General features: G+C 66.5%; 40 protein-coding genes and 3 pseudogenes (1 of these 43 running past the window's edge). 27 read left to right on the top strand and 16 right to left on the bottom strand.

Annotated elements, in window-relative coordinates; all coding sequences use genetic code 11:
- The 5 genes from B072_RS0121670 to B072_RS43695 form a co-directional block, all read right to left on the bottom strand.
- A protein-coding gene (locus B072_RS0121670) for an extracellular solute-binding protein (RefSeq protein ID WP_018532076.1) crosses the window boundary here: on the bottom strand, positions 1-1,420 show its 5' portion. 230 nt of this gene lie to the left of the window's left edge; the window shows 1,420 of its 1,650 coding nt (coding positions 1-1,420); its start codon is at positions 1,418-1,420; the stop codon falls past the left edge of the window.
- A 45-nt stretch (positions 1,421-1,465) separates the two neighbouring features.
- Positions 1,466-2,353, bottom strand: a complete 888-nt coding sequence (locus B072_RS0121665; protein ID WP_018532075.1) for a carbohydrate ABC transporter permease — start codon at positions 2,351-2,353, stop codon at positions 1,466-1,468.
- Positions 2,350-3,204 (bottom strand): ABC transporter permease, encoded by an 855-nt coding sequence (locus B072_RS0121660; RefSeq protein ID WP_018532074.1) that lies wholly within the window; start codon positions 3,202-3,204, stop codon positions 2,350-2,352. The genes B072_RS0121665 and B072_RS0121660 overlap by 4 nt, the downstream gene beginning before the upstream one ends.
- 211 nt (positions 3,205-3,415) lie before the next feature.
- Positions 3,416-4,420, bottom strand: coding sequence for a hydroxyacid dehydrogenase (locus tag B072_RS43700; protein WP_043244405.1), 1,005 nt, complete (start codon positions 4,418-4,420; stop codon positions 3,416-3,418).
- A gap of 98 nt (positions 4,421-4,518) precedes the next feature.
- Positions 4,519-4,866, bottom strand: a complete 348-nt coding sequence (locus B072_RS43695; protein ID WP_018532072.1) for an SGNH/GDSL hydrolase family protein — start codon at positions 4,864-4,866, stop codon at positions 4,519-4,521.
- A 643-nt stretch (positions 4,867-5,509) separates the two neighbouring features.
- Between B072_RS43695 and B072_RS0121645 the strand changes: the two genes are divergently transcribed.
- On the top strand, positions 5,510-8,224 hold the full coding sequence (locus B072_RS0121645; RefSeq protein WP_018532071.1) for a hypothetical protein: 2,715 nt from the start codon (positions 5,510-5,512) through the stop codon (positions 8,222-8,224).
- A gap of 95 nt (positions 8,225-8,319) precedes the next feature.
- Positions 8,320-9,423: a LacI family DNA-binding transcriptional regulator gene (locus B072_RS0121640; protein WP_026246128.1), complete on the top strand. Its 1,104-nt coding sequence runs from the start codon at positions 8,320-8,322 to the stop codon at positions 9,421-9,423.
- A gap of 117 nt (positions 9,424-9,540) precedes the next feature.
- Here B072_RS0121640 and B072_RS0121635 read toward each other — a convergent pair whose 3' ends face one another.
- Both B072_RS0121635 and B072_RS0121630 read right to left on the bottom strand, forming a co-directional pair.
- Positions 9,541-10,608, bottom strand: a complete 1,068-nt coding sequence (locus B072_RS0121635; RefSeq protein ID WP_078506526.1) for a rhamnogalacturonan acetylesterase — start codon at positions 10,606-10,608, stop codon at positions 9,541-9,543.
- A 374-nt stretch (positions 10,609-10,982) separates the two neighbouring features.
- Entirely contained in the window at positions 10,983-11,699 is a 717-nt protein-coding gene (locus tag B072_RS0121630; protein ID WP_018532068.1) for a FadR/GntR family transcriptional regulator, read from the bottom strand.
- Between the two features lie 145 nt (positions 11,700-11,844).
- Between B072_RS0121630 and B072_RS0121625 the strand changes: the two genes are divergently transcribed.
- From B072_RS0121625 to B072_RS43690, 7 genes are all read left to right on the top strand, one after another.
- Entirely contained in the window at positions 11,845-14,220 is a 2,376-nt protein-coding gene (locus B072_RS0121625; protein ID WP_043244403.1) for a beta-galactosidase, read from the top strand.
- Positions 14,213-15,541 (top strand): ABC transporter substrate-binding protein, encoded by a 1,329-nt coding sequence (locus tag B072_RS0121620; RefSeq protein WP_043244401.1) that lies wholly within the window; start codon positions 14,213-14,215, stop codon positions 15,539-15,541. The genes B072_RS0121625 and B072_RS0121620 overlap by 8 nt, the downstream gene beginning before the upstream one ends.
- Positions 15,538-16,506 (top strand): carbohydrate ABC transporter permease, encoded by a 969-nt coding sequence (locus tag B072_RS0121615; RefSeq protein WP_234018896.1) that lies wholly within the window; start codon positions 15,538-15,540, stop codon positions 16,504-16,506. The genes B072_RS0121620 and B072_RS0121615 overlap by 4 nt, the downstream gene beginning before the upstream one ends.
- Positions 16,503-17,381: a carbohydrate ABC transporter permease gene (locus tag B072_RS0121610; protein ID WP_018532064.1), complete on the top strand. Its 879-nt coding sequence runs from the start codon at positions 16,503-16,505 to the stop codon at positions 17,379-17,381. The genes B072_RS0121615 and B072_RS0121610 overlap by 4 nt, the downstream gene beginning before the upstream one ends.
- A 223-nt stretch (positions 17,382-17,604) precedes the next feature.
- Entirely contained in the window at positions 17,605-19,125 is a 1,521-nt protein-coding gene (locus B072_RS0121605; RefSeq protein WP_158689219.1) for a family 43 glycosylhydrolase, read from the top strand.
- An 85-nt stretch (positions 19,126-19,210) separates the two neighbouring features.
- Positions 19,211-20,500 carry a cellulase-like family protein gene (locus B072_RS0121600; protein ID WP_043244399.1) on the top strand — a complete coding sequence of 430 codons (1,290 nt, stop codon included), beginning with the start codon at positions 19,211-19,213 and terminating at the stop codon, positions 20,498-20,500.
- A gap of 28 nt (positions 20,501-20,528) precedes the next feature.
- The gene (locus B072_RS43690; RefSeq protein WP_051127257.1) at positions 20,529-21,803 is read left to right on the top strand and encodes a DUF4380 domain-containing protein; all 1,275 of its coding nucleotides are present in this window, start codon (positions 20,529-20,531) and stop codon (positions 21,801-21,803) included.
- Between the two features lie 72 nt (positions 21,804-21,875).
- On the opposite strand, the gene B072_RS0121590 is transcribed toward B072_RS43690, so the two are convergent.
- The 5 genes and pseudogenes from B072_RS0121590 to B072_RS0121570 all read right to left on the bottom strand — a co-directional run bounded on the left by B072_RS0121590 (position 21,876) and on the right by B072_RS0121570 (position 27,767).
- Positions 21,876-22,781 carry an SMP-30/gluconolactonase/LRE family protein gene (locus tag B072_RS0121590; protein ID WP_026246125.1) on the bottom strand — a complete coding sequence of 302 codons (906 nt, stop codon included), beginning with the start codon at positions 22,779-22,781 and terminating at the stop codon, positions 21,876-21,878.
- Positions 22,782-22,867: 86 nt separating this feature from the next.
- Complete coding sequence (gene dgoD / locus B072_RS0121585) at positions 22,868-24,013, bottom strand: galactonate dehydratase (protein WP_026246124.1); 1,146 nt, start codon at positions 24,011-24,013, stop codon at positions 22,868-22,870.
- 58 nt (positions 24,014-24,071) lie between these two features.
- Positions 24,072-24,848, bottom strand: a complete 777-nt coding sequence (locus tag B072_RS0121580) for an SDR family oxidoreductase (RefSeq protein ID WP_018532057.1) — start codon at positions 24,846-24,848, stop codon at positions 24,072-24,074.
- A 1,190-nt stretch (positions 24,849-26,038) separates the two neighbouring features.
- Positions 26,039-26,194, bottom strand: a pseudogene (locus B072_RS49975) (DapH/DapD/GlmU-related protein); the annotation flags it as partial.
- A gap of 586 nt (positions 26,195-26,780) precedes the next feature.
- On the bottom strand, positions 26,781-27,767 hold the full coding sequence (locus B072_RS0121570; protein ID WP_026246123.1) for a hydroxyacid dehydrogenase: 987 nt from the start codon (positions 27,765-27,767) through the stop codon (positions 26,781-26,783).
- Positions 27,768-28,377: 610 nt separating this feature from the next.
- Here B072_RS0121570 and B072_RS48265 point away from each other — a divergent pair.
- The 3 genes from B072_RS48265 to B072_RS0121555 all read left to right on the top strand — a co-directional run bounded on the left by B072_RS48265 (position 28,378) and on the right by B072_RS0121555 (position 33,161).
- The gene (locus B072_RS48265) at positions 28,378-30,216 is read left to right on the top strand and encodes a hypothetical protein (protein ID WP_018532054.1); all 1,839 of its coding nucleotides are present in this window, start codon (positions 28,378-28,380) and stop codon (positions 30,214-30,216) included.
- A gap of 297 nt (positions 30,217-30,513) precedes the next feature.
- Entirely contained in the window at positions 30,514-32,055 is a 1,542-nt protein-coding gene (locus B072_RS0121560) for an alpha-N-arabinofuranosidase (RefSeq protein WP_018532053.1), read from the top strand.
- A gap of 50 nt (positions 32,056-32,105) precedes the next feature.
- Positions 32,106-33,161, top strand: a complete 1,056-nt coding sequence (locus B072_RS0121555; protein WP_324603833.1) for a LacI family DNA-binding transcriptional regulator — start codon at positions 32,106-32,108, stop codon at positions 33,159-33,161.
- Between the two features lie 50 nt (positions 33,162-33,211).
- Here B072_RS0121555 and B072_RS46635 read toward each other — a convergent pair whose 3' ends face one another.
- Positions 33,212-34,837, bottom strand: a complete 1,626-nt coding sequence (locus tag B072_RS46635) for a DUF1566 domain-containing protein (RefSeq protein ID WP_158689218.1) — start codon at positions 34,835-34,837, stop codon at positions 33,212-33,214.
- 840 nt (positions 34,838-35,677) lie between these two features.
- Here B072_RS46635 and B072_RS0121535 point away from each other — a divergent pair.
- The 6 genes and pseudogenes from B072_RS0121535 to B072_RS43675 all read left to right on the top strand — a co-directional run bounded on the left by B072_RS0121535 (position 35,678) and on the right by B072_RS43675 (position 43,735).
- Positions 35,678-37,252, top strand: a complete 1,575-nt coding sequence (locus B072_RS0121535; protein WP_026246122.1) for a sigma-70 family RNA polymerase sigma factor — start codon at positions 35,678-35,680, stop codon at positions 37,250-37,252.
- Positions 37,253-37,869: 617 nt separating this feature from the next.
- A complete protein-coding gene (locus tag B072_RS0121530) occupies positions 37,870-39,219 on the top strand; it encodes an ABC transporter substrate-binding protein (protein WP_018532047.1) in 1,350 nt (449 codons plus the stop codon).
- A 125-nt stretch (positions 39,220-39,344) separates the two neighbouring features.
- Positions 39,345-40,193, top strand: a complete 849-nt coding sequence (locus B072_RS43680; protein WP_199791075.1) for a carbohydrate ABC transporter permease — start codon at positions 39,345-39,347, stop codon at positions 40,191-40,193.
- A 14-nt stretch (positions 40,194-40,207) separates the two neighbouring features.
- Positions 40,208-41,113, top strand: a complete 906-nt coding sequence (locus tag B072_RS0121520; RefSeq protein WP_199791074.1) for a carbohydrate ABC transporter permease — start codon at positions 40,208-40,210, stop codon at positions 41,111-41,113.
- Positions 41,114-41,235: 122 nt separating this feature from the next.
- Positions 41,236-42,288 (top strand): glycosyl hydrolase 53 family protein, encoded by a 1,053-nt coding sequence (locus tag B072_RS0121515; RefSeq protein WP_018532044.1) that lies wholly within the window; start codon positions 41,236-41,238, stop codon positions 42,286-42,288.
- Between the two features lie 202 nt (positions 42,289-42,490).
- Positions 42,491-43,735 (top strand): annotated as a pseudogene (locus tag B072_RS43675) (right-handed parallel beta-helix repeat-containing protein).
- A gap of 103 nt (positions 43,736-43,838) precedes the next feature.
- On the opposite strand, the gene B072_RS43670 reads toward B072_RS43675, so the two are convergent.
- Positions 43,839-44,840, bottom strand: a complete 1,002-nt coding sequence (locus B072_RS43670; protein ID WP_043244422.1) for a LacI family DNA-binding transcriptional regulator — start codon at positions 44,838-44,840, stop codon at positions 43,839-43,841.
- A gap of 259 nt (positions 44,841-45,099) precedes the next feature.
- Between B072_RS43670 and B072_RS0121500 the strand changes: the two genes are divergently transcribed.
- The 8 genes from B072_RS0121500 (at position 45,100) to B072_RS43665 (ending at position 54,657) form a co-directional block, all read left to right on the top strand.
- Complete coding sequence (locus tag B072_RS0121500; protein WP_018532040.1) at positions 45,100-46,365, top strand: ABC transporter substrate-binding protein; 1,266 nt, start codon at positions 45,100-45,102, stop codon at positions 46,363-46,365.
- A gap of 56 nt (positions 46,366-46,421) precedes the next feature.
- Entirely contained in the window at positions 46,422-47,390 is a 969-nt protein-coding gene (locus B072_RS0121495) for a carbohydrate ABC transporter permease (RefSeq protein ID WP_051127253.1), read from the top strand.
- Complete coding sequence (locus B072_RS0121490; RefSeq protein WP_018532038.1) at positions 47,387-48,274, top strand: carbohydrate ABC transporter permease; 888 nt, start codon at positions 47,387-47,389, stop codon at positions 48,272-48,274. Before B072_RS0121495 ends, B072_RS0121490 begins: the two co-directional genes overlap by 4 nt.
- An 8-nt stretch (positions 48,275-48,282) precedes the next feature.
- On the top strand, positions 48,283-48,873 hold the full coding sequence (locus tag B072_RS48260; RefSeq protein WP_063746461.1) for a hypothetical protein: 591 nt from the start codon (positions 48,283-48,285) through the stop codon (positions 48,871-48,873).
- A complete protein-coding gene (locus B072_RS0121480; protein WP_018532036.1) occupies positions 48,870-49,982 on the top strand; it encodes a Gfo/Idh/MocA family protein in 1,113 nt (370 codons plus the stop codon). The genes B072_RS48260 and B072_RS0121480 overlap by 4 nt, the downstream gene beginning before the upstream one ends.
- A 225-nt stretch (positions 49,983-50,207) precedes the next feature.
- Positions 50,208-52,196: a polysaccharide lyase family protein gene (locus B072_RS0121475; protein ID WP_018532035.1), complete on the top strand. Its 1,989-nt coding sequence runs from the start codon at positions 50,208-50,210 to the stop codon at positions 52,194-52,196.
- Between the two features lie 113 nt (positions 52,197-52,309).
- Entirely contained in the window at positions 52,310-53,356 is a 1,047-nt protein-coding gene (locus B072_RS0121470; protein ID WP_018532034.1) for a family 43 glycosylhydrolase, read from the top strand.
- 254 nt (positions 53,357-53,610) lie between these two features.
- Positions 53,611-54,657 carry a LacI family DNA-binding transcriptional regulator gene (locus B072_RS43665; RefSeq protein WP_043244396.1) on the top strand — a complete coding sequence of 349 codons (1,047 nt, stop codon included), beginning with the start codon at positions 53,611-53,613 and terminating at the stop codon, positions 54,655-54,657.
- Between the two features lie 49 nt (positions 54,658-54,706).
- Here the strand turns inward: B072_RS43665 and B072_RS49970 are convergent.
- Together B072_RS49970 and B072_RS0121440 are read right to left on the bottom strand one after the other, a co-directional pair.
- Positions 54,707-55,779: pseudogene (locus tag B072_RS49970) on the bottom strand (IS630 family transposase).
- Positions 55,780-55,844: 65 nt separating this feature from the next.
- Positions 55,845-56,180 carry a hypothetical protein gene (locus B072_RS0121440; protein ID WP_018532028.1) on the bottom strand — a complete coding sequence of 112 codons (336 nt, stop codon included), beginning with the start codon at positions 56,178-56,180 and terminating at the stop codon, positions 55,845-55,847.
- A 122-nt stretch (positions 56,181-56,302) separates the two neighbouring features.
- Here B072_RS0121440 and B072_RS0121435 point away from each other — a divergent pair, with 122 nt between their 5' ends.
- Entirely contained in the window at positions 56,303-57,583 is a 1,281-nt protein-coding gene (locus tag B072_RS0121435; protein WP_078506519.1) for an IS701 family transposase, read from the top strand.
- The last annotated feature ends 88 nt before the right edge of the window (positions 57,584-57,671 follow it).

Here is a 57,671-nt window from a genome sequence, read left to right as displayed (position 1 = left end):
GCCAGGCGTGCAGGGCGCGCACGGCTTCGGGGCGACCCGGCACGAACAACACCTGCGGGCCTTCGGCCAGGTAACGGAACGGCAGGTTGGTGATGTTCTCCACCTCGCCCAGCTTGGTGCGCTCCGGGGTACCGTCCTTCGCGCGGTCGAAGTGCACGCCCTCGACGCCGAACTGAAGCAGCTCCCACTCCTTCGTGCCGAAGGGGGACGCCAGGTAGTCGAGAACGCGGAGCAGCATGTGGATGCGCTCCTTCTTGGCCTTCTTGAGGATCGTGTAACCGAATGAGCGGCGTGCCGCGACCTGGCCGCCGGGCGTGCCGTCCACGGCGTACGGCAACGCGGGGGTCGGCGTCAGAAGCCCCTTCGAATCCGGGTACAGCGTGGTGTACGCGCCGAAGCCGTTCTGCATGGAGGCCACGGTGCCGTTCAGGAACAGCGTGTTGAGGTCGGGCGAAGAGAGCGAGGTCGCGTCGGGGTGGTACAGGCCCGCCTTGCGCAGTTGTGCCTGGTACGCGATGGCCTGCCGGAACCGCTCGTCGGTGTAGGTGGACTGGAAGTCACCACTCTTGTCGGCGGCCCAGCCCTGCGGGGCGTTGTGCGCGGCGGAGTGGACCGCGTTGCAGAAGTTCGAGCCGATCGCGGCGCCCAGCGCGTACTTCTTGCCGCTCGTGGCCTTCTTGGCCACGGCGGCGAAGTCGTCGGACGTCCAGCCCGCCTTCATCCCGGCGTCGGTGAAGACACCCTGATTGACCCAGAGAGTCGAGCCGGTCAGCGGACGCTCCAGCGGGACGCCGTAGATCTCGCCCCCGATCCGCCCCATGTCGCGCCAGGCATGGGTGGGGATGCCCGCCAGGTTCGGGTAGTCGTGAATCGCGTCGCCGGACAGATAGGGGGTGAGATCCTGCGCCCGCTTCTGCACGAACTGCGCTTCGCGGGGCAGGACGTAGCCGGAGAACATGTTGATGATGTCCGGCAGCGCGTCGGGCTCGCCGGCCATGACCGTGGCCATCTTCTTCTGGTAGTCGGCCTGCGGGATGACCGTGTACTCGATCTTCACGCCGAGAGCCTTCTCGACGGCCTTCCAGTACTGGTTCTGGGCAGCCGCCTTCGGCGGGGTGCCGAAGGTGACGGACATGACCTTGATGGTGCTGCCGTCACCGGGGGTGCGCTTGACCGCCGTGGCCAGGTCGGACGGGTAGCGGGTGTAGGCGGCCTGGACACCCGCCTCCGTCGGGGCGAGGTCGGGCTTGGCGCCGGTCGGGGCCTTGTAGGCGGGCCAAGAGGCCTGCTTCTTCCCCGCGTTGGAGACGTCACCGCCGCCGGAGGAGTCGGAGCAGGCGGCGAGCAGGGGCGAGGCGGCCGCGGCGACTCCCGCGACGGCCGCGCTGCGCAGAACGGTTCTCCGCGATATTCCGGGCATGACTGATCGACCTTTCGGTGCGGCTCGTACAGAGGAAGGAGAGGTTCAGCTCTTGATGGCGCCGGTGAGCACGCCCTTGGTGAAGTACTTCTGCAGGAACGGGTAGACGAGCAGGATCGGTACGGTGGCGATCACCAGGACCGCCATCTGCACCGTCTGCGGCGCGGTGACGTTGCCCTCGCCGGTGGTGGTGTCGGTCAGGCCCTCGCCTGCGACCACATAGGTCCGCAACACCTGCTGGAGCGGCCAGTGGCCGTTCTCCATGTACAGGGAGGCATAGAACCAGGAGTTCCAGTAGGCCACCGCGTAGAACAGACCGACGACGGCGAGGGCGGCCTTCGACAGCGGGAGCACGATCGAGAACAGGACGCGCAGATCACTGGCGCCGTCGAGCCGGGCGGCTTCGTACAGCTCCTCTGGGATGCCCTGGAAGAAGCCGCGCAGGACCACCAGATTGAAGACGTTGACCAGCACGGGCAGTACCAGCGAGGCGTAACTGTCCAGCAGGCCCAGTTCCTTGACGACGAGGAAGCTGGGGATCATGCCCGGCGGGAACAGGAACGTGAACAGGACCAACAACAGCACGGGCTTGCGACCGTATACCTGCGGCCGCGACAGCGCGTAGGCCAGGAACACCGTGCACGCGAGGCTGAGCAGGGTGCCGATGAGGGTGACGCCGACGCTCACGCCCAGGGCATGCGTGACGATTCCGCCGTCGAGGATGTCGCGGTACGCGTCCAGAGTGGGGTGCTGTGGCCACAGCACCCAGCCGCCGTTGGCCACCACCTCTTTCGAGGACGCGAGCGAGGTCGCCACGATGGTCAGGAACGGGACGCACACCAGCGCGACCACGACGACGAGGGCGATCACCTTGCCCACCTGAGTGACCGGCTTGGGCTTCTCCATCCAGCCGGGGCGTGCCTGCGTGCTCATCTGTAGACCCCCTGCTCCCCGAGACGGTGAGCCACCTTGTTGGCCGCATAGACGAGCGCGGCGCCTATGAGGCCCTTGAACAGGCCGGCCGCCGCGGCGTATCCGTAGTCGCCGCCGACGATGCCCTGGTAATAGACGAACGTGTCGATGATCTCGGCCGCCTGCGGACCGACCGCGTCACGCTGCAGCAGCATCTGCTCGAAGCCGACCGAGAGGATGTCTCCGAGCCGCATGATCAGCAGAAGTACGACCACTGGACGGATCGAAGGCAGGGTCACGTGCCAGAAGCGGCGCCACGGCCCGGCGCCGTCGATGGCGGCGGCCTCGTACTGCTGCTCGTCGACCTGGGAGAGTGCGGCGAGGAAGATGATCGTGCCCCAGCCCGCGTCCTTCCAGATGACCTCGGCGACCACGAGCGGTTTGAAGGCATCAGGGTTGCCGACGATGTCGACGGTGTGCAGGCCGGCGTCGCCCAGGAAGCCGTTCACCATGCCGGTGTCGCCCAGGACCTGCTGGAACAGGGCGACGACGATCACCCATGAGACGAAGTGCGGCAGGTAGGCGATCGATTGCACGAACCGGCGGACGGTGCCCCAGGTGAGGCTGTGCAGCAGCAGTGCGAGTGCCAGCGGCACCGGGAAGTAGAAGACGAGTTGCAGCACGGCGATCACCACGGTGTTGATCACCGCGTGCCAGAAGTCGCCGTCCTCGAGCATGCGTTGGAAGTTGCCGAGGCCCACCCAGGGGCTGCCCCAGATGCCGTCGAACGGCACGTAGTCCTTGAAGGCGATGACATTGCCGACCAGGGCTCCGTAGTGGAAGACCAGGAAGTAGGTGAAACTGCCGAACATGAGCAGGGACAGCGCCAGGCTGCGCCTGCTGCGAGGGCGGTGTCGCTTGTTTCGAGCGCCGGACGGTGGCGGGGAAGGACGACCGTGTGCCGTTCTTCCGGGGCGCTCACGCAGCAGATCTGCCACGGAGCCTCCTCGGCTGTGAAGGGATGGTGGACAGGAGGTGGATCGGTGTCAGTGAGACCGTGGGGGTGTGGGGAGATCTGAGACGTCAGGCGCGTAGGAGCAGGGCGTGCGAAGAGACAGCGTGCAGGGGATCAGATCCGGCACTGATGCGGCGCAGTTCAGCGATCACCAACTGCCCCATGCCGCGCCGCTCGTCGCCGACCGTTCCGGCGACGTGGCCGGTGAGCATCACGTTGGGCAGCGCGTACAGACTCGAGGAGGCGGGGAGCGGCTCGCGGGTGGTCACGTCGAGCACGGCATACAGGTCGGGCCGCTCCTGCAGCACACGTATGAGTCCATCCTCGTCGACCACCGCGCCGCGAGCTGTGTTGATCAATGTGGCGTTCTGCGGCAACCGGCGCAGCAGCTCTTCGGTGATCAGCCCTTCTGTCTGGCCCGGGATCAACGGGGTATGAACGCTCAGGACCTGGGATCGGGCGAACAGCTCGTCGATGCTCGTCGCCCGTTCCACGTGCAGTTGACCGAAGGTCTCCTCGGGGGCGAACGGGTCCCAGGCGATGACGTTGGTCTCCAGCCGCCGCAGCAGAGCGGCCGCCTTGCGGGCGATGGACCCGAAGGAGACCAGCCCGACGGTCTGCCGGTAGATACCCGGGATGTGCTCCAGTGACGGCAGCCCGGTCTCGGACTTGATGCGGTGTGCGCGCCGGTGCACGTTCTTGAGAGCGAGAACGGTCTGAGCGTAGACGTACTCGGCCACTGGTTCGTTGTTGGCCTCGGCCGCCGAGACGACAAGGATCCCGCGGGCCCACACCGCATCGCTGACGAGCTTGCGGACGGATCCTGCGGCATGAACGACCACTCGCAACGCAGGTAGTTCACACAGGAGTTGTTCGGTCAGACGAGGCATGCCCCAGGACGTGATGAGAACGTCCACCTCACCGCGCCGCGGGTGCAGGGCCAGGGCCCGGCTGTCCTGGCAGTCGGCCACGATGTCGACCAGGCCGGCCAACTCTTCCCACTGGACCGGGCCGAACACTTCGTTCCTGAGCGCGGAGCTCAGGACGACAGCGGCCCGAAGACGCGTGGACAAGCGGTGCTCCTTCGAATGATGGGGCGTCCCTCGGCCCGTGCTGCTGGCTGAGAGAGGCCAAGAAGTCCCGGCGGGCCGGGCTGTGCCAAGGGGCGACTTCACGACACGCCGGCCAGCGCCAGCCAGGCTTCGAACGCCGCGGCGGAGGTGGGGTCATCGCGGTCGAAACGGCGCCACGTGTCGTTCACCCCGACCAGCACCGACACCACATCCGGTTGCAGCGCAAGGCTGTCCTCCTGCCAGCGCTGGGCCAGATCCGCGGCGCGGCTGCCGCTGATGCCGCGATTGGCGACGCGCAGGTTCGGATGGGTACCGGCCAAGGCGTGGGCCATGCGGCTGACAAAGCCTTGCCCCGGATCGGAGCTGCCATCGAGGTCGCGTTTGGCGGCCGTGATGCTGTCGCCCTGAAACAACAGGCAACCGTCCGTGGGCAGTTGGAGGGCCATACCCCCTCCTCTCATCGCGCAGGTGTGCTCCGGGCCGCATGCCTGCGGATCGGCCGGAAGACAGTGGAAAAACGATTCAAGAGCCGCTGACGCCGCGGCGATACGCATTGTGCACGGGGAGTGGAGCTTGGACAATATTCTTCACACAGAATCATGTTGATTCATTGCGGGCGGACGAGGTGGCGACCGTGCTTCCCGGACCGCATGGGCTTATGAACTGCAAGAACGGTAGTGCTGCGCAGGCGTCGTGTGCTGTACGTCCGTGCAGACGGCTGATTCACCGCAGCACCCGAGGTCAAAGCGAACGCATCGAACGCACTTTGCGTCAGATCTGGTCCAACTGATGCGCGTGGTGTAAGCATGTCCGTCGGCAGCGCATCGGCGTCTCCCACAACAGCCCGTCGCGCCAAGCCACTTCATGCTGCGCGGAGATGTCATCCCTCGCGCGCCGTTCGATATGCGCGCCTTCGGATGACTTTTCACGATCACTGCGTCCACCGGCAGTTCCGGCGGTGACGACCTGCCCATGCCTGCACGGCCGGAGTTGGGCGCCTTCAACGCACCTTCTCGCCTCACCGCTTGGCACCGACGTGACACCGTCACAAGGGAGTTGAACACCGTGGTTCAGATCAGCCGACGCTCCATGCTTGCCTCCGCCGCGGCAGGCGGAGCCGCTGCCCTCCTCGCTCCGTCCGCGACGGCGCGCGCCGATCAGATGCGCGATGGAGGCGCGAGTACCCCGCTCAGAGCGGAAGGCCACGCCCCCGTCACGCTGCACTGGCTGGAGAAGGAGACGCCCGCCGAACTGACCGGGGGCACCACGTGGGGAGTCCCATGGCCTGCGGGTGCCTTCGGCCCGGACCAGGAGTTCTCCCTCGCCACCGCGTCAGGCAAGCAGGTGCCGGTGCAGACCTGGCCGACGGGCTGGTGGCCGGACGGTTCGGTCAAGTGGACGGCCCATGCCATCAGCTCCACGGCCGAGCGCAGCGACACCTACACGCTGGCCGCGGGAGAACCGGCCGAGCCGGACAGCGCGGTCACCGTGCACACCGGCCGCGACCAGTACACCGTGAGCACAGGCGTCATCGATGTGGTGTTCCCGCGCAAGGGAGACCGCCTCATCTCCTCGATCCGCCGCGGCGACACGGTGATCGCCAAGGACGGCCGTCTGGTGGCCTCCCGCCAGGACCGGCCCGACACCGACGGCGCCACGGTGATCAGATCGGAGCCCTTCGCGGGCTTCGTGAGCTCCGTCAAGGTGGAGCAGGAAGGACCGGTACGCGCGGTGGTCAAGGTAGAGGGCAAGCACCAGAAGGGACGCCGCGCCTGGCTGCCCTTCAGCGTGCGGTTCTACCTCCACGCCGGCTCCGACGCGATCCGCACCGTGCACACCTTCGTCTTCGACGGCAACGAGAACAAGGACTTCCTGAACGGGCTCGGCATCCGCTTCTCCGTACCGATGCGCGGTGAACTGCACGACCGGCACGTCCGCTTCGCCGGCCAGGACAAGGGCGTGCTCTCCGAAGCGGTGCGTGGCATCACCGGCCTGCGCCGCGACCCCGGCGCCGCGGTCCGCACTGCGCAGCACGAGGGCAAGGCCACCCCGGCGACCAGCACCTGGGACAGCCGGGTCACGTCCCGCCTGCAGTACATCCCCGCGTTCGGCGACTACAGCCTCAGCCAGCTCAACGCGCATGGCTTCGAACTGTGCAAGCGGACCAAGCGAGGCCACTCCTGGGTCCGGGTCGACGGCGGCAGGCGGGCCGAGGGCCTGGCCTACGTAGGTTCCCCGAGCGGCGGGTTCGCCTTTGGCATGCGCAACTTCTGGCAGCTGCACCCCACCGAGCTACAGATCGAGGGCGCCGCCGGCGAAGAGGCACAGACGACCGTATGGATGTGGTCGCCGCGAGCCGGCGCGATGGACCTGCGCTTTTACCACGACGGCATGGGCCAGGACACGTATCCGGAGCAGCTGGAGGGCCTGGAGATCACGTACGAGGACTACGAGCCCGGCTTCGGCACTCCCTACGGCGTGGCCCGCACCACCGAGATGACCTTCTGGGCGCTGGGAGCGACGCCGACCGCGGAGCGCTTCTCCCAACTCGCGGCCGCCACTGCCACACCCCCACTGCTGGCCAGCAGCCCACAACACAACCACTCAGCCGCGGTGTTCGGCTCCTGGACCCCGGTCGACCGGTCGGTGCCGGCCAAGGCGGAGTTCGAGGACAGACTGCAAGCCGTGCACGACTACCACCGCGGCCAGGTGGACCAGCGCTCCTGGTACGGGTTCTGGGACTACGGCGACATCATGCACAGCTACGACGGGGACCGGCACACCTGGTCGTACGACGTCGGCGGCTACGCCTGGGACAACTCCGAGCTCTCCACCGACCTGTGGCTCTGGTACCACTACCTGCGCACCGGCGACGCCGAGGCGTTCCGCTTCGTCGAGGCCATGTGCCGTCACACCAGCGAAGTGGACATGTACCACATCGGCAAGTACCAGGGCCTGGGCACTCGGCACGGCGTCATGCACTGGGGCGACAGCGCCAAGCAGGTCCGCATCAGCAACGCCGGCTACAAGCGCTTCCACTACTTCCTCACCGCCGACGAACGCGTCGGCGACATCCTGCATGAACTCGTCGACGCCGACCGGAGCTTCCTGGTCCTCGACCCCGGCCGCAAGATCCGGGAGGGCGACCCGTTCGAGCCCGACCCCAAGGCGATGCCGGTCAGCATCACGACCGACTGGGGATCGCTCGCCATGGCCTGGCTCGCCGAGTGGGAGCGAAACGGCAACCCCATCGCCAAGAGGAAGCTTCTCAATGGCGCGCAGACCATCGCGGCCCTGCCCAACGGCTGGGTACAGAGCGGCGACATCACCTACAACCTCGCCGACGGGAGGTTCACCGGGCCCAGCGAGCCGAGTGTGTCCGTGGGCTCACTCAGCTCGGTCTTCGGACTCATCGAGGTCATGACCGAAGTCATCGCCCTCACCGACGACGATGCGGTGAAGAAGCAGTGGGTGACCTTCTGCCGCCTCTACAACGCGACGAAGGCCGAGCAGAAAGCGGCCACGGGCACGGACTGGGGGAACCTCAACCTTCGACAGGCCTACGCGCGGGCCACCGCCTACGCCGCCGACCAGCTCGACGACACCACCCTGGCCAAGCGCGCCTGGCAGGAACTGCGTACGGGCCATGCCGGCTACCCGGATGACCACGACTTCTCCGCCCACCGCGTCGAGGGCCCTGACGTGCTCAACCCGGTAGACGAGGCCGGCATGTCCGCCAACGCCAGCGCCCAGTTCGGCCTCGCGACCATCCAGTGCCTGGCCCTCGTGGGAGACGAAATCTGACATCGGAGGCAAGCCGTCGCCGGCACGCCCAGCTCGGAGCATGATCGAGCAGCTTCCTCTACGATCGTTTAGAACTGTTCACCAGAGGGGGCCCAATGACTGACATGCTCGTCGCTCAGCGGCGTGAGCAACTGCTCAACGAGCTGCAGGCGTCCGGCGGCCTCAAGGTCATCGATCTCGCAGCACGCCTGGGTGTCTCCCGTGCGACCGTCCGGCGTGACCTTCTCGACCTGGAGAACGAGGGCAAGCTGAGCCGCGTACGAGGTGGTGCCATGCTGGCCACCAGGCACGACAGCGCAGCACCCGCGCAGGCTGCCGTGCCCGCACCCCGCTCGGCTCCTGCGCAGGGCGGGCCGACCGTGGGCCTGATCGTGCCGTCGGCGACGTACTACTACCCGCGGGTCGTCGCCGGGGTGCAGGCCGTCGCGGCCGAACGGGGAGCCCGGGTGGTCATCACGCTTTCCGACTACAGCGGACACAGTGACGCGCAACGCATCGAGGAGCTCGCCGTCTCCGGTGCCTCCGGACTGCTTGTGGCCTCGCCCGGTGGCCACGAGCTGCCCGAGAAGAACCTGCACCAGCTCGAGGACCTGGGCCTGCCGTTCGTCCTGCTTGAGCGGCAGCCCCGAGACCCCTTCACCACCTGCGAGTTCGTCGCCTCCGACCACCGCCAGGGGGCTTTCGCGGCTGTGCGTCATCTGGCGCAGCTCGGACACCACAAGGTGGCACTGTTCACCAACGGGAGCCCCACTGCGGCGCTGCTGCAGGCCGGGCACAAGGCGGCGCTGGAGATTCTCGACCTCGACGCCGAAGTCCCCGTCGTGGACAGCGGTCGCCCGACCCTGGGATCCGACGAGGCCACGCAGTGCTACGACCGGTTCATCAGCGCCTGTCAGGAGGGCCAGGTCCGGGCCGCGCTCGTCCACTCCGACCATGACGCCATCGAGCTGATGCGCAGAATGCGGACCCAGGGCCTCAAGGCCCCGGAGGATCTCGCGCTCATCGCGTACGACGACGAGATCGCCTCGCTCGCCGACGTACCGCTGACGGCCGTGGCCCCGCCCAAGCGCACGATCGGCGAGTACGCGGCACGCCTGCTCCTGGACCGGCTGGCCGCCCCGGACCCGGACTCCATCCCCATCCGTCAGATGCTCCTCCAACCCCGCTTGACGATCCGATCGTCCTGCGGCACTCCCTGACCGGCGGTCTCCTACCGGAAGCGTCGCGATGGTCGAAGGCCATCCCCAGTACACGGCACGTGTGGTGTCCCGGGCGGGCCTCTGCCCGGGACACCACACGTGCCCGCCTTCAGCCGGTCACCGTACGAGCCGCCCCGGAACCAGTCCCTGCGCCGTCAACCCGTCCAGCACCAGGCGTGCGAAACGCGTCGCGCCGTACTCGGACGTGTGGGTGTTGTCGCCGTTGACGTTCGTCAGGTAGAGATCAGCGGAACCATCGGGGCCGAGCCCCTCCACCAGTTCCTTCGACATCGCCGTCAGATCCACCAGCGGGACGTCCAACTCCTTTGCCACCGACCGCATTTCGACCGGCAGGTTCGCCGTCATGACGTGAAGCGCCACGGAGTTGAGCGTGCCGTCGCTGTTGAAGCGCCGACGCACGATCGGGGTGACGAAGACCGGCTCTCCGCCGCGGGCGATGACACGCTTGGCCATCGCCGTCAGATTGGCCCGGTACACGTCGGCGGTCGTTGTCTTGTCGTTGTGCGCGAACTGGATGAGAACCAGGTCGCCTCGGCGAATCCGCGACTCGAGCGCGTCGAAGAGCACCGGGTTGTCGAGGAAGGACTGTGAGGACTCACCCGAATCGGCATAGTTGGCCACGGAGACATCGCTCCGCAGGAATTGCGGAAGCTCCTGGCCCCAGCCGGTGTAAGGCCACAGACTCTGGTCGCAGACGGTGGAGTCGCCGGCGAGCAGGATCTGCGGGGCTTGCCTGGCCGGGGTGACGTGCAGCGCGGACACCTGTGGCGCCGTTCCCTCGAAGCGCAGGTCGAGCCCGGGGCTTCCGGACGGTCCGGTGGGTTCGCCCTCGGGCTCGCGTACGTCAACCGTGAAGCTGCGCCGCACCGGGTGGCCGGCCGTGGTCGCGGTCTCGGCGAGCATGTTGCGCCGTGTCTCCGCGGACACGCTCGTGCTGCCGGCCTCTCTGCCGCCCAGCAGGGCGGAGACGGTGTACGTGCCCGGAGGGACGTCGAAGTGGCAGACGACGGGGGACGTGCCCGAGCATCCGTCCGGCAAGGCGCGGACCCTTCCGTCGCCGGATGCCGCGTGGGCGGGGCCGGTGAGGACGGCGGACAGTCCCACGACAGCGGTGACCAAGGCCGTGGCGTGAATGCCTCGGCGGATTGACGGTAGTGCGGGCATGGCTGATCCCTTCGGTTGCTTGAGGTGGTTCAAGTGGCCTGCAGGCATGCGGCGTTCACGTGCGCCGCGTGCTCGGCGGATCGCGCGGGACACGGGACTGCGCGGAGGAGCACTACGTGTCCGGGTGGAGACGGGAGCCACTGTGATGGTGAAGGAAGGGCTCCTCCACCCAGCGCATGCACTTTGGTTCAGTACTGAGCAGTCGTCAATGCATCTGTTCAAATTGACTCAGTGAGTCGCAGAAGTCGTGCCGCATCGGTTGACGCCCACCCACCTCGGACGACCCCGTGCCCGGAAGGGAGGCGGGCGCGGGCGTGACCGACCTGAGCCGCAGGAGTCAGCTGCGTGTCGCCCGGCCGGCCGGGCGACGCCCGTCACTGACCGGGTGCGGGAGCGCGGCGGGTGACCTGATCGAGGTCCTGGACGGCCTTCGCCAGGAGGTCGAGCATGGCGAGTTCGGCCCGGGCCGGGTCCTGGTCACGGACGGCGTCCAGAACGGCGCCATGGCTGGGGACCGGGTCATCGACGTGGTGGGAGTGCACGACGCGGTCGCGTTCACGCAGTCCGGGTTCCAGAAGCAGGTCCATACGGGCAAGCAGTTCGTTGCCGGTGGCATTGAGGAGGGCCCGGTGGAACGCCGTGTCGGCACCGGCCGCGTCCGCAGGGGAGTGCGCGTGAGCCTCGGCCATCGCGTCGAGTGCGGCTTGAAGGGCGACGAGGTCGTCGTCGGTGCGATGCAGCGCCGCCCGATGGGCCGCGGCGGGCTCGACGATGGAGCGAACATCGGCGAGGTCGCCCATGAGCCGGTGACCGGCGTCGCTGTTGACCTGCCACCGGATGATGTCCGCGTCGAGAAGGTTCCAGAGCCTGCGTTCCGTCACGAACGTTCCGCGCTTCTGTCGTGCGTCTATGAGCCCCTTGCCGGCGAGGACCTTCATGGACTCACGCATGACGGTGAGGCTGACATCGAGTTCTTCGCCCAGGGCGCGCAGGTCCAGAGTGGAGCCTTCGGGAAGGTCGCCGCCCACGATGCGGGAACCGAGGGCGTGGACGACCTGTCCGTGCACTCCTCTGCCGGTGTAGGACGCCATGGAAGTTCTCCTCGGGATGGGCGACGAAGGTGCCGGGCTGGCCACTTTAGCGGCAGGTATTAATTATCAATACATCTTGACAGGGTTTCCGGCCCCACCCACGATGAACGCACTTCATCGAGCCGCACCGCAGGAGCCGCCTGTCATGTTGTCTCTGCATGCCCAAAAACCGCCTGTGACCTTGGCGGGGCACTTGCCCATGGGGAGTTCGGACGCTGCGGCGCCCTCGTTGACGGTCGACAGCCAGAGCCTGATCAGGGACGGATGCCCGTGGATTCCGGTGATGGGGGAGTTCCATTTCAGCCGGTACCCGGCCGGGGAGTGGCGCGAGGAACTGCTCAAGATCAAGGCCGGCGGCGTCGACCTGCTGGCCACCTATCTGTTCTGGAATCAGCACGAGAACGAGCGGGGCACGTTCCGCTTCGACGGTGACCTGGACGTGCGTCGCTTCGTGAAACTGTGCGGCGAGGTCGGTCTTGCCGTCGCGATGCGGATCGGTCCTTGGTCGCACGGGGAGTGCCGCAACGGAGGGTTTCCGGACTGGCTGGACGGCACGGACTGCACGCCCCGTACCAACGATCCGGCCTACCTCGCGCTGGTCGAGGCCTACTACCTTCGTATCTCCAATGAATTGCGCGGTCTCTTCCACGGCGACGGCGGGCCGATCGTGGCGGTCCAGGTGGAGAACGAACTCTACGATCAGCCCACACACCTGGCGACCCTGAGGCGCATGGCCGAAGTCGCCGGGATGCAAGCTCCGTTGTGGACGGCGACCGGCTGGGGCGCGGCTGATCTGCCGCGCGATGTGCTGCTGCCCCTGTACGGCGGCTACCCGGAAGCGTTCTGGGAAGAAGCGTCTGACGGGTGGACCCGGGAGATGCGGCGCCACTACTTCTTCACGCCGATCCGCGACGATCACGCGATCGGCGCGGACCTGCGCTCCTCGGCGCCGACCGGCAGCGGCCCGGACGATCGCCGCTATCCCTACGCCACCTGCGAAGTCGGCGGAGGCATGGCCATCGCGTACCACCGCAGGCCGATTGTGCCCAGCGCCGACGTCACCTCGTTGGCGCTGGCCAAGCTCGGCAGCGGATCGGTCTGGCAGGGCTACTACCTGTACCACGGCTCCTCACAGCGCCTGGACCTCAGGGAACCCAATCAGGAGAGCCACGACACCGGTTATCCCAACGACCTGCCGACGGTGACCTATGACTTCCAGGCGCCGCTCGGAGAGTACGGGCAGGTCCGACCTGCCTTCCACGCGCTGCGCATGCAGCATCTGCTGCTGCATGCGTACGGACAGGACTTGGCGCGGATGCCGCTGTCGCTTCCCGACACGGAACCCGCCTCGCTCGACGACCGCACCACACTCCGATGGTCAGTCCGCTCGGCAGGCGACAAGGGATTCCTCTTCGTCAACAACCACCAGCCGCACGAGACGCTGCCCGAGCACGAAGGCGTCCAATTCCGGGTCCACTTGGACGGCGGCCGTACCGTCACGCTGCCGGAGCAGCCGATCCGAATACCCTCCGGCGCGCACTTCGTGTGGCCGATCGGCCTGGACCTCGGAGCCGGGCTGAGCCTGGACTGGGCCACTGCCCAGCCTGTGACCCGCCTGGACGTGGACGGCACCACACTCACCGTGCTGGCGGCCATCGACGGGATCCCGGCCTCCATCGCTCTGCCCGCGGACGTCGAGGTGGCAGGGCCGGCTGGAGTCAGCCACGGCACGGACGCCACGCTCATCACCGTTGAGGAGCCGGGTACTGGTGCCCTGCTGAACCTGACCGGGCCGGACGGAAACGCACAGGTCCTGGTGCTGTCCCAGGGCGACGCGCTCCGGCTGAACCGGCTGCACGTCTTCGGCCGGGACCGGCTGGTGCTCAGCGACGATCTGGTGATCGCCGACGGAAACGAACTGCGCCTGCACATCCACTCCGCAGCCCCCTCCGTCGCCCTGCTTCCTGCGTCAACCAGCCTGCAAGGCACGGGTGTTGGTGCATCGGCCGACGACGGGGTCTTCACGCGATGGCTGTTGAGCCCTGCACCGCAACTTCCGCAGCCCAGGCTTGAAGCCACCCAGACTCAGGCGGCCACCCCGCCGGCCCGCACCGGAGGCTCTCATCACCGAGCCTCCGCGCCGCGAGACGAGGACTTCGAGAAGGCAGGCGTCCACCACATCACCATGCCGCCCTCCGCTTTGGACGGGGACGGCGAAGTCCTCCTGCGCCTTCGCTACACCGGGGACGCGGCCCGCGCCTACATCGACGGACAGCTCGTCGCCGACCACTTCTGGTACGGGCCGGACTGGGAGATCGGGTTGCGGCGCTTCGCCGACGCCGCACTGCGGCACGGTGTGGAGATCCGAGTCCTTCCGCTGGACCCCGCAGCCCGCATCTACGTCGACGGTTCAGTACGTGAAGGTCTCACTGCCGCGCACAGCCACGCCACGGTGGAATCCGCCGAGCTGGTGGCCGTACCTCGCACCACCCTGCGACAGCAGGAGAACGGACATGCCTGAGCTAAGTCGCAGGAGCCTGCTGCGTGCCGCAGGCGGTGTGGGAATCGGGCTGCTTGCCGCGCCTGCTCTAGCGGCATGCGGCACTTCATCAGCCACTCCGATGCGTTCGGGAAGAGCGCAGATCAAGTTCTGGACTCACGACCCCGACTACATCAAGACCTTTCAGACCGCCGTCAAGGACGACAGTCTGATGCGGGGGAGCCGCTTCGACTTCGGCTTGGATGTCACCAGTTCGGCACCCGCCGACATCCTCACGCGGCTGATCGCCCAGGCCGTCGCGGACGGCAACACCCCGGATCTCGTGGGCCTGAACGTCGACCAGTTCCCCCGTGTGATGCACGCGTCCATCGCGCAGAACCTCTTCGTGGACCTCACGGAGACGGTCCGCCCGTTCGGCGACGACTTGTCCAAGCTGGATCCGTACACCGTTGATGGTGTGCCCTACGGCCTGGAATCTGGCGCCGCGATCACAGTCCTCTACTACCGGCAGGACTTGTTCGAGAAGTACCGCGTTCCTGAGAAGGTCGACACATGGGAGGAGTTCCTCGAGCACGGCGAGAGGCTGAACACCGATCACAAGGTGAGCGTCGGCATGATCTCCACCGGCGACAACGGCGCGATCGTCAACGGATTCCTGCAGTTCCTGCTGCAACGCGGCGGAGGCCTCTTCAACGCCGAAGGCGACCTGACCCTGGACTCGCCCGAGGCCCTCGATGTCCTTGAGTTCATGACCCGCGGAGCGCGCTCCGGAGCCCTTCTGGCCCTGCCGGACCCCTACGGCAGTGCGTGCGCCGCCGCCCTCAAGTCCGGGCGGCTCGCAGCCACCGCCATGCCCGACTGGTACAAAGCGGCGGGGTTGCAGACCAACGTCCCGGAACAGAAGGGGCGTTGGCGGATCAGAACCCTGCCCCGATTCGCCGGCGGCGGGCACATAGCCTCCACCATGGGCGGCACCGGCTTCGCCGTACTGAAGAACAAGTCCAACAGTGTCGCCGCGCTGGAACTTCTGCGTCGCGTCTACCTGAGCCGGGAGGGGCAGATCCTCCGCTACCGCGTGGGCGGCTACCTCCCCACACTCAAGCCGCTGTACAAGGACCCCGAACTCATCGCCTCCAAGGACGAATATCTCGGCGGGCAGCGGACGTTCGACGTCTTCGGCCCCGCAGCCGCCGACCTCCCCGTCTTCCACCAGGCCGCAGACATGCAGACTCTCACCGATGTGCTGGGCGGTCCCATTCTGGATGCGCTGAAGGGGCGTACCACGCCCTCCGCAGCCCTCCGGGACGGTCTGAAGGCCTATCGACAGCAGGTGAAGCGATGACCGCACCGCCCGAGACCCGGTCCGCGCCCCGCGGAACAACCCGTCCCGTGGAGCCGTCGAACGGCGGCACGAAGCGTCAGTCGTGGTGGATGCGTCATCAACGCGCCCTGGCTCCCTACGTGTTCATCTCGCCCTTCTACCTGCTGTACGGGCTGTTCCTCCTGGTACCGGTCCTGGTGGGCCTGTATCTCAGCTGTACCGAGTGGGCAGGCTTGGGCACACCCCACTGGGTGGGCCTGCGCAACTATCAGGACCTGCTGGGCGACCACAGTTTCTGGACGGCCGTCGGCAACACGTCCATGTACGTGGTCTTCACCATGTGCGTCGTGATGCCCGGGGCGCTGCTCATCGCCCAAGCCCTGAACGCTCGCGGCCTGCGCGGCCGGGATCTGTTCCGGCTGACGTACTTCATGCCCGTGGTCATCTCGCCGATCGTCATCACCTTGGTGTTCGGCCTGTTCTTCGACAACGAGTTCGGCCTCCTGAACGCGGTGGGGAAGTCCGTGTTCGGCTTCGGGGGAATCGACTGGCTGGGTACGCCGGGCTGGGCCAGGGTCACCGTCGTGATCCTCGTACTGTGGCGCTGGACCGGCTACCTGACCATCTTCTTCCTGGCTGGACTGCAGAACGTCCCGAGAGAGCTGTACGAGGCCGCGGCCATAGACGGCGCCGGGCCGGTCAGCCGATTCCGTAACGTCACTCTGCCGTGCCTGCGCCCCGTCACCGCCTTCGTGGCGGTCACCGTGCTCGTCAGCTCCGTGCAGATCTTCGAGGAGCCGTTCCTGCTCACTCAGGGCGGGCCGGGTGAATCCACCTTGTCCGTGGCCCAGTTCATCTTCCGTGCTGGATTCCAGCGCCAGCAGCTCGGCTACGCGGCGGCGGCCGGTGTGCTGCTCTTCGTCGCCGTGTTCACCCTCGGTCAGTTGGCCATGCGCCTGCTGGGGGTCGGAAGGGATGACCGATGACCATACGTGAAATCGCGGCCGGCGACCGGCGCATACGCGGTGCCCGTGAAGGCCGCCGAAGGGCGAGCCGGGCTCTGCTCTACGCGTTCCTGATCACTCTGCTGTTGGTGTTCGCCCTCCCGCTGTTGTGGGCCCTGTCCTCCTCGTTCAAGTCCCGCGGTGACATCTTCGGCTATCCGCCCGACCTGCTGCCGTCGCCCGGCACCCTTGCCAACTACCGGGGGCTGCTCGGCGCCCATCCCTTCTGGAGCTGGCTGATGACCAGCACGGTGGTGGCCGGCATCTCCACCCTCGCGGCCGTACTGCTGTGCGCACTTGCGGGGTTCGCCTTCGCCAAGTACCGCTTCCGCGGCAAGAACGCGCTGTTCAACATCATGTTCAGCTCGTTGGCTGTGCCGTTCGCGGTGATCGTCGTTCCGCTGTTCGTCATGATCGCCAAAGCCCATCTGACCACGCCCTACTTCGCACTGGTCGTGCCCTGGGTCGCACCCGCGTTCGGCATCTTCATGATGCGGCAGTTCACTGAACAGTCCATCCCCGACGCCTTGTTGGACGCGGCCCGGGTCGACGGCTGCACCGAGTTCGGCCTGTTCCGCCGCATCGTGCTACCGCTGCTCCGCCCGGCCCTCGGCGCCTTGGGCGTGTGGTCCTTCCTCAACAGCTACAACAGCCTCATCTGGCCGCTGGTCGTCGTGAGCGACCCGGGCGACTACACCCTTCCGCTGGGCATCCAGGCCCTGTTCGGCGCGACCAATCGCCAGTACGACCTGGTACTGGCCGGCTCGATCCTCGCCGCCGTCCCCAGCCTCCTGGTCTTCTTCCTGCTGCGCAAGCAGCTCCTGGAAGGCCTGGCGGCGGGTGCGGTCAAGAGCTGACTCGCCTCAAGAGCCGAGCTTGAGCCGCCACGACGGCATATCCCTGATTCAAGTCGATCCACCTTCCTGACGGAATTGTCTGGACTACGGGACGGAATCAATGCATCCCATGCGAAAGCTCGTTCATGCGGTGGCTGGATTCGCGATCGCCGCGACAGCGCTCGTCGCGGTAGTACCCGGCAGCTCGGCTTCGGTCTCGCCGGCCACCGCAACGGCCCCGAAGGTGTCGCGTCACGCTCCGACGATCCAGAACGACTCTTTCTGGAAGGACACCGACGGGAACCTGATTGCTTCCCAGGGTGGCGGGGTGTTCAAGTTCGGGGACACCTACTACTGGTACGGCGTTCAGTACCAGGAGGCAGGCCCGTACGCGGCGTCCCCCACCCGGAAGTACCCGAAGTCGACCTTCGCCTCGATCAAGGTCTACACCTCCAAGGGCCTGGTGAACTGGGACTTCAAGAACGAAGTAGTCAACCGGTCCACGGGACTGAGCATCCCTCCGTCCAAGGACGTCAAGGGCGACGCCTTTTCGCGGATGCGCTCCCTCGACGACGCTGGCTGGGTCGGCCGCATGGGGGTCGTGTACAACGAGGCCACACGTAAGTACGTACTCGTGACGCAGATGTCCACCTCCTTCGACACGGACGGAAAGACGAACGGGGGACTTCTCTTCCTCGAGAGCGATTCGCCGACGGGGGAATTCACTTACGCCAACCTTCAGACACAGATTCCCGGCGTGCTCTACCAGGGGACAGGCGACCAGACCGTCTTCACCGACGACGACGGCAGCGACTACCTCGTCTACTCCAACCAGAGCGGCCGTGCTCACACCTACGTGTCGCGCATCGACCCCTCCGATTCACTGAGTGTCGAGCCCGCTGTCGAGGTGGCGCACAACGAGGCCGGCCGAGAGGGCAACGCGATGTTCAAGGCCAACGGCCTTTACTACATCGCCAGTTCTGACCTGCACGGATGGAACGCGTCAGCGACACACGTCATCAAATCCGTCGGAGACGATCCGCAAGGCCCTTACGAGCCGGAGACCGTCATGAAGGGTACGGAGGCGGACTACAGTCACGTCTCGCAGTCCGGGTTCTTCTTCACTGTGCACGGCACGAAGACCGACACGGTGGTGTACGCGGGTGACCGTTGGGCCGAGTTCGCGTGGAACGGAACAGGATACAACCAGTGGGTCCCGCTGTCCTTCGACGAGGACGCCCCGGTCTTCAACTCCCTCAGCTCCTGGCGACTTGACGCCCGCTCCGGTCGCTGGGCCACGGGCATCGACAACAACTTCGTCCTGAACCCGGAGTTCGAGGCCGATCGCGTACCGGTGACCACCGTCACCGGATGGAACACGACCGTGGACGACGACTCGCCCTCGACCCGGTTCGTGTCCAATCCGACGCCGGCCGGCAACGGCACACGTCACGCACTGACGCTCGGCGACCCCGCGGGTTTCGCCGGAGGTGTCTTCCAGGAGAACACCGTTCCCCGCGGTACCTACACGTTGTCGCTGTCGGCGAAGACGACGACCGGGCTGGAGAAAGCCCGCGTGCGTATCACGGACTCGCGTGGACGGGAGAAGACGCTCGATCTTCGTGACGTCGGCTCCAGCTGGACGAAGACCTCGTTGGAGGGGATCAAACTTCCGTCGGGAACCGCCACGATCACGATCGAGGCGGCGGCAGCAGCGGGCGGCGGAACCGTGGCGGTGGACGGCCTTGCCCTCACGCGCGCGTAGCGACCTCCCTCGACCCTAGATCCCGACCGACGACCGCGCCGACACGGGACACTCGCGGCGCCAACACTATTGGAAGGAGGGCGAGATGGCCTACACCCCCGTTCCTCCGCCCCCGCATCTACCCGAACGACTCACCATCACTTTGTGGGATTTCACCTGGTACACGCGCACCGGGCCGGGCGAGCCCTTCGAGGACCTCGACCGGGCCTTCACCGAAGCGGTCGACCGCGGATACAACACCATCCGGATCTGTGCCATGCCGTTCCTGATCTTCGGCTCCGGACTGTCCGGTGAGATGGAGTTCGGCCCGCTCGGCGGGGAGTACGGCCAGCGCACGCGGTGGTACGACGTGAAGCACCGGACCCGACTCGACCCCAGGCAACATCTGCTGGACCTCCTGCGAGCTGCCCGACGCCACGGCGTCGTAGTGATCCTCTCCAGCTGGGAGTACCAGCAGAGCAGCTCGTTCGCGGGAGACCGGCAGTGGTTCGACGCGTTGCTGGCGGTGGACCCCGAGGAGCGTCCGACCCGCCTGGCCGAGGCACTCGCCGATTGCTGCGACCTCGCCGAAGCCGAGGGCCTGGCGGAGGTCATCGCGTTCGTCGAGCTGCACAACGAGGTCCAAGGCGGCTACCTGACCGAAGGCCTGCCAGGTCGCGAGCCGGCGGTGGTGGAGCTCCGCGAGCGGCTCGAACGCGGTCTCGCCCGCTTCCACGAGCGCTGCCCCACCATCCCCGTCACGGTGAACTACGCGCACGTCCCGTTGGAGGCGTTCCGCGGCATCCCCCAGAACATCGACGTCGGAATCTTCCACCCCTACGTCTATGGGGTGCTCGACGAGATCGTGGTCGGATACGGCCTGCGCTCCACCGACGGAGGTTTTGACGAGCAGCGTGCCCGAACTGATCTGCTCCGACCCGGTGCTCCGTCGTTCGACGAATGGAGACCGCCGGTCAGTGATCGATGGCGTCAGGAAGCCACGATCGTCGGTAAGCCGGAGATCTACGTGCACGACTGGTGCGACGCCGAAGCTTGGGACCGGCGACTGTACGAAAGGTTCGGCGCGCACCGCATCGCCATGGTGCGGACCTTGGACACGTGGACCGCAGCGGCAGCCGACTTGTGCGCCGGGCGCGGTATTCCGCTCGTGTTCGGCGAGGGCTGGATCGGATACACACCCTTGAACGGCTCCTTCGAGGAAGGGCCCATCGGTGCGGAGTTCTGCCGGTATGCCGTCAGGCGCAGCTCGGAGGTGGGAGCCTGGGGCACCCTCGTCTGCTCCAATGCTGCCCCTCACCACCCGATGTGGAACGACATCGCGCTCCAGCGCGAGTGCAACGCACTCTTCATGACCGAGAGAGCGGGTCATGGCTGACAACTGTGTGCGGGCCCGGCATCGGCGAGTGAGTGGACACACCGTCATCGACGTCGAGAGCGATCGGTTGGCGATGGTGCTGGCTCCGCAATTGGGCGGGCGCATCCTGTCCCTCCGATTGGACGGCGTCGAGTTCCTGTACCGCTCCGACGAGTTGCTGGACGAGGAGTGCGGTGCGCGGGATGTTGCTGCCGTCGGGCCGCATCAAGGAGAGATGGCCGACTGGCGCAACTGGGGTGGCGACAAGACGTGGCCCGCTCCGCAGGGGTGGTCCGGCCCGGCGGAGTGGGCCGGACCACCCGACCCCGTGCTGGACTCCGGCAGATACGAAGCGCACATCCACCAGGACGCGGACGGGCAGGGCGCGTGCGTCACCCTCACCAGCGGGCACGACCCGCGCACCGGGCTTCAGTTGCGTCGGGAAGTGTCTCTCGCCGCAGGCCGCACCGACGTCCGGCTGCGTCTGATCGGCACCAACACGTCCGCGATGCCGGTTCGGTGGGCGCTGTGGAACATCACGCAACTGCCCGGCCAGCCGGCCGAACGGCACGGTGACGGCGTGTGGATCGGACTCGCCGATTCGGGACTGCGGGGCACAACGGCAGACCCGTCGACCGTGACGCAACTCGTCGCGGGTACCGGCAACCCGCGGGTCGAGCAGCACGGGCCGCAGCTCGCGCACGTGCCCGCGCAGTCTGTCGTGGGGAAGGCCGGATTTCCTACCGCCCTCGGCTGGATCGCCCACGTCGGGCGTGCCGGCACTTGGGTCCAGCGGTTCGCGGTGGACCCAAGTGCCCTGTATCCCGATGCAGGATCACGTGCCGAGGTCTGGCTGGAGCATCCGCTGGACACACCCCTGGCGCATCTGGGTGGGCTGCGGCCGACCCATTGGATCGTCGAGTGTGAAGTCCTCGGACCCTACGTCGAGTTGCAGCCCGGCGACTCGATGCACCTCGACACCACGGTCGTCCTCGGGCCGCACGGCGGCCCGGTGACCGAGGTGGGAGCGTGGGGCTGGTGGAACCGGCCTCTGCGCGTCGAGGCGATGCCCGCAGGGGCGGGGCTCCGGCTCAGCGGGCAGATGGTGCCGTGTTCAGATGCCGCTACTGGGCTCGCGGTTCGGGTCACCGGGAACGGACGGTTCGACTCGTGGACGCACCGCACGGGCATCCGTCTTCGCGCAGGGGAGCCCGTGGATCTCGACCGGCTCCCGCTCCTGTCCGGGGCTCCGGGTGACGTGGTCGAAGTGCTTCTCGGCGAGAAGGACGACGCACTGGTCGTCGGTCGCTCGAACACCTCTTGACCGCCGGTGGCCGGGTCGTCGACCAACAGCTCCGACCCGGCCACCGGCACTGCCCAACAGCAGCGACTGGCGTCATCCTGACTGCGTCAGTACGGCTCGCGGCGTCGGCACCGGCGGTGCCGTGCACGGGATGTCCAGCACCGCGCCGTCCAACGGGCCGGGATGGGCCAGTCCGACGGTGGCCGAAGTGACCAGCAGCCGCTGCCCAGTCAGACAGACGCTGGTGGGCTGCGCGGCCGGCACCGGAACGCTGGCGAGCACCGTCGCGTCGGGTGCGAAGCACCGCACCTCGAAGCCTCCCCACAGCGCACACCAGAGGCGGCCAAGGGCGTCGATGACCATGCCGTCCGGACTACCTTCGTCGGGCGACAGACGTGCGAACGGTCGTCGTCCGAACGGGTTTCCGGTGTGCGGGTCCACGTCGAAGACATCGATCTCGCCCCGCGCACTGTCCGCGAGGTACATCGTGGTGCCGTCGGCCGTGAAAGCAGGACCATTGGGAACGGTCAGACCGGTCACGACTTCGGTGACCGTGCCGTCCAGGTCCACGCGGAACAGGCAGCCCGCGCCTTCGGTGTTGTCGTACGCCATGCTGCCACCCCACATGCGCCCCGAAGGATCACACACCGCGTCGTTCATGCGACGCCGTGGCCCTGTGCCTGCTGCGGGGTGCGCCAACCACGTCAGAGCACCGCCGGCGCCGGAACCAGCATCGGTGGTGAGGCGTGCGAAGCCTGTACCGACGGCGGCCAGCCACTGTCCGGCGTCGGGCGGGCCGAGAGGGGCAACGGCACCCAGCGGCTCCCGCAGGCGAGTGATCAGTTCCAACGGGTGATCGGGCTGGGCTTGTGGCGCCAGTCGGAGCAGATGCCCGGCCAGGATGTCGACGAGCACTACGGTCCCGTCGTCCAGCAGGCGCAGACCTTCGCCGAGTTCGAGTCGATCGGACGCCACCGCCCGGACCGCGTCGGCGTCCAAGGTCGGTGACATGCCGTGCGGCGGCGACTCAGGTTTCATTGAGGTGCCCTCCATTGGCGGAATGTCGCATGGGTAGCGGGCGCTGATCACCATTCGGCGAACGAGCCATCGTTGTGTCGCCACACAGGGCTGTGCCAGTCGGACGTGCTGTTGTCGGCACGGCGCACTGCCTGCTCATCGACGGTGATGCCAAGGCCCGGGCCGAGGGGGCGGCGGATATGCCCCTCGTCGAACCGGAACACCTCGCGGTCCACTACGTAGTCCAGGACTTCGGCTCCGTTGTTGTAGTGGATGCCGATGCTCTGTTCCTGGATGAGGAAGTTGGGCGTACTGAAGGCCACCTGCAGGCTTGCGGCCAGAGAGATCGGGCCGAGTGGGCAGTGGGGCGCCAGCAGTACGTCGTAGGTCTCCGCCAGGGACGCGAGGCGCCGTACTTCGGAGATGCCTCCTGCGTGTGAGAGGTCCGGCTGAAGGACGGCGATGCCGGCCTGGAGTGCGGGCAGGGCCTCGGTGCGCGAGTAGATGCGCTCGCCGGTGGCGATCGGGACGGTCGAGGCGGCGACCACCTCGGGGAGACGATGGGCGTATTCGGGCAGTACCGGCTCTTCGACGAACAGGGGATGCAGGTCCGCGAGGTGAGGCAGGACCCGGCGTGCGTTGGCCGCGTTGAAGCGCCCGTGGAAGTCCACTGCGAAGTCCCGGTCGGGCCCCAGTACATCGCGGGCCGTGGCGGCGCGTTCGACGACGGAGGTTATGTCCGCTGCGGTGGCCAACTTGTCCATGCGCCCGCAGGCGTTCATCTTGACGGCTGTGAACCCCGCGTCCACCTGCGCCTTGACGGCGTCGGCGATCTCTGCGGGATCGTCACCGCCCACCCAGCTGTAGGCGCGCACCCGTTCGCGCACGGGCCCACCGAGGAGCACATGCACCGGTACGCCCAGAGCCCGGCCCTGGATGTCCCAGAGCGCCTGGTCGAGACCCGCGACGGCACTCGACAGTATGGGACCGCCGCGATAGAACGAACCCTTCGTCATGACCTGCCAGTGATCCTCGATGCGCATCGGATCCTGACCGACCAGGTACTCGGCGAGTTCGTGGACGGCGGTGCGCACCGTGGCAGCCCGGCCTTCCACCACAGGCTCACCCCACCCCACGATGCCGTCATCGGTCTCAATCCGGCAGAACAGCCAGCGGGGCGGGACGGCGAAGGTTTCAACCCGAGTGATCTTCAAAGGTGTTGCTCCAAAGGGAAGTTGCGGGCGGGACTGGGGCGAGCGCCGACAAGAAGGCTCACGAGGAGTTCTTCATCACGCTCCAGCCGCCGTCGACGACGAGTGAGGCACCGGTCACGAACGAAGCGTCGTCACTGGCCAGAAAGGCAACGGCCGACGCGACTTCCTCCGGGCGGCCGAGGCGTCGCGAGGCGGTCTCCCGTGCGGTGGCCCGCCGGTCCTCTTCACCGATGTCGTCCCAGGCCCGTGTCAGAACCGGCCCGGGCAGTACGCTGTTCACGCGGACCTGCCCGCCGTACTCGACCGCCAACTGCCGTGCCAGACCGGTGAGTCCGGCCTTCGCCGCCGCGTATGCCGGTCGGCCCGGAAGCCCCACCAGGGCGTGGACCGAAGAGACGAGCACCACGTTGCCGCCCGTCGACACCAGGTCGTCCAGGCAGGCTCGTACGCCGAGAAAGGACCCACTCAGGCTCACAGCCAGCTGCTGGTTCCAGTCTGCGGCACTGGTCTCATGGGCGGCCGCGACGTGAACCGCGTAAGCATTGCTCACGAGTACGTGCACAGGACCGAAGGCCTCATGTGCGGCCTGCACCGCCTCGATCCAGGACGACTCGTCCGAGACGTCACACCACTGGAAGTGTGCGTCTCCGCCGGCATCGCGGATGTCCGCGACAACCGAGGTACCTGGCTTCTCGTCGATGTCGGCCACGAGTACGCGGGCGCCTTCGGCGGCAAGCCGGTGAGCCGTGGCGGCCCCGATACCGGATGCCGCGCCGGTGACCAGCACGCATCGGCCGGCGAAGCGGTCTGTGGTGAAGACGGGTCCGGGATGCACAGGGAGCTCCTGAGGGGAGAGTCGCGAGCAGGTCGAGCTGAGAGGACGGGGGAGGGAGCGCATCAATGCAGTGATGCGGCTGGCTCGGGTCGGTGGACGCCGCGGGGCCGATACCCCAGCGCCTCGGAAATGCCCGCGAGGTCGGACAGGTACCAGATGATGGACAACCACATCTCGGTGCCTTGCAGGCCCGGTCGGGATTCCCGGGCGCTTCTGGTCGTAGGGTGCGGTGCCTTGAAGGCGAATCCCTGGCCGTCGACCCAATTGCCGAGCGCGTCGGTCAGTAGGCGCCTGGCCAGAGCGACGGTTTCGTCGGCGCGGTAGCCGGTGGCGCGTGTCAGCCACAGCGGATGGGCGATGTCGAGGATGTTGCAGGCAGTCTGACGATCCGGGCGCGTGTAGCGCACATCGCGCGCATGTTCCAGAACGGAGTCGATGACGCGCTCCGGGTAGGGCACAGGAAGACCGAACTGGGCGAGGGTGCCCCGGCTTCCACGGTAGAAGCCGTTGACCGGAAGGAGGAGGCCGTCGACCGCGTTCGGCTGGGCCCACAGACCGGTGCGGGAGTCGGCCAGTGTGAGCAGCCGACCGAGCAGCGCCTCAAGGGCTCCGCTCCGTCCTCGGCGGCCGTGGCCGCGGTTCCACAGGAAGGCGGTGCCCAGCGAATCGATCCAAGCGCCGCAGTACCACGGGTCTTCACGCCAGGGGAGTGTGTCGAGCGCGGCGATGACGTCGGCAGCATCCATCGTGTCGACACCACGAATCGGATGCGGGAAGGCACTGCCCAAGAGGTCGAGAGCGTAGCCCACGCACAAGATGTGGTACTCCGCGTCACCACTGAAAGGCCCGTCCACGACGGGGAGCGGGACCTGCCGACCGTCGGGTCCCAGCGAAGCGACCAGGCCGGTGTCCGGGTCCTGCCACGACCGCAGCCGTTCGAGTTGGCTCTCGGCGGGGAGCGGAGCGGGCGCGCGTCCCAGCAGGAGGTCCGCGATCTCGATCGCGTCGCACTGAGCGCGCACGGTGGGGCCGCCGCCTGGTGCGTCGACGAAGAGGCCACCCTCTAGCTCAGGTATGAAGCAACGGTTGAGGACATCTTCGGTCTGGGCGCGAGCTGTGCCGGCGAAGGCCGCCACTGCTTCGGCAAGATCCGTACGCCGCCCAGCCGTTGTCGCCGCTGAGCTCGTTCCACGCCATCGCAGGACCCGTGCGGGGTTACCTCCGACGACGGCAGCCGGAGGCACGTCCTTGGTCACGACGCTGCCGGCGCCGATCACCGCTCCGTCACCGACGGTGATCCCGTCCAGGACGACCACGTGCGAGCCGATCCACACGTCGTTACCGATCCGGATGCCCTGCGAAGTGATCGGCTGACGAAACACCTCGGTGTGGAGGTCCTCGAATCCGTGATTGAACGCGAGGAGCGAAGTGTGCGCGCCGATGCGGACCGCGTCGCCGAGTTCGATGGCCCCCCGCACTGTCGTGTAGGGGTTGATCGTGCAGTCTCGACCGGTGTTCAGAGTTCCGGTGAGATAGGCGCCGGCAGCGATGTAACTGTGCGCGCCAAGAACCAAGTGCTCGTTCTGTACCGCCGCCAGTGGGGAGACGAAGGTGTTCTCGCCGAACTGGTAGGACTCGTTGTCCTTCTTCAGCGCCTGCTGCACCCGGCGTTGTTGGTCGCGGTCGTGGTCGTCGGCGTCGGTCCAGTAGTTCCAGGGCGTGTAGTCGAACACGTGGTGGCCCGGCTGGGGCGCGTCGGCGTGTGCTGGTTCGCTCATCGCATCCGTCCAAGTAGTGGTGCTGCGCCGCAACGACAGTGCGATCTGCCAGAGGGACTGATCCAGGGTGGTTCGGTGCGGGCCGCTTCCGGCGCACACGTGTCGTGAACGCCGCCGTCTCCTTTGTGGCTCGCGGCCCTATGGCTCGAGGGCTCTATGCGGCTCGCTGCAGAGTCGCGCGGTCCACCGCGTGGGCCAACGGCGCTCCTGTACGCAGACGCCGCAACTCCTCGACAACCACCACGCCCAGGCGCGCTACCTCGTTGCCCTGAGCTCCGGCGAGGTGCGGGGTGAGATACACGTTCGGCAGATCGTAGAGCGGAGAGTCGGCAGGGAGAGGCTCGGGTTCGGTCACATCCAGGACTGCGGCGATGCGCTGAGCCAGCACCGCCTCGGTGAGGGCTTCCGTGTCCACCAGACTGCCGCGCGCCGTGTTGATCAGAACGGAGCCGTCGGGCATCTGAGCAAGCTCCTGACGCCCGACGAGATGCCGGGTCTCGGGGACCGCCGGGGCATGCACGGTGACGACATCACTGGTGGCGAACAAGCCGTCCTGGCCGTGCAGTTCACGGAGCCGGACACCGAGGGCCGCAGCCTCGGCCTCGCCCACATACGGGTCGGCGACGGACACCTCGAAGTCGAACGGGCGCAGCAGATCGATGACGCGGCGTCCGATGTGTGAGGCGCCGATGACGCCGATACGACGCCTATGGTTGCCGATCCCCTCGACAATCACGTCGTTCTGGAAGGTACGGGTCGCCCGGTACGTGTTGCTCCGGGTGAGCAGACCCTTCCCGGTCAGCAGGATCATTCCGAGGGTGTACTCGGCGACGGGAAGCGCATTCGCCGCCGCGGCGGAGGAGATCCAGATGCCCCGGTCCCAGCATGCGTCTGTCATCAGGGGTTTCACGGAGCCGGCCGCATGCAGGATGCCACGCAACCGGGGTGCCGCCGCGAGCGCGCCGGCGTCAACGGGCGGGCAGCCCCAGCCGGTGACGAGGATCTCGGTCTCCGCCAGGGCCTCCCGTATCCGAGGATCGTGGAAACTCTCGGCCACGAGATCGGGGGCAACGTCCGCGACATTCCGCAGGCGGTCCATCACGTCGGGCGGGAAGGCATGTGGCAGTGTCGCGGCGCTCATGGCGAACAGGGCCCGAGGCCGGACGCAGGTGGTACCTCCGGACAAGAGGGTCAATCCTTCGCGTCAGTGGATAACAGGCGAGACGCATCGCAGCGTCCCCAGAGTGGCTCGACCGGCGTCCCGGCGACGCTTCCCGGCGGGACTGGCCCGGGAGAGAGGCGCGGTAGGCGTCCAGGTATGCGACGGCAACATGGCAGGTGGTTTCTGCGTAGGCGGCTCAACGACTTGTTCATAGTCGGCGTCGGCACTCAGCCCGTCAAGATGTATTCGTAATTAATGCAGTGCTGGCGCTGCGTTCCGGGCCCTGGTCGAAGGTCTGTTTGTCGTCGAGGCCATCTGCGACAGAGGCGCCGTCGGATTGAGGACGCCCGACTGGTCAAGGTGAAGCGGCGTCTTGTGTGTCAGGCGTCACTCGAAAACGGTCGGGCTTTCTGTGACAGCTGCTCTTCGGGTCGGTCTCCCAATCGTCAGGCGCTCAACCAGGAGGCGATGCAGAGGTCTTGCGTGGCCGCGCAGCGCTTCCGTGTCACAGCAACAGGAGTATCTCGTGCACCCCAAGCACCGACGTCGCAGGATCGGCTGGTGGGTCACAGGCGTTGGCTCGACCGCAATGGTCCTGTCCGCGGCCCTGCTGACCGACTTCTCCCCGCTGGGTATGGCCGCCCAGGACCCTTCCTCCGTGGATGGTGACACCGAGCCCGAGACGGCGCGGCCGATGGAGAAGCTCGGCCGGGGAGTCGTGGCCGTACGCAGCAGTTCGACCGACGTTCTTGTCTCCTGGCGATTGCTGGGACTGGATCCCGAAGGCATCGGCTTCAATGTCTACCGGTCCACCGGCGACAGTGGCGCGTACGTCAAGCTCAACTCACAGGTGCTCACCAAGGGAACCAACTTCTCGGACACCACGGCCGATCTGACGCGGAGCAACGGCTACCGGGTCCGTCCGGTCGTCGATGGCGAGGAGCAGGAACCCAGCGGCGCTTTCGAGCTCTCCGCCGACCATGCTCAGGAGCCGGCGGTCCGGATACCTCTGCGCGACGGCGCCCCGATCAAGTTCACGTGGGCCGGGGACCTGGACGGCGACGGAGAGTACGACTACATCGTGGACCGGCAGACCGCCCCGCGCACCATCGAGGCTTACCGCAGTGACGGCACCTACCTGTGGTCCATGGACATGGGGCCGAACGGGGCGAACGTCAACAACATCGAAGGAGGGGCATCGAGCATAGACACCGGCAATTGGGACGGGGTCACCGTCTACGACTTCGACGGTGACGGCAAGGCGGAGGTGGCGGCGCGCATTGCCGGAGGCGTGACGTTCGGCGACGGCACGAAGTTCACCTGGGCCAAAGGCGACCACCAAGCCATCGCCATGCTCGACGGCCTGACCGGAGCTCCTCGGGCCACGGCCCCCGTCCCCGACGACTACATCGCCGACGGGCCGTTGGCGGCACGCTTCGCGGTGGGGTATCTCGACGGCCACACCCCCAGCCTGGTGTCCTTCATGAAGAACCGTGTGGGCAAGGGTGGTTTCAACCTCATGATCGGCGCGTGGACATTCGACGGCAGCAAGGTCGAGCAGAAGTGGAAGTGGCTGCGCGGCAAACAGGCGGCCGCGGACGGGCACAACACACGTGTCATAGATGTCGACGGCGACGGCAAGGACGAGGTCGCCGAGATCGGGTTCGTCCTCAACGGTGACGGAACCCTGCGCTACTCGCTGGCGGACCAGGGGATCGGCCATGGGGACCGCTGGTACATCGGAAAGATGGACCCTGAACGCCGCGGACTCCAGGGCTACGGAATCCAGCAGGACAACACCAACGGTCTGCGCGAGTACTACTACGACGCGACCGACGGCACCATCATCTGGAAACACAGTGCCAAGGGCATCGTCGACGTCGGACGTGGCCTGGTCGGCGACATCGACCCCGACGAGCCCGGAATGGAGGCGTGGTCCTTCTCGGGCCTCTACAACGCCAAGTCCAACAAACTGCTGGCGAAGGACACCGCACTGCAGCCCTGGCCGGCGCTGGGGCTGTGGTGGGACGGCGACCCCGGCATGGAACTGCTCAACGACGGCAAGATCGAGAAGTGGAACCCAGCCTCTCCGAGCACGGCCAGGAGCGTCCCCCGCCTGGAAACCCTCTGGAAGCTCGGCGCGACGGGCTTCGGATCCACCGAGAACCCCACCTTGATCGGCGATCTGTTCGGGGACTGGCGCGAAGAGGCCGTCTTCACCAATGCCGACAACAACGAACTGGTGATCCTCTCCACCGACCAGGCGACGGACACCCGCCTGTACACGCTGGCGCACAACCCCGCATACCGCAATGACATGACGGTCAAGGGCTACATGCAGTCGCACGAGGTGGACTACTACCTCGGCAACGGAATGTCCGTGCCGCCCCGGCCTGCCATCAGTTACGTGGGGGAGCCTGCCGACTAGGAAGCTCCCACCGTAGGGGCGGCGGGTGCGGGCTCGGCGATCCAAGCTGGGCCCGCACCCGCCTGCGCGGAGTTCGCAGCGGTCGGCCACGCCCTCGCGGTATCGAGTGAGCTTCGTCGGCATGACACGTGGTTTCGCACCGAGTCTTTCAAAATAGCTTTATAAAGCTATACGTTGAGCTCCATGCCGCCCGTAGGCGTCGCATGCCGTTCGGCGCTCAGCCGATCGCGGTCGAAGAAGCCGTCGCTCCTGACGCGAACCATGTGCCGCTGCCCACCCCGACATGAGGAGTTCACCGTGAACAGCGTGCGTGGCGTCATCGACGTCGACCTTGCGGGCCCGCACATCAACCGGCATATATACGGCCACTTCGCCGAGCACCTCGGTCGCTGCATATACGGCGGATTCTTCGTCGGCGAGAACTCCGAGATACCCAACGAGGGTGGCATCCGTCTCGACGTGGTGGAGGCGCTACGAACGCTCGGCATCCCCAACCTGCGCTGGCCCGGGGGCTGCTTCGCCGATGAGTATCACTGGCGCGACGGTATCGGCCCTCGCGAGCACCGCCCGAGAATGGTGAACAGCCACTGGGGCGACGTCGTCGAGGACAACAGTTTTGGCGTCCACGAATTCATGGCCTTGTGCGAGATGCTGGGCGCTGCACCGTACATTTCCGTCAACGTCGGCAGCGGCACCGTGCGAGAAGCCAGTGAGTGGGCCGAGTACCTCACTCGCGATGACGACAGTCCGATGGCGGCACTGCGGCGGGCCAACGGGCGGGACGCCCCATGGTCGGTCCGGTTCTGGGGATTGGGCAATGAGCCGTGGGGATGCGGCGGCGGCATGGGGCCCGAAAGGTACGCGGATCTCGCCCGCACCTTCGGTACTTACAGTCGCGATCACAACGGCAACGCCCTGTACCGCGTTGCGGCGGGTGCGTCCAGCGACAACTACCGATGGACCGAAGTGCTGATGAAGGCGCTCGGTCGTGAACTCGGCACGGGGAAGACCGTGGTGGAGGGTGCCGGCACCTTCCAGGCGATCTCCTTTCACCACTACACCGTCCCCGGCACTTGGGAGCACAAGGGAAGCGCTACCGAGTTCGACGCCGAGGAGTACTACTGGACGATGGCCAAGGCGGCCCAGATCGAGGAGATACTCGCCGGCCACTCCCGCGTCATGGACGTGTACGACCCGGACAAGGCGATCGGCCTTGTCCTGGACGAGTGGGGCACGTGGTTCGACGTCGAGCCAGGTACGAACCCGGGCTTCCTGTTCCAACAGAACACCCTGCGCGACGCGCTCGTCGCCTGCCTGCACTTCGACGCCTTCCACCGGCACGCCGACAGACTCGTCATGGCCAACATCGCCCAGACGGTCAACGTACTGCAAGCCATGCTGCTCACGGATGGCAAGGACCTCGTACTGACGCCCAGCTACCACGTGTTCGCGATGAACAAGGAGCATCAGGACGCTCACGCGCTAGCCGTTCGTCTGACGACAGCAGTACCGGCACGCCAGGTGGCGCACACCGAGCTGGAAACCTTCTCAGCCACCGCCAGCCGCAAGGATGGACAGTTGTTGATCTCGATGACCAACCTTGATGCTGAGGAGGGCCTCGATGTCACTCTCGACCTGCGCGGTGGAAGTCTCGGGACCCCCACGGCAACCGTGCTCGGCGCAGCCGGACTCAACGCTCACAACACCCCGGACCACCCTGATGTGGTGCGGCCTCGGCAACTCGACCACGTCAGGCTCGATGGCACGGACCTTCGCGTGCAGATGCCGGCGCACTCCTTTGTCACCGTGTCGATCCCTTGCGCGTCAGCTGCTCGGTGAGGAAACGGGCGGTTACCGCGAGCCGGAGGAGCGAACAGGCAGGCGGTACGATGACCCGGAAATCGAGCCTGAAACCAGCGGTGGTCATGCATACTCCCAGAGTCACGATTGCGCAGGTCGCCGCAGCGGCAGGTGTATCGGCCATGACCGTTTCCAACGTCCTCAACTCCCGCCCGGGCGCGTCCGACGCCACTCGCCAACGCGTGTTGGACGTAGCCGACAGGCTCGGTTACACGCCGCCTACAGCCCGTACCAGTAAACGTGGTCGGACGGGGGCCATCGGAGTCCTGACGCTCGATCTGGTCTCCGGGTACAGCGGAGAGATCGTCCGCGGTATCGCTCAAGAAGCTGCGGACGACGAGCGGGAACTGTTCCTGAACGCCTCGCTCGACGCCATCCGCGAACGAGAACGCATCGCCTTCTTCGCCAAGGGGCTCGTCGACGGACTGGTGCTCATCGCGCCCGTTCTCGAAGACGAGACGATTCGTGAGATTCAGGACGGCACGTTGCCTGTCGTGGTCGTCGATCCGCGACGCCTCGACGTCGAATTGCCCCGGGTCGTGGTCGATAACTACGACGGTGTGCGCATCGGCACGCAGCACCTGCTCGACCTCGGACACCGCCGCATTGCCTACATCAGAGGCGAGGACGACCACGAGAGCACCGAAAGGCGCTACCGCGGATACGCCGACGCCATGGCTCTGGCCGGCATGGCCGCTGATCCGACGCTGGTCGTCTCCTCCAGTTTCAGCGTGGCCGGTGGCCTTCAGGCGGCTACCGGTCTGCTGACCGCTCAACGTCCCACTGCCATCGTCACGGGCGCGGACCCCATCGCGATCGGAGCCCTCGACGCAGCCCGCGCTCTGGATCTCAGGGTGCCCGAAGACGTGTCGATCGTAGGGTTCGACGACCTGCCCGAAGCTGCGCACACTGCACCTCCTTTGACGACGGTCCGGCAGCCGCTGCACGACATGGGCCGCGCTGCGACTCGCGCGCTGTCGTCCCTCATCGCGGGGCAACCGCTTGCGACCGACGACATCCGCCTGGCAACCTCACTCGTCATCCGTGCCACGACAGCACCGCCGCGTGACGATGCGATCGCCTGAGACCGCTGTACCTCATCTTCTCCGTTCCTTTCAGCCGACTTGCTCGAGCCTCAGCTGACACAGCGGACGTGGGCGCCGTCGAGCGGACGATGGCTGGTGATGCCGTCGTTGTAACTGACGAACCAGCGCTGAGAGGGCTCCGGTGCGAAGACGCTGGCGGACCAGTACGCGCCGGTTCCGGGAGTGTCCGGGAAAGCGGTGCGGTCGATGGCCGGGCTGACCCGGCCGTCGTCGACGAGCGTGGCGAGCTCTTTCACCGTGGGCAGGCGCCAGGCGCGCCCACCGAGGGTGAGTCCTGTGCAGTAGGCGTCGGCGGCATGGGGGGTCAGGGTGCCGGGCGCGGTAGCTCGCTGCCAGGTGAGGCCCGTCGCGGGATCGGTGACCTGGCCGCTCACGGTTCGGTAGGCCGGGCGGCCGGAACCGCTGTCACCGCGGACACACCTCACCTGGTACGACCCCGATTGATCAACGGCGTTGCTGGTGAGGCCCTCGTAGAAGTTGACGATCCAAGCCCGCAGCGGTGTCTTTGTCACGGCCCAGGGCGATGAGGTCCAGAAGAACTGTGCCGGTGTTCCGGGGAAGGCGGCGGTGTCGATGGCGGGGCCCGACCTGGTGGTGTCCACCAAGGACATCACCTCGATCCGTGAGGGCAAGCGCCAGCCGTCGCCGGCCAGGTTCAGACGCGCACAGTAGGCCTGCGCGTCGGTGAACGTGTGGCGTCGAGGTGCGGGCGCGCGCTGCCAGAGCAGGCAGGTCACGTTGTCCCGCACAGTGCCGTTGCCTTGGTCGGTATAGCTCGCCTGATGAGGCAGTCCTCCGGCCTTCGCGTTGGGCATGGGCCAGTTGGCCCACTGCGGTGCGAGGGCGCCACCGCACTCAGTGGACGGTCGGGTTCGTGGGGACGCGGAGGCTGTAGAAGGCATGGACGAAGCCCTCGTCTCCGCCTTCTCGCTGGACCGAGCCGTCTCGGAGGCTCTGGCCGGTGAGGAAGTGCCGGCGGCGCTTCTGGAAACGGAGGATGAAGACGGCCTCGACGTGGCCATGGCGACGGCCGCCCGTTCCTGAGAATCGGAGTCCTGATCTGGGGCCGTCGTGTGTACGACACCGATGGCGACGATCAGTACCGCACATGCGACGCTCACGGCGATCGAAAACCTTCGTTTTGCCGGTGTTCCCCGGCAGCGCAGAGGCTTCTTGCCCTGTTGGGCGGTTCGCAACGCCGCGGTGACGGAGTCCGTGAGGTGCTCGGGCACCGGTACGAGGGCATGCTCGGCGAACAGCAGTTCCGGGGCGATGCGTTCATGCGGGGGAGCGGCGCAAACGACGCACCGTCGGACGTGGTCGGCGATGCGCTCACGCCATAGGGCTTCGGGCCATCCGTCCCAGCCCGCTGTGAGCCGGCTCAGCCCCTCGCACCGTGGGGTGGCCAGCGCACTGACCACCGTCCGGGCCGTGGCCAGTTGACCGAGCATGTAAGAGATACGGGCGTCTGCGTCAGCCGGGGAGTCGGCCAGGGCTCCGGCGATGTCCGCCCGCGTCATCTCGCCCGCCGCTTCCAACCACCACAGTGCCAGGACGATCCGGTTGTCCCCGTCCAGCCAGCGACTGGCATGAACCACTTCCAGGCGTTGCCCTGAGAGCCGCAGACGCAGGACCACCGAATCGTCGAAGTCCACCGACGGTTTCCGTGCCCCTGGACGTACGACGGTTCGCCCAGTTGCCTCCCGCACGGCGACCTGGGCTATTGGTGCCCGGAGCCCAGTCGCTCCGTCTATCGCGCAGACGTCGTGGACCACCTGCAACGTGGCCTCCTGGACGACGTGCTCGATGTCCGGCCGACGGCTCAGAGCGCGTCCCAGGAGGTTGTACATCAATAGAAGAACACGGCGTACCAGTGTGCCTTGCGCTTCGTGGTCGCCCCGCTGAGCCGCGGCAACCAGATCCTTCTCCTCCGTGCCTGACCCGGTCATGCGGATGGCACCTCGGCATCGTCGCTTCCGGAGAATCCGCACCTTGACGCGGACGGACAACGGAGGTCCAGCGGGGACAATCCGGCGCGACGAGCCTCGGACGCGGCGGTGGGCGAACCTATGCCGACGGGCCACCGGGCTTTGCCGCGAAGACGGCGCTTGCACCGCACGTGGGAACCTCCTGTGTCTGTCACTCGTGAACCGGCGGTGCGGGCTGCTCCAGACAGCCGCCACAGCACCTCGGATCTGTGCCTTACGTGTAGGTGACTGGCGGGCAGGCTCGATGTCTCAAAAAGCTCGCGATTCTTTCGGTGTGACGCCCGTCACTTTGAAGGTGAGGGGCCTCGGCCTGGTCGGGCGAGGGGCTGCGGCTTGGGCGAGGCCCTATGCCGTCAGCAGGCGAACACCGGTCCGGCGTCCCGCGGTTGCGTCGCTGCCCGTTGGCGATGGCACACTGTCGCAGCGTGACGGCGGCTTCGGGCCGGGCGGCCCCGGGCTGCCCACGTCACCGCACACATGGTGAGACGTGAGGGGACGGTGGCGCACGTGCGCTCGCGCGAGGCAGAGCCGGAGGCCGCCCGGGTAACGGCAGCCGCCGAGGGAGACCGTCAAGCCCTCGAGGCTCTGCTGGCGGACTATCTGCCACTGATCTACAACATCGTGGGGCGGGCCATGGACGGCCACCCCGACGTTGACGATGTTGTGCAGGAGACCATGCTCCGCGCGGTCAAGGGTCTCCCCGCGCTGCGCGAGCCGGAACGTTTCCGTTCCTGGCTCGTCGCCATCGCGGTGCGTCAAGTGCGCGACTCGTGGCAGGCCCGGCAGGCCCGGCCACGCGCTGGGCTGCCCGAGGACACCGTCGCTCAGGCTGATCCTCAGGCGGACTTCGCCGACCTCACGATCCTCCGGCTGGATCTCTCCGGGCAGCGCCGCGAGGCCGTGGAGGCCACACGGTGGTTGGAGGAGACGGACCGGGAGACCTTGTCCCTGTGGTGGATGGAGGCCGCAGGGCAGCTGAGCCGCGGCGACTGGGCGGCCGCTGACGGGCTCGACCCCCATCAGGCGGCGGTGCGGGTGGCGCGAGTCAAAGAGCGCCTGGAGGCGGCCCGGTCCGTGCTGCGCGCCTTGGCCGCCTCGCCCCGTTGCGCTGAGCTGACGAGCCTCTTGCCCTCCTGGGACGGACGTCCCAGCGCCTTGTGGCGTAAGCGGCTGAATCGGCATGTTCGTGACTGCCCATACTGCATGAGTGCCCGCGGCTCGCTCATGCCGGCGGAGGGGCTGCTGGGCCAGCTGGCTCTGGTCCCGTTGCCCTTGGCGATCGGTGCCCATCTGATCACAGCAGCACTCACGGGTGGGCAGGAAGGCGCTGCGGTCACTGAGGCGCAGTCGCTGTCGTCTGGTCCTGGCCAGGTCGTCAAGGCGGCCGGGCGGGCCCATGGATCCGCGGTGGTGGTGGCATCGGGCGTCCTGGCATTGGCTGGTGTGGGCCTTTGGTACGGGCTCACCGTGCATTCGGGGGCCGAGGGGTCTCCTGAACCCCGGCCCCGGCCGGCGCCGGATTCCGTCTCCGCACCGGCATCCGTTCCGGCGGATTCTCCGCGCCCGAGCACCCCGTCGCCCACCCACTCCCCAACGCCATCCGCGAGCCCCACCGTCACGTCCACCTCTACTCCGGTGTCGGGAATACTCGGTCCGCACGCCTTGGAAGCGGCGGCCACCCCTGGTCGATATGTCGCTGGACTGGATGGTCAGGCAGTGATGAAAACCGCGCGAGAGGGTGCGTCGCTCGCTTCCCAGGGGCTGATCTTCACCGTCACGCCAGGCCTTATGGGTACAGGTTGCTACTCGTTCCGGGATGCCGGCGGCACCTATCTGCGCCACACCGGCTACCACGAGGGAAAGGTGGAACTGGGCACGAACGACGGAAGTGCCCGCTTCCGGGCCGACGCCACCTACTGCGTCCGCAGGGGAGCGATGGAGGGCTCAAAATCCCTGTTCGCCTTCAACAGCCCGCTCTCGCACCTGCGTTACCGCGACGACGGCGAGCTGTGGCTCGAACCTCAGAAGGGGGCCGACGCCGGGTACGGGCGCGCCACCTCTTTCAACGTGACGACCCCTTGAGGCATTGGTGGAGAGCTGCATCGCCGTTCACCCCATGCGCCTCGTGCCTTCCGGTGTAAGTCCGGGTGTAGCGAAGGTACTTGCCATCTGCTGACGGGTGTGGGTCGAACTGTCGACCTGAATTCCAAGGGCTCCCTTCCTTGGGTGAAGTGGCCTGCCGCATGGGGTCTGGGCACCGATTCTGTTGGTGAGCCCGGTTGGAGCGCGGCTCGATGAACGACGCGTCGGAGACGTGGAGTTGAGAACTGATCAGTTGGCGGCCAGACGCCGATGCGTCGAGGGCGGCTGCTGCGGGGCCTGAGCCGACGGGTCGTTGGTTGCTGGGCTCCCTCTCCGAGGGAGGCGCCCCGCGACGTAGGCCGACGTGGCGATACGCGGGCGAGAAGCTCAACGTACAGATTTATAAAGTCAGTCGAAACCCTTGACGCGAAACTTTAGGGCGAGCACCGTAACCGCTGTCGCCTCCGGGACATGGCCGTGAAACGGATCGTTTGCCATGACCTGGGCAGGCCCTGTGCCGCGCAACGCGGTCTCTGACACGGCTGTTCCTCCAGTCTCCAGCACCGGCACATCCTCGGCCGGACCGCAATCCGCCTGAACGAGAAGGACCCCGCCTCATGTCGCACCCCACCCCATCCGCGCAGTTGAGCCGCCGCGGGTTCCTCGGCTCGACGCTTCTGACCGCCGGTGCCATCGGCGTGCCGTCACTTCTGACCGGCTGCACCGCGGGGGGCTCCGGCTCGGTGTCCACCAAGTCGGTGACAGTGATGTACGCCAGCAACGAGTTCACGAAGGCGCACATCGCGCAGTTCGAGAAGCGCAATCCCGGGATGAGGATCGAGTTCATCGAGTACGACCAGACCCGGCTCAACGCCATGCTGGCCGCCGGCAATCCACCCGACTTCGTGCGCGGCGCCATGGAGCCGAACGACATCCTCCGCGGCCTGGTCACCCCGCTCGATGACTACATCGACGCCAGTACGGTGATCAAGAGGGACGACCTCCTGGCGATCAACAACGGCCGCCGGTGGGACGGGAAGCGGATCGGCAAGGGCAAGTACTACGCGCTGGTCAAGGACTGGAGCCCGGACGCGTCACTCTGGCAGAACACGTCGCTTCTCGAGAAGGCCGGGGTGCCTCCGCTCAGTACCACAGAGCCCATGTCCTGGGACGAGCTTCTGAAGGTGGCCGAGAAGCTCACCGTGCGTCGTGGCGGTAAGACGACGCAGTTCGGCCTCGGCATGGAGTGGGCCTGGGGCGTCAAATCCCCGATCCTGCTCATGGTCGCCCAGCAGTCCACCGACCTGTACAACGCCGACTTGACGGAGATCGACTTCACCAGCGCAGCCGCCCGACGTGCGATGCAGTGGTACACCGACTTCGGCCGCTCGGGTGTGGGGCCGACCGTGCTCAACCCACTGCCCGACAACTCTGATCAGTCGACGTTCGCGGCGGGCAAGATGGCGATCAGTATGGACGGTTACTGGTTCGGCGCCAACTTCATCAAGAGCGATCCGGCCTTGCAGGAGGCCGTACGGATGACGCCGGCGCCGACGTTCGGCAAGAGGTTGAACAGCAGTTTCAACGGTGGGATGGGCGCGTACATACCCGCCAAGGCCAAGAACAAGGACGGCGCGTGGAAGGTCATGGAGTTCTTCATGGCTGGGCCGCCCGCGGTCGAACGAGCGAAGAGCGGCTGGGGCCTGCCTTCGCTCGAATCGCTCTGGCACCACTTGCCGCAGAAGTACGAGTACCAGAAGCAAGCGATGAAGACGGCCCGTGCCGAGCTCGAGCACCTTGCCACCACCACCTCGTCGCCCTACATCAGCACCCCCCAGTTGACGGCTGCTGTCGAGGGCCAGATGCCGGATCTCCTCAAGGGCAAGACCACGGTGGACCAGGCGTGCGAGCGGATCCAGAGCCAGCTCAACAAGCAGCTCAAGCAGGGCAAGGAACAGCTCGGATGAGCGACACGACGCATCGTGCGGTGAGGTCGAGGAGAAAGAGTGCGGGACAACCGCGAGTGCGCCGGTGGCGCCGGTACCCCGCTGCCACCTTCTACCTCTTCGCTTCGCCTTGGATCTTCGGGTTCGTGGCACTGACCGCTGTGCCGCTGGCAGCCGCCTTCCTCATGAGCCTGACGAACTTTGACGGCGTCTCGTCGATCTGGCGGTACGTCGGGCTGGACAACTACGTCGAGCTCTTCACTGACTATCCGGCAGCACTTCACAGCTTGGGCCGCACGCTTCTCTACACCGTGATCGTCGTGCCGCTCAGCGCCGCGGGTGGGCTCGGCCTGGCGATCCTCGTCAATCGCAGGATGCGGGCAGTCGGCCTGGTCCGGGCAATCTTCTTCCTGCCGTCGGTGGTGCCGGTCGTGGCGACGGCGATCATGTGGCGGCTGGTGTTCAACCGGGATGCCGGCCTGCTCAACGGCCTGTTGAGCCTGGCAAATCTGCCGTCGATCGGATGGCTCATCGACCCGTACGCCTTCTACGCCCTGCTGATGGTGTCCCTATGGGGCGTGGGCGGCGGGATGGTCATCAGTCTGGCCGCCCTGCAGGACGTACCGGTGGAGCTCATGGAAGCGGCGCGCCTCGATGGCGCCAACTCCTGGCAGGTCGTCCGCAACGTGACGATTCCGATGATCTCCCCGGTGCTGTACTTCCAGGTCGTCACCGGTGTCATCGCGTCATTGCAGGTACTCGTCGAGCCCATGCTGCTCGCGCAGACCAGCACCATCGCGACCGCGAGCAACGTGCCCCCGAGCACCCATGTCTACATGGTGCAGGTCTATCAGGAGTACTTCACCAACGGCCGCTTCGGCTTCGGGTCCGCGATGTTGTGGGTGTTCTTCGTGGTGATCCTTCTGTTCACCCTCGTCCTGCAACGCAGCAGTCGGCGTTGGGTGCACTACCAGGTTTCGACCGACCAGGACTGAGAGGCGAGATTCCGGTGACGATCACGAATATCCACCATCCTCCGGCCGCCGCGCCGACCAGCTCGTCGACGCCCGGGCCCAGGGCCTCCAGGGAACGGCGGCACCGACAATCCGCATTCGTCTACATCGCCGTCATCTGCTGCGTTGCCGTGTTCGGCGTCCCGTTCCTGTGGATCGGTCTGACGGCAATCGCTTCTCCAGGGCAACTCGCCGACGGTGCCGGCGCGCTGCTGCACGTGCGTCCGCAGTGGCACAACTTCGTCGAGAGCGTCACCAGGGTCGACCTGGGGGCCTACTTCGGCAACTCGCTCTTCCTTGCCACCATGACCGCAGTCCTCACCACCGCGTCGAGTGCGACCGTCGGTTTCGCGTTCGCCCGGATTCGGTCGCGTGGCAGCAAGACCCTGTTCAACATCGTGCTCGCCACGATGATGATCCCCGCGATCGCCACGCTCATCCCCGCCTACATCGTCTTCTCCCGTCTCGGGCTGGTCGGAACGTTCTGGCCCTGGCTGCTGTGGGGAATCGGCGGCTCGCCCTACCTGATCTTCCTCTTCCGGCAGTTCTTCGCTGCCATCCCTCTGGAAATGGAAGACGCGGCCATCATCGACGGCTGCGGCTGGCTGCGTACCTACATCCAGATCTTCCTGCCCCTGTCACGTCCCATCATCATGACCTCATTGCTGCTGTCCTTCACCTGGGCGTGGGGTGACTACCTGGCTCCGTCCCTGCTGCTGAACCAGGACAACACCACCCTCGCCGTGGCCGTCACCGCGGCATACCGCGACCCGCACGGTGACGGCATCCCCACCCTGCAGGCGGCCGCGTCGATCCTCTACATCGCGCCTGTCCTGCTGATATTCCTGTTCGCGCAGCGCCACTTCATCAGCTCTGCCCTCGGTTCAGGCGTCAAGGGCTGAGCCGACAGGCAGCAACAGGAAGGCCGCGAGGCTCATACGCCGGGCCACCGCCTTCCCGCCCTCCCCTGCTCCGGCCCACATTTCGGCCGGTAGACACATCTCGTTCTCCAAGGAGCCGCCCCATGAGTCCGACCGAAAGCACACCCGCCCGCCACATGTCCCGCCGCACCCTGCTGACCGGCACGGCCGCTGCCGCTGCCGCCGTCACCCTCAGCAGCCAGCTTGGTGCGGGAACAGCTCACGGTGCCACTCCCTTCATCAAGGGCGCTGACATCAGCTGGGCGGCACAGATGGAGGACAACGGCTATACCTGGCGCAACAAGGACGGCGTGGAGCAGGACCTGCTCACCATCCTGAAGGCCTACGGAATCACCGCGATCCGGCTGCGTACCTTCGTGAATCCGTCGGACGACCCGCACGACGGTCACTGCTCCATCGAAGAGACCGCCGCGATGGCGCTGCGCGTGAAGAACGCCGGCATGCAGGTGATGATCAGCTATATCTTCGGCGACACATGGAACTCCGTCGGTAAGCAGATACCGCCCGCCGCCTGGGCGTCGATGACGTACAGCCAGATGCGCGAGGCCATGGCCGAGTACGTCTACCACTCCATGAACGTCCTGAAGTACTACCGGGTCAGCCCGACCTGGGTGGCGATCGGGAACGAGACCAACTCGGGCCTGTGTAAACCCACAGGCAGTGTGAGTGCACCGGCACAGATGACCGGCCTGCTGATGGCAGCGCACGAGCAAGTCAAGTACGTGTTCCCGAGTGCACTGACCCTGGTCCACCTGGGGCAGCCGCAGAACCTGTCGAACGTGCAGAACTTCCTCAACGCCTACCAGGACAACGGCGGAGAGTGGGACATCACCGGACTGTCCTCGTATGCACAGGGCGGCAACGTGCCGACGGTGCTGAGCAACATGGAGACCATCCAGTCCACCTACGGCAAGCCGGTGATGCAGGTCGAATACGGCGGTCCGTTGGGCAAGCCGACACAGGTGCGCGATTCGCTGAGCGCCTTTGTCACTGGTCTCAAGGGCTTCGGCGGGCTGGGCACCTTCTTCTGGGAACCGGAAGGCTACGCACCGTTCATCGGGGACTACAACAGCTGCGCTTGGGATCCCACCACGCGGCGCCCCACCGCCGCCTTGGACGGTTTCCTCAACACATAGGGCAGCAGGGCTGAATCGTACGGCCCCATCTGTGGAGAGACCCATGTCACACAAGGGTTCACCGGGCTTTCTGTGATCCGAGGGGCCGCGCGCAAGTCCCCCATGTGTAAGGGACCGGATCTATGAGACGTGGGTGTGCCGGACGGCATCCGGCACACCCACGTCCCCCCACACGCACATACGACTGCAAGGAATCTGAATCATGCGACACAGCACGCGCCGACACAGGAGTCGGCGCAAGAGCGTCTCACTCGCAGCGGCGAGCGTCTCGACGCTTGTTGTTGCGGCGTGGGCGATAGGAGTGCAGGGCAACGCATTTGGTACCGAAGGGACGGCATCTGCTTCAGGAGGGACCGCCGCTGAGGAGGCGTCGCCGTCTCCGGCTGCGGAGAAGTCACAGGAGTGCGGTGCGGGCGACTACCAGGCGGAGGTCGCCAAGTCGGGAGACACCTGGACGGCCCGTCATGGCGACACCGTCGTCTATACGGGGGACGACATGTTCGCCGCCATGAACGCCGGCCTGAGCAGCCTGACTCCCAACCGCACGGCCAAGGAGCGCCTGGTCGTCCGCGGCTCCGGGACGATCAGCGCGTCGGAACGGCTGAAGCTGCCCAGCTAGACCGTCCTGGATGTCTGCGGCACTATCAACGCGACCGGGGCCGTGGCCACCGATACTGGGCCCATCTACTCCAGGGACACGCACGACGTCGAGGTGCAGCACGCGAAGATCACTGGTGCGCCGATGTACGGGATGTTCTTCCGTAGCGTCAGCAACCTCATCCTGGGGCAGATCGACATGCGCCTCAGCGGCGGCCTGGGTATCCGGATCGACAACGGTGGCAAGACGGCACCCGCGACCAACACTCGGATCGACAACGTATATGTCTCGGGTGCCAGCTCCCATGCGGTTGAGACCGCCGGCCTGGACGGCGTCACCATCGGCACGGTGACAGCACGAGACGTGGGCGAGGCGGGGCTGCTCCTCAACACCACCACGAATGCCGAGGTGGGCACCGTGGACGCCGACAACGTCGGAGCCGGAACCGGCTACGCCGCCTTCCGGATGGCCAACCGGAACGGCCGGATCGGCGACAGCTACGAGGCCAACATCCACGTGAAGCAGGTCATCGCACGAGGAGGAGGCCGTGGCATCTTCTGCGTCTCCGAGAGCGGGGGCGCGGTCATCGATCGCGTCGACATCGCTGACACCGGCAACAACACCATCCTGATAGAGAACTGCTACAACGTCACCATTGCGACGGAGAGCGGCACTGTGTCAGGACCTGGAAGCATCCGCATCGCGGCCCGCGACGAGTTCGCGAATACGAGCGACGTCACGCTGGAGAATCTGAGCGTGACCGACTCTTCCATCTTGGAGAGCCCGTGCGCCGAGAACACGGTCATCAAGAATGTCGAGCTGGTGAACACCACGAAGGACGTCTGCTGACCCTTGACGGGAGGTAGGCAGCGGCGGGTCCGGCCCGTGGGCCGGACCCGCCACACCTCAGACCACGCTCCGAGTCGTAGGGCTCGGCCGAGCAAGGGCTCTTTCACGCGGACTCGCGCCACAGCGGTTGTGGCGTGACGGTGCGGACGATGGACTCGTGAGGCCCGGCATCCTGTGTCTCCAGGAGCGTGTCGACGATGCCCGCAGCAGTCTTTGCCAAGGCCAGGCGGTCGATGGACAGCGTGGACAGTGAGGGTGTCGTGACGCTGCCGAGGGAGAGCCCGTCGATCCCCACAATGCGCACATCATCCGGTATTGACACACCGAGGGCCTGGGCGCCGTGCACGGCGCCCATCGCCATGAGGTCGTTGAACACGAGTACCGCATCGAGCCCGGGGGAGTCGTTCCACAACCGCTGGAAGCCGTCGGCGCCGCCGCGCATCGACTCCTCGGCCAGGACGATCGAGTCGAGGGAACCGGGGCCTGCGAGCTTCTCGTAAGCGCGTCGCCGCTCTGTGGGCTGATAGGGGCCGGGTTCGGTCGCGGTGTCGGATTCGATAAGGCCGAAGCGGGAGGCGCCGCGGTTTCTGAGTTCGGTCAGCAGCGCCTCGATCCCGTGCTCGAAGTCGAGGTCGACCGAGTGCAGTCCGGGCACCGCGGCAGTTCGCTCGAACATCACCACGGGGACCCCACGGGCGGCGGATGCGAGGGAGGCCTGCTCGGGAGCGACGAAGTAGCCGAGAATTGCGTCGACTTGGCCCGCCAGTGTGGAGATCAGTTCCAGATCGGTGCCCTGCTCGCGGGAGCATACGACCACTTGCCAGCCGCGTGCCGTCGCGATGTCCAGGACCTCTGCGGCCAGTTCCGTGTAGTACGGGTTGCGGAACGACGCGATCACCAGTCCGATGGCATGACTTCGCTGGCTGGAAGCGAGGTTGCTGGCGAACCGGCTCGGCCTGTACCCCAGCTCTTCCGCCGCATCCAGCACACGCTGCCGGGTTGCGGGGCTGATCTCCGCCATGTCCTTCATCGCGCGGGTGACGGTCTGGCGTGAGACTCCGGCCGCCCGGGCGACGTCCTCGATCGTGATCCGCTGTCTGGCCATGGTCTCTCCCCGTTGGTGGACGACGCTCATTATGCAGGCGCTCAGAAGGTCAACTCCCCATCCGAGCATCAAGTATTGACGCTGCCGACGCACGGACGTAACGTCTCCGCGAGCCTACCGTGAACGTTCACGTGAACGCTCACGGGTCGGAGAACTCGCCTGCGAGTCGCACGAGGCCTCCGCTCATCCGATCGATTCACCGCCGAATCATTAAGGGACACCCATGAGAGGTCGCACCCCGCGTCGGGGCCGTTGGACTGTGCTGGCCGCAGCCGCTTTCACCCTTGCCGGAAGCCTCACCGCATGCTCGACGTCCTCCAGCGACGTCAGCAGCGACAGCAAGCAGACGATCCGCTTCGTCTGGTGGGGCAACGAGGACCGGGCCCAAGTCACCGAGAAGGTGGTGGCCCGGTTCGAGAAGGCACACCCCAATATCAAGGTCCAGACCGAATTCAGCGGTTACCCCGCCTACGTACAGAAGCTGACCACGCAGATCGCCGGTGGCAACGCGCCCGATCTGCTGCAACTGGACCGCCCGACCTTCGGCGAGTATCAGCAGAAGAATCAGCTCGCCGACCTGACCCCGTACGTCGGTAAGGATCTGAAGACCGAGGGGATCTCCGACAATCTTCTCGCGGGTGGTAAGGCGGCCGGCAAACAGTACGCGATGCCCGCAGGCCTGACGACGCAGCTGCTTGCCTACGACAAGGACCTGTTCAAGAAGGCGGGGGTGACCGTCCCCGAAGACGGTTGGACCTGGAAGCAGTTCGCCTCCGACATGGCCAAGGTCGAGGCCAAGAGCGGCAGGGCGGGGACCACGGACTTCGGTTGGGCCATCGACTGGTTCGAGAGCTGGCTGCACCAGCACGGCAAGCAGCTCTACACCAGCGACCGCAAGCTCGGCTTCACCGAGAAGGATCTCGCGCAGTACTGGAACATGCTGGCGGCGATGCGCAAGGAGAAGGGTGTCACCGGGGCCCAGGACACCACCAAGATGGATGGCTCGGCGCAGAACTCGGCCCTCGTCGCGAAGCGGTCGGGTTCCGAGATCGCCTACGACTCCAGCGTGACCAGCTACGTGTCGACCTACTCGGGAACGCTTGGTTACGCACCGCTGCCGAGCGACAGCAAGACGGAAACCGGCATGGCCGCCCTGCCCCCCGTCTACTACGGCATCGCCAAGACCTCTTCTCACAAGGACGCCGCCGCGCTGCTGCTCAACTTCATCCTCAATGACCCCGAATCGGGCAAGGTGCTCGGCACCACCCGTGGCACGCCGCCCAACTCCAAGGTCGCGGCCAGTGTCTGCGCCAAGGCCACCGGAGCTGACAAGCAGGTCTGCGACTTCCAGTCCAAGGTGTCGGACAAGCTCAGCCCCTCCGACACCTGGCTCTGGCCCAGCGGGAGTTCGGCCGTCAAGACGGACTTCCAGCGGGTCTACGACGACGTGATCTTCGGCAAGACCAGCGTGTCCGCAGGTGCCGCCAAGGTCGTGGCCAATGCCAAGCAGTCCCTCGGACAGTAAGAAGTGCGCCCTCCCCGCGGTCAGTCGCGACCGCGGGGCGCAGAAAGGATCACGCGATGCCCACCATCGCACGGGCTCGCTCAACGGGAGAGCGAGTCAAGCCACCCGTGTCCAAAGAGGCAGCTAGTCCACGCCGGCGGGCGCAGCGGAGCGGAGCGGCTTACGTCTTCTTGTCTCCCTGGCTCATCGGCGCCTCGCTGCTGACCATCGGCCCCATGCTGGCCTCGCTTTACCTGGCCTTCACCAACTACGACCTCTTCAACACGCCGCAGTGGGTCGGCCTGCAGAACTTCGAGCGCATGTTCACTCAGGACGACCGCTACTGGAATTCCGTCGCGGTCACGGTGAAATTCGCGCTCGTCTCTGTCCCGCTCAAGCTCGCCGTAGCCCTGGGCATCGCGCTGCTCCTCAACAAGCAGCGCCGCGGAACCGGCTTCTACCGCTCCGCCTTCTATGCGCCGTCCCTGCTGGGCGCCAGCGTCAGCGTGGCCCTCGTCTGGCGCTCCCTGTTCGGATCCAACGGCTTCGTCGACCGGTTTCTCGGCATCTTCGGCATCCACGTCGGCAGCATGGTCGACCAGCCCCGCTACGCGCTGCTCACCGTGATCGCACTGGCCGTCTGGCAGTTCGGCGCACCGATGGTGATCTTCCTCGCCGGGCTGAAGCAGGTGCCCAAGGAGCTGTACGAGGCGGCGTCTCTGGATGGCGCCGGACCGGTCCGGCGCTTCTTCGCCGTCACTTTGCCCATGATCACGCCGGTGCTGCTGTTCAACCTCGTCCTGGAGATCATCCAGGCGTTCCAGTCCTTCACCGGAGCCTTCGTCATCGGCAGCGGACGCGGAGGACCCAGCGACTCCGCGCTCCTGTACACCCTGTACCTCTACCAGCGCGGCTTCAACAACTTCGAGATGGGCTACGCGTCGGCCATGGCCTGGGTGCTGCTGATCGTGATCGCGGTCATCACCGTCCTACTGTTCCGCAGCTCGCGGAAGTGGGTCTTCTACGCCGGGGAGGGCAACCGATGAGCGTCCAGGCCACTACCCTCGCACCCTCCACGACGACGACCGGACGACGCGGACTCACCGTACGCACCGTGCTGTGGCACCTGGCTGTCATCGCCCTGGTCCTGGTGCTGATGTACCCCGTCGTGTGGCTCGTCTCCAGTTCGTTCAAGCCCGCGAGCGAGGTCTTGACCAACCTCTCGCTGCTCCCGAAGCACGCGACAGGCTCGAACTACAGTCAGGTGTTCGGCGGCGTCGCCGGTTACAGCGTCTGGCAGTACTTCGGGAACTCGCTGGCCGTCTCCGGCCTCGCGGTGATCGGCAACGTCCTGTCTTGTGCGCTGGCCGGATACGTCTTCGGCCGACTGCAGTTCCGCGGGCGCGGACCGCTCTTCGCCTTCATGATCTCCACGATCATGCTGCCGCACCATGTGGTCCTGATCCCGCAGTACATCATCTTCCAGAAGCTCGACATGGTGAACACCTTCTGGCCGCTCGTGCTGCCCAAGTTCTTCGCCACGGACGCCTTCTTCGTCTTCCTGATGGTGCAGTTCGTCCGCGGGCTTCCCCGAGAGCTGGACGAGAGCGCCACCATCGACGGCTGCGGCCCCTTCCGCACCTTCTGGTACGTGATCCTCCCGCTGCTCAGGCCGGCCGTCATCACGACGTCGATCTTCACCTTCATCTGGACCTGGAACGACTTCTTCAGCCAGCTGATCTACCTCAACGATCCGTCGAAGTTCACGCTCCCGCTGGCACTGCAGATCTACGTCGACCAGACCAGCCAGTCGTCGTTCGGGCCGATGTTCGCCATGTCGGTCCTGGCCCTCGTACCCATCGGACTCTTCTTCGTCGCGTTCCAGCGCTTCCTCGTCGATGGTGTCTCCACCTCGGGGCTGAAGGGCTGATCATGCAAATGACTGCACCACCAGCTGCCGGCCGCGAGCCGCGCACCGGCCTGCTGCGCTATCTGGAACTGCCCTCCGAAGTCCTGCTCATCGGCCTACTGGTGACCATCGCTTCCCTGCCTGTAGTGACCTCCCTCGCCGCGGCAGGCGCCGGCGCGACTTTGCTGCGGGAAATGACCGAGACGGAGCGGACCCCCACCGTGCGACGCTTCGTCGCCCTGCTGGGCACGTCCCTTCGGCAGCCGATCGTCCTGCTCACCCCCCTGGCCGTGGTCGCGGTGGCTGGCACGGATCTGTTGGCGCTGGCCGCCGGTGTGCCTGGAGGACGGCCCATCGGCCTCCTGACCGGCCTGGCCCTGATATTCGTAGTGATCATCGGCGTTCGCAGTTCCGCCAAGTGGCGCCCGGGCGCGACCTGGAGAGCCACCTTGGCGCGTGCCGCCGAGTCCGTGCCGGGCGACTGGCGGGGGAGCCTGATGCTGGTCGGTGCCGTCGTGGTACTCGGCGTCGTGGTCTTCGAGGTCCCCGCCTTCGCGCCGATCCTCCCCGGCCTGCTCGTGCTGGCTGCCGTCGCTGTGGAAGGACGGAGGACCAAGTGACCCGGACGGTCGTGCTCGCAGGGGCATCGGGATATGGGAGCACGTACCTGCGTGAGATCGCAGAGCTGGAAGCGCAGGGAGCCGTTCGTCTCCTGGGTGTGTGTGATCTGCGGCCGCTGGACGCGTACGCGGACCGGCAGTTCGGTGACCGGCCTTTCGATACCCGCCTAGACCGCCTGTTGGCGACAACCCACCCGGACCTGGCCATCGTCGCCACACCCATCCACACCCACCTGCCTTTGGGCCGACAAGTACTGGACGCCGACTGCCACCTGCTTCTGGAAAAGCCCCCCGTCCCGAGCGCCGCCGAGTGGCGTGAGCTCGTGACGCTCGCCCGCCACAAGGGACTGAGCTGCCAAGTCGGCTTCCAGAGCCTCGGTTCCGGGGCGTATGTGCGGCTCGCCGAGCTGATGGCCGCCGGGGAACTCGGAGAGATCCGTGGCATCGGATGCTACGGCGCATGGTCGCGCGATGCCACGTACTACCAGCGCGCTGACTGGGCCGGCCGACGGGAGCTCCATGGCGTCCCGGTCGCAGACGGCGCGCTGACCAATCCCTTCGCCCATGCTGTGGTCACGGCCCTGGCCCTGGACCGCAGCACCGGATGGGACGACATCACCACGATGGAAGCGGAACTCCTTCGAGTCCGCGACATCCAAGTCGACGACACCTCATGCCTGCGACTGAGGACCGGACGCGACACCGTGATCACCATCGCTGTGACCCTCGCCGCCGGGACGCCCACGGAACCGGTCATCGTTGTCCACGGCACTCGACGCAGGGCCGAGTTGCACTACACACGTGACCTCCTGGTGGTGGACGGGCAGCCCGAACACCACAGTCGTACCTCCCCGTTGGAGAACCTCCTCGCGCACCTGGACGACGGGGTGCCGCTCCAGTGCGACATCACGGCGTGCGGTGCGTTCACACGTGTACTCGAACACGTCAACGCCACGTCCGCCCCCCGGCTGATCAGCGAACGATGGCTCACGAACGACGGCGACGGGCCCCAGGGCCGCATCCGTATCCCGGGTGTGGAGCAAGCCGTGCGTGCGTCCGCCGAGCAACTGGCGACGTTCGCGGAACTCGCCGAACCGTGGGCGGTCTGAGCCCGGACGCACCCGCGCCGCGGGATCCTGCAGGTTCACGCCTCCGCTTGTCGTGAGGACTGCCGAATCAGCACGGCACCCCGCCCACGACGGCGACCTCGGACGAGAGGCCCGTCCGGGCGCCCCTCACCACTTGCACCACCGGGCGCTCCCCATCCAGTCATGCGCCGGCTGGCTGTGCGCGCCGTCCTTCATTGCAGCAACGACGCTCGAAGGGAACCATCCATGTCTTCTCCGATCGCCCGACGCACAGTCCTCGGCATCATGGGCGCGGCGGCGCTGTCGCTTCCGCAGGCCACTGCCGCTGTCGCCTCGGGATCCGCGTCGCCCACAGCCGGGCCCGACGTCACGCTCGTGGACAACGGCAGTTCCGTCACCCTGTCGAACGGCCTCATCCAGTTCACCGTCGTCAAGAGCACCGCGCGAATCACCGATCTGCGCCTGCTCTCCGGGCCCCAGGCGGACAGCAGCACCAACCTTTTCGCCGGTGCCCACGGCAACGGCTACACGGAGTTCAACTACTCCGGCGCGCCGAAGGCCGTGACCCTCACCAACGCAGTCTTCAGCGTCATCTCCCAGACGTCCGACCGGGTCGAGATCTCCATGCTCTCCGACGATCCCGCGCGCCTGGGCTTCTACGTGGACATCCGGATGGCCATCGAGCGCGGCCGGCCCGGCATCTACAACTACTGGATCGTCAAGTACCCCGAGGACATGCCGGACGGCCTCACCCTCACGCAACTCCGCTACGCCTACGCCGCGGACACGCCGGCCTTCCGCTGGTTCGTCGTGGACGACGAGCGCGGCATCCAGCAACGCCCGACCGCGGCCGAACTCCAGGATTCAGTCACTCTCCAGGACTCCACCAACGTCCTCCCCAACGGCACCCTCTACTCCAAGTACCAGAACAAGTCGAACCTCGAAGGCGACAACCACGTCTTCATGATCTCCAACGGCAAGGTCGGACTGTCGCTCGTACAGGCCAGCAAGGAGTCCTTCGGCAGCCCCACGCGCCAGGAACTGACCTGCCACGACTACTACGACGGCATGATCCTTCTGTGGCACCCGATCGCGAGCCACTACACGGCGAACGTCGAGGTCTCCAAGGGCTGGGCGAAGGTCTACGGCCCCTCCTACCTCCACGTCAGCGGGGCCGAGGCCGGAGACGAGAGGGCGAACGTCGAAGCCCTCTGGAAGGATGCCAAGCAGGCGGCCACACGTGAGCAGGCGGAATGGCCGTACAGGTGGATCAGCGACCCGACCTACGCAGCAGCCGAGCGGTCCACCGTCACCGGCAAGCTGGCCGTCGCGTCGATGGGCACGGTCGAAAAGGGCTGGGCCCTGCTCTACCAGCCCGAGCCCGACCGCCAGTACCAGGACATCACCCTCGACGGAAGCGACTGGCAGTACACCGGCCGTGGCTACGTCTACGCCGCCAAGATCGCCCCCAACGGCAAGTTCACCATCCCCGCCGTCCGGCCCGGAACGTACACCCTCGCAGCATTTGTGAAGGGCGCCATGGGCGAGTACCGGCGCTCGGACATCAAGGTCCCGGCCGCAGCCGCTGTCAACGTGGGCACCCATGTCTGGAAGCCGTTCAGCCACGGCAAGACCCTCTGGCAGATCGGCACGCCGGACCGCACGTCCCAGGAATTCCACATCCATGGGGGCGACAACGGCTACTTCAAGTCCCTCACCTGGCTCGAGTACCCATACGAATTCCCCAACGGAGTCGACTTCAAGGTCGGTGTCGATGACCCGGCCACCGACTGGAACTACTTCCATCCCGCCGTCAGGACCCCGGGAACCCCCACCCAACTGCAGTGGCGCGGCACCACCCCGGACAGCACGCTCGAAGCCTGGAAGATCCGCTTCGACTCCCGCCGTTACCGGCGCGGCACCGGCTACCTCGACATCTCTCTGGCGGCATCGGTCTTCAGCACCTTGGCCGTGACTCTCAACGGAAACAAGATCGCCTCCTTCACTCCCGTCCCTGGAGTGCGGGGTGACGGCAGTTCGTACCGTCTCGCCGCTCGCGCGGCACACCGCCAGCTTCCCACCATCACGTTCCCCGCCAGCCTCATTCACGACGGAGAGAACGTCCTGACCCTCTCGCCCGTGAGCCCGGCCGAGGCGCCGACAGCCGACGACTGGATGCAGCCCATGTCCGGCGTCATGTACGACGCGATCAGGCTGCAGGTCGACCGGGCCTGACGACCCCGACCGCTGCCGTCCGGGGTGCTACCGGCACCCCGAACGGCAGCGGTCGGTCGCCCTCGCCGCCACGGGAAGCGCCGCTCGTGACAAACGCAATGAAAGAGCAGTGAATGTACGACTCCATCCGCCCGGGTCAGACCTGGCTGGACACCAACGGCAACCGCATCCACGCACACGCGGGTTCGTTGCTCTACGAGAACGACACCTATTACTGGTACGGGGAGAACAAGGAGCAGTCGAAACCGGACAACGACGTCTGGACGTGGGGGATCCGCTGCTACTCGTCGACTGACCTGTACAACTGGACGGATCTCGGACTCATCATCCCTCCGAATCTCGACGACCCGGAATCTCCGCTGCACCCTTCGCAGTTGATTGACCGCCCGCACATCGTCCGCAACCCGCGGACCGGTAAATACGTGTGCTGGCTCAAGATCATGGGGGAGGGCGAGCAACAGCTCTGCACCGTTCTCACGGCCGACTCCCTGCTGGGTCCCTACGAGATCGTGCGCACCGGATTCAGCCCGTTGGGGATGTACGCCGGCGACTTCGATCTCGTCGTCGACCCGGTCGACGGCAAGGGCTACTACTACTTCGAGCGGGTACACAGCGAGCTGATCTGCGCTGACCTCACCGACGACTTCACCGACGTCACCGGGTACTACTCGACGCACTTCCCCCAGCCCCACCCGCCGCTGGTACGCGAGGCACCCGCGTACTTCCGGCGGAATGGCAAGCACTACCTGATCACCTCCGGTACGACGTGGTACTTCCCGAACCCTTCGGAGGTGGCCGTGGCGGACTCCTACCACGGGCCGTACACCGTCATCGGAGATCCTCACCCGCAGGCAGTCACCCGCACTTCCTATCGGTCCCAGATCAGCTCGGTCTTCAAGCACCCGACTCAAGAAGACCTCTACATCGCCCTCGCGGACCGATGGCTCCCGCAACTGTCGGAAGACGAGTCGGACCAGAGCGCCCTCTTCTCCGAGCACTACTCCGCGAAGGTCGCGGGCAGGAGCGTCGAGCCACTGCCGTATCCGCAGGCCGACATCTCGGTCGCCGACTACGTGTGGCTGCCCATCCGCTTCGAGGGGGAGGCGCCGGTGATCGAATGGCAGGACGAATGGCGGATCGAGGACATCAAGCCGGGGTGACCGTCGGAGCGAACTCGGCGAGGTTTCAACCGCATTGAATCGCTCGTGTGCGGGACAGCGTTCCAGCGGCAGAAGTCGCCTATCGGAGCGACGACGGACCAGTACTCGGTGGTCGGCCTGCTTCATGGCCGGCCACCAAGCACGACTGCACGCTCGTCCCCCACCTGCCCGAGTCCGAGAGTCAAAACGAGGTCCGACGCTGAGGGACGGCGTGCGACTGATATGAGCTGACGAGCAGTGAGGATTACGTCAGGATGAAACCACGTGTGGGTATCGCGGACGTCGCCCGAGAAGCCGGCGTATCCATGGGCACGGTCTCCAACGTGTTCAACAGACCCGAGGTCGTCGCGGTGCGCACACGGAGTCGTGTGCTGTCAGCCGTAGAGCGCCTTGGATACGTACGCAGCGAAAGCGCCCGAGTCCTGCGTGGACAGCTCTCCCGCATCATTGCCGTCGTCGTCCACGACCTCGCAAACCCCTTCTGCATGACCCTCGTCCAAGGAGCGGAGGAAGAAGCGCGCAGAGCGGGGCTTGCTGTCATGGTGTACACGAGTCCTCGGGACGCCGTCGACGAAGCACGCTGTCTGGGCAGCCTGACAGAGCACGAGGTCCGAGGCGTGCTGATCACGCCGACGGACAATTCCGATTCCTTCACGGCGGCTCTTGAGCGAGCCGGCATCCCGTTCGTTCTGATGGATTGCGACCCGCGGCATGGGCATCCGCAGGCGTGTTCCGTCGCCGTCGACGACGTCACCGGCGGACGGCTGGCCGTCCAGCATCTCTTGGACGGCGGCCACCGCACCGTGTGCTTTATCGGCGGCCCCCAGCATCTTGCGCAGGTCGAACAACGTCGGGCAGGTGCGCGTGAAGCTTTGGCTCAGGTCGGCCAACCCGCCAGTGCTCTGAGGGAACTGGTCTGCCCAGCCATGACCGTCGCCGAGGGACGGGAGGCGGGCAGGCGCCTACTCGCACTTCCGGACAGGCCAACTGCCTTGTTCTGCACCGATGATCTGCTCGCTCTGGGAGTGCTGCAGGAGCTGAGTGAAGCGGGTCTGCGAGTACCGGACGATATGGCGTTGGTCAGCTGCGGCGACATCGATTACGCGTCCGCGGCAAGCGTCCCCCTCACATCGCTGATGCGTCCAGGCAGGATGCTGGGTTCCACAGCCGTTCAGTTGTTGGAGGCGGCTCCCCTTCTCCTTGAGGGTGAGCATGACCCCCGTCAGGTCGTCCTGACGCCCCAACTGACAGTGAGACGTTCCAGTTTGCGAGGCCTGCACGCCTCCGCAATCGGTTACTAAGCTGACCGCGACCGGGTCACCGATGGCTAGAGATCATTAATGGCGGGGGTTACGTGGGTGTGAGGTCGAGTCCGGTCTTGGCGACGTAGCCGTCGATGAGGCCGGGCCGGTACTGCATCTTCTTGAGCCGGGTCTTGATCAGAACGGCCAGCTGGTCGATACCCCGCTTGGCCAGGTTCGCCAGGGATCTCTTCAGGTGGGACCACACGGCTTCGACCGGGTTGAGTTCGGGCGCGTAGGGCGGGAGTTGGACGACCGTCAGCCAGTGACGGGCCGCAATGAGCTCCTTCATCCTGGCGCTGACGTGGGTGTTGAGATTGTCTCAAACGATCACAATCGGGCCACCGAGCTGCTGGTGAGCGGCGTCGAACAGGCGGGCATAGTCGGCCTCGGTGAAGCCCTTTCGTCGATGCCGACTGGGGCCGCGGTCGACGTGGATGCGGTAGATCAGACGGGCCCGGCGGCCCGGTTTGGTGCAGATCAGCGCGGCCATCGAGACGCGTTTGGTGCCCGCGGCCGTCACTTTCACGATGGGTGTTGTCCCTCGGCGGCCCCAGGTGCGTCCCCTGGGTGGCCTCAGTCCTTGGCCGGCCTCGTCCTCGAAGCAGACCCAGGCGCCCAGGTCTGCCGCCGTCCTTTTACGACGGGCCACTGCTCGTCCTTCCACTGAGCGATCTTCGCCTCGTCCCGCTCGGCCGCCCGGCGGGTGGGCACCTGCACGCTCCAGCCGATCCGGTGCAGCAGCAGATCCACGCCGGGCAGCGTGTAGTGCACCCCGAACCGGCGCCGGATCACCTCCGCGATCCGCGCCAGCGTCCAGCACTGATCCTCGTCCCAGCCATGAACGGCCGGACCGGCATCCAACTCAGCCTCCAGTACCCGCAGTTGTGCCGGGTTGAGTTTGCAGCGAGCGCCGCCCGCCCCCTTGGAGGCCAGAGCCTGCCGGCCGCCCGCGGTCAGGGCCCGGCGCCAGCGATTCACCGACATCCGGGTCACCCTGAAACGCCGGGCCACCTCCTGGTCGCCGACTCCAGCCTCGATCAACTCCGCTGCAGCAAAACGTACTTGTTCACGGCGGGTCCGCTCCTCAGCCGTCAGCCCACCGCCGTCGGGATACCTCATACCTCCGGCATAGCGAAGAACCCGCTACACGTCACCAGGCCGCGAACCCCCACCATTAATGATCTCTAGCGTCCGTCGGCGCGCTTCCGGGTGGCGATCACGGTGACGGCCGTGCCCGCCGTTCCGTACAGCGTGTACAGCAGGCCCTGGCCCAGGAGGTCGCCGCGCTTCACCTCCTGGGCGTACTTGAGCTGGTTGTACGTGGCCGTGCCGGTCGAATCGCCGCCGTGGACGTTGTAGTCGAGCGCGCAGGTATAGCCGTGCCGCATGGGGCCGGGGTGGTCCTCACCGTCCTCGCCCAGCTGGAGCCCCGGGCAGTCCGGGACGCCGTGGGCCGCTCCGGCCCTCAACAGGGTGATCACCCCCCACGCCAGCGGGACCAGGAAAAATGCGATGAACACTCCGCGCAACCTCACAGCGGCACCCTAGTGCCGCGAGCTTCTCGGCGAACTTTTCCGGTCACGGCACTAGTAGGACTCCGTTAGGTCTTCCGAATGGTCCTGATCAGGAGCATGTTGGATGGGTGGACGCACATGAAGTGAAGCGTGTCCGGGCGACGTTGGCGCTGTTCGTGGCGGATGTGTTTGCGTCGGTGTCGCGCAAGGACCAGCGGGCCAAGGGCGACTGCTATCTGCGGGGTCTGATGCTGGACGGGCGCCGCAAGTCGATCCAGGCGATGGCCTCGCGGCTGCCGGACGGTAACGAGCAGAACCTGCAGCAGTTCGTGAACCAGTCGACCTGGGATCCGGTGCCGGTGCAGCGGCGGATCAATGAACGTCTGCTGCCGCTGGTCAATCCGGTGGCCTGGGTGATCGACGATGTGTCGGTGCCCAAGGACGGCCGGATGTCGGTGGCCGTGGCCCCGCAGTACTGCGGGGCCCTGGGCAAACGCGCCAACTGCCAGGTCGCTGTCAGTGTCCACGCGGCGAGTGACACCGCCTCGTGCCCGCTGCAATGGCGACTGTTCCTGCCCGCCGAATGGGACTCGGACGACGACCGCCGGGCCAGAACCCTCATTCCGCCGGACGTCACGCACCGGGAGAAGTGGCGGCTGGCCCTGGAGATGCTCGATACCCTCGCCGAGTGGGGCATGTCGCCGCCGGCGGTGGTGGCCGACGCCGCTTACGGCACCAACGCCCACCTGAGGGCCGCCCTGCACAACCGCCACCTCGCCTACGTACTGGCCATCCGCGCCGATGTGACGGCCCATCCGTTCGACGCTGAGCCCGAGGCCCCGGCCCGCAAGGGGATGGTCGGCTGTTGGCCGCAGCCCCGCTACCGCCACCGGGCACCCTCCGTGGGAACCCTCGCCGCCGGGCTTGGGCGCCTGGCCTTCACCCCGCTCACCTGGCGCCAGGGCTCACGAGGCGAGTTGCGTTCCCGCTTCGCCGCCGTGCGGGTCCGGCCGGCCGGCACAGCCGTCGAGCGCCCGCTCAAATCCACCGCCTCGGCCGAGCAGGGCTGGTGGGACGGGATTCTGCCGGACTGCTGGCTGCTGGTCGAATGGCCCGCAGACGCGGAGACACCCACCGAGTACTGGCTGTCCAACCTGCCGGCCGACACTCCGGTCGCCGACCTGGTCACTCTGGCCAAAGTCCGCTGGCGCATCGAGCACGACTACCGCGAACTCAAACACGGCCTGGGACTTGACCACTTCGAAGGCCGGTCCTGGCCCGGCTGGCATCACCACGTCACCCTGGTGACCGCCGCCCAAGCCTTCCTCACCGAACAGCGCCTGTCCCCAAAAGTCCCCGCACCGGACTCACCCTCTACCAAGTCCTCGACGCCCTTCAGAACACGCTGAGGTGTTGGACCGGTATCTGCACCACCTGCCACCAGCCCCTACCGAGCCGACCTCCGAGAGCAAGACAGATCTAACGGAGTCCTACTAG

Origin of the sequence: Streptomyces sp. HmicA12, assembly GCF_000373565.1 — a bacterium.
GTDB lineage: Bacteria > Actinomycetota > Actinomycetes > Streptomycetales > Streptomycetaceae > Streptomyces.
This window is presented reverse-complemented; position numbering and strand designations above follow the sequence as displayed.

Bases quoted from the DNA above. Each gene is read 5' to 3' on its own strand.
- B072_RS0121495 (WP_051127253.1), top strand. From the start codon at position 46,422: ATGCCCACCATCGCACGGGCTCGCTCAACGGGAGAGCGAGTCAAGCCA.
- B072_RS43695 (WP_018532072.1), bottom strand. From the start codon at position 4,866: ATGGCCCTCCAACTGCCCACGGACGGTTGCCTGTTGTTTCAGGGCGAC.
- B072_RS0121620 (WP_043244401.1), top strand. From the start codon at position 14,213: ATGCCTGAGCTAAGTCGCAGGAGCCTGCTGCGTGCCGCAGGCGGTGTG.
- B072_RS0121635 (WP_078506526.1), bottom strand. From the start codon at position 10,608: ATGCCCGCACTACCGTCAATCCGCCGAGGCATTCACGCCACGGCCTTG.
- B072_RS0121625 (WP_043244403.1), top strand. From the start codon at position 11,845: ATGTTGTCTCTGCATGCCCAAAAACCGCCTGTGACCTTGGCGGGGCAC.
- B072_RS0121610 (WP_018532064.1), top strand. From the start codon at position 16,503: ATGACCATACGTGAAATCGCGGCCGGCGACCGGCGCATACGCGGTGCC.
- B072_RS48265 (WP_018532054.1), top strand. From the start codon at position 28,378: ATGGTCCTGTCCGCGGCCCTGCTGACCGACTTCTCCCCGCTGGGTATG.
- B072_RS0121490 (WP_018532038.1), top strand. From the start codon at position 47,387: ATGAGCGTCCAGGCCACTACCCTCGCACCCTCCACGACGACGACCGGA.
- B072_RS0121470 (WP_018532034.1), top strand. From the start codon at position 52,310: ATGTACGACTCCATCCGCCCGGGTCAGACCTGGCTGGACACCAACGGC.
- B072_RS0121475 (WP_018532035.1), top strand. From the start codon at position 50,208: ATGTCTTCTCCGATCGCCCGACGCACAGTCCTCGGCATCATGGGCGCG.
- B072_RS0121515 (WP_018532044.1), top strand. From the start codon at position 41,236: ATGAGTCCGACCGAAAGCACACCCGCCCGCCACATGTCCCGCCGCACC.
- B072_RS0121570 (WP_026246123.1), bottom strand. From the start codon at position 27,767: ATGAGCGCCGCGACACTGCCACATGCCTTCCCGCCCGACGTGATGGAC.
- B072_RS0121555 (WP_324603833.1), top strand. From the start codon at position 32,106: ATGACCCGGAAATCGAGCCTGAAACCAGCGGTGGTCATGCATACTCCC.
- B072_RS0121645 (WP_018532071.1), top strand. From the start codon at position 5,510: ATGCTTGCCTCCGCCGCGGCAGGCGGAGCCGCTGCCCTCCTCGCTCCG.
- B072_RS0121640 (WP_026246128.1), top strand. From the start codon at position 8,320: ATGACTGACATGCTCGTCGCTCAGCGGCGTGAGCAACTGCTCAACGAG.
- B072_RS0121665 (WP_018532075.1), bottom strand. From the start codon at position 2,353: ATGAGCACGCAGGCACGCCCCGGCTGGATGGAGAAGCCCAAGCCGGTC.
- B072_RS0121530 (WP_018532047.1), top strand. From the start codon at position 37,870: ATGTCGCACCCCACCCCATCCGCGCAGTTGAGCCGCCGCGGGTTCCTC.
- B072_RS48260 (WP_063746461.1), top strand. From the start codon at position 48,283: ATGACTGCACCACCAGCTGCCGGCCGCGAGCCGCGCACCGGCCTGCTG.
- B072_RS0121600 (WP_043244399.1), top strand. From the start codon at position 19,211: ATGGCCTACACCCCCGTTCCTCCGCCCCCGCATCTACCCGAACGACTC.
- B072_RS0121615 (WP_234018896.1), top strand. From the start codon at position 15,538: ATGACCGCACCGCCCGAGACCCGGTCCGCGCCCCGCGGAACAACCCGT.
- B072_RS43665 (WP_043244396.1), top strand. From the start codon at position 53,611: ATGAAACCACGTGTGGGTATCGCGGACGTCGCCCGAGAAGCCGGCGTA.
- B072_RS0121630 (WP_018532068.1), bottom strand. From the start codon at position 11,699: ATGGCGTCCTACACCGGCAGAGGAGTGCACGGACAGGTCGTCCACGCC.
- B072_RS43670 (WP_043244422.1), bottom strand. From the start codon at position 44,840: ATGGCCAGACAGCGGATCACGATCGAGGACGTCGCCCGGGCGGCCGGA.
- B072_RS0121660 (WP_018532074.1), bottom strand. From the start codon at position 3,204: ATGTTCGGCAGTTTCACCTACTTCCTGGTCTTCCACTACGGAGCCCTG.